Annotated in this window: 62 protein-coding genes and 1 other RNA gene (1 of these 63 running past the window's edge); 53 read left to right on the top strand and 10 right to left on the bottom strand. The window is 32.4% G+C overall.

Translation table 11 applies throughout. The annotated features are described in order from the left end of the window. From pepT to gdpS, 4 genes are all read right to left on the bottom strand, one after another. Positions 1-1,105 carry the 5' portion of a peptidase T gene (pepT, locus tag CD111_RS00390; RefSeq protein WP_095089247.1) on the bottom strand. Its footprint begins 122 nt before the window's first position, so 1,105 of the gene's 1,227 nt are visible here — the first part of the coding sequence; it begins with the start codon at positions 1,103-1,105; the stop codon falls past the left edge of the window. A gap of 36 nt (positions 1,106-1,141) precedes the next feature. After that, entirely contained in the window at positions 1,142-1,606 is a 465-nt protein-coding gene (locus CD111_RS00385; protein WP_095089245.1) for a threonine/serine exporter family protein, read from the bottom strand. Between the two features lie 13 nt (positions 1,607-1,619). Then, the gene (locus CD111_RS00380) at positions 1,620-2,387 is read right to left on the bottom strand and encodes a threonine/serine exporter family protein (RefSeq protein ID WP_095089243.1); all 768 of its coding nucleotides are present in this window, start codon (positions 2,385-2,387) and stop codon (positions 1,620-1,622) included. Positions 2,388-2,595: 208 nt separating this feature from the next. Beyond that, a complete protein-coding gene (gene gdpS / locus CD111_RS00375) occupies positions 2,596-3,666 on the bottom strand; it encodes a GGDEF domain-containing protein GdpS (RefSeq protein WP_095089241.1) in 1,071 nt (356 codons plus the stop codon). A gap of 247 nt (positions 3,667-3,913) precedes the next feature. Between gdpS and CD111_RS00370 the strand changes: the two genes are divergently transcribed. Continuing rightward, complete coding sequence (locus CD111_RS00370) at positions 3,914-4,972, top strand: glycosyltransferase family 4 protein (protein WP_095089239.1); 1,059 nt, start codon at positions 3,914-3,916, stop codon at positions 4,970-4,972. A 2-nt stretch (positions 4,973-4,974) separates the two neighbouring features. Here the strand turns inward: CD111_RS00370 and CD111_RS00365 are convergent, their stop codons facing one another. Then, positions 4,975-5,625, bottom strand: coding sequence for a YigZ family protein (locus CD111_RS00365; protein ID WP_095089237.1), 651 nt, complete (start codon positions 5,623-5,625; stop codon positions 4,975-4,977). Positions 5,626-5,705: 80 nt separating this feature from the next. Between CD111_RS00365 and CD111_RS00360 the strand changes: the two genes are divergently transcribed. The 24 genes from CD111_RS00360 (at position 5,706) to whiA (ending at position 30,691) form a co-directional block, all read left to right on the top strand. Beyond that, entirely contained in the window at positions 5,706-6,221 is a 516-nt protein-coding gene (locus CD111_RS00360; RefSeq protein ID WP_095089235.1) for a hypothetical protein, read from the top strand. Between the two features lie 73 nt (positions 6,222-6,294). Next, entirely contained in the window at positions 6,295-7,161 is an 867-nt protein-coding gene (gene fakB1 / locus CD111_RS00355; protein WP_095089233.1) for a fatty acid kinase binding subunit FakB1, read from the top strand. Between the two features lie 55 nt (positions 7,162-7,216). Continuing rightward, positions 7,217-8,503, top strand: a complete 1,287-nt coding sequence (locus CD111_RS00350; protein WP_103268483.1) for a DEAD/DEAH box helicase family protein — start codon at positions 7,217-7,219, stop codon at positions 8,501-8,503. A gap of 224 nt (positions 8,504-8,727) precedes the next feature. After that, positions 8,728-9,165, top strand: a complete 438-nt coding sequence (locus CD111_RS12410) for a ComF family protein (protein ID WP_158245672.1) — start codon at positions 8,728-8,730, stop codon at positions 9,163-9,165. A 66-nt stretch (positions 9,166-9,231) separates the two neighbouring features. Next, on the top strand, positions 9,232-9,798 hold the full coding sequence (gene hpf, locus CD111_RS00340) for a ribosome hibernation-promoting factor, HPF/YfiA family (protein WP_095089229.1): 567 nt from the start codon (positions 9,232-9,234) through the stop codon (positions 9,796-9,798). A gap of 170 nt (positions 9,799-9,968) precedes the next feature. After that, a complete protein-coding gene (gene secA, locus CD111_RS00335) occupies positions 9,969-12,500 on the top strand; it encodes a preprotein translocase subunit SecA (protein WP_095089227.1) in 2,532 nt (843 codons plus the stop codon). A 12-nt stretch (positions 12,501-12,512) separates the two neighbouring features. Beyond that, a protein-coding gene (prfB, locus tag CD111_RS00330; RefSeq protein ID WP_103268482.1) for a peptide chain release factor 2 occupies positions 12,513-13,623 on the top strand; the annotation gives its coding sequence in 2 pieces (ribosomal slippage) (positions 12,513-12,584 and positions 12,586-13,623; 1,110 coding nt in all). A 205-nt stretch (positions 13,624-13,828) separates the two neighbouring features. Then, complete coding sequence (cccB, locus tag CD111_RS00325) at positions 13,829-14,149, top strand: cytochrome c551 (RefSeq protein WP_095089223.1); 321 nt, start codon at positions 13,829-13,831, stop codon at positions 14,147-14,149. Positions 14,150-14,654: 505 nt separating this feature from the next. Then, positions 14,655-15,572, top strand: a complete 918-nt coding sequence (locus CD111_RS00320; RefSeq protein ID WP_095089221.1) for a LysM peptidoglycan-binding domain-containing protein — start codon at positions 14,655-14,657, stop codon at positions 15,570-15,572. A gap of 121 nt (positions 15,573-15,693) precedes the next feature. Further along, the gene (locus CD111_RS00315; RefSeq protein ID WP_095089218.1) at positions 15,694-16,269 is read left to right on the top strand and encodes a TlpA family protein disulfide reductase; all 576 of its coding nucleotides are present in this window, start codon (positions 15,694-15,696) and stop codon (positions 16,267-16,269) included. Next, complete coding sequence (locus CD111_RS00310; RefSeq protein ID WP_095089216.1) at positions 16,269-16,922, top strand: HD domain-containing protein; 654 nt, start codon at positions 16,269-16,271, stop codon at positions 16,920-16,922. The genes CD111_RS00315 and CD111_RS00310 overlap by 1 nt, the downstream gene beginning before the upstream one ends. 5 nt (positions 16,923-16,927) lie before the next feature. Next, positions 16,928-17,158, top strand: a complete 231-nt coding sequence (locus CD111_RS00305; protein WP_095089214.1) for a CsbA family protein — start codon at positions 16,928-16,930, stop codon at positions 17,156-17,158. A 130-nt stretch (positions 17,159-17,288) separates the two neighbouring features. Then, the gene (uvrB, locus tag CD111_RS00300) at positions 17,289-19,271 is read left to right on the top strand and encodes an excinuclease ABC subunit UvrB (protein WP_095089212.1); all 1,983 of its coding nucleotides are present in this window, start codon (positions 17,289-17,291) and stop codon (positions 19,269-19,271) included. Between the two features lie 5 nt (positions 19,272-19,276). After that, on the top strand, positions 19,277-22,111 hold the full coding sequence (uvrA, locus tag CD111_RS00295) for an excinuclease ABC subunit UvrA (RefSeq protein WP_095089210.1): 2,835 nt from the start codon (positions 19,277-19,279) through the stop codon (positions 22,109-22,111). A 17-nt stretch (positions 22,112-22,128) separates the two neighbouring features. Then, positions 22,129-22,449, top strand: a complete 321-nt coding sequence (locus CD111_RS00290; RefSeq protein ID WP_095089208.1) for an SHOCT-like domain-containing protein — start codon at positions 22,129-22,131, stop codon at positions 22,447-22,449. A 190-nt stretch (positions 22,450-22,639) separates the two neighbouring features. After that, positions 22,640-23,572 carry an HPr(Ser) kinase/phosphatase gene (gene hprK, locus CD111_RS00285; protein WP_095089206.1) on the top strand — a complete coding sequence of 311 codons (933 nt, stop codon included), beginning with the start codon at positions 22,640-22,642 and terminating at the stop codon, positions 23,570-23,572. Then, a complete protein-coding gene (gene lgt, locus CD111_RS00280; protein ID WP_095089204.1) occupies positions 23,572-24,390 on the top strand; it encodes a prolipoprotein diacylglyceryl transferase in 819 nt (272 codons plus the stop codon). Before hprK ends, lgt begins: the two co-directional genes overlap by 1 nt. Positions 24,391-24,410: 20 nt before the next feature. Next, positions 24,411-24,893: an acyltransferase gene (locus tag CD111_RS00275; protein WP_095089202.1), complete on the top strand. Its 483-nt coding sequence runs from the start codon at positions 24,411-24,413 to the stop codon at positions 24,891-24,893. 4 nt (positions 24,894-24,897) lie between these two features. Beyond that, complete coding sequence (locus CD111_RS00270) at positions 24,898-26,334, top strand: tetratricopeptide repeat protein (RefSeq protein ID WP_095089200.1); 1,437 nt, start codon at positions 24,898-24,900, stop codon at positions 26,332-26,334. 63 nt (positions 26,335-26,397) lie between these two features. Further along, on the top strand, positions 26,398-27,345 hold the full coding sequence (gene trxB / locus CD111_RS00265) for a thioredoxin-disulfide reductase (protein WP_095089198.1): 948 nt from the start codon (positions 26,398-26,400) through the stop codon (positions 27,343-27,345). 131 nt (positions 27,346-27,476) lie between these two features. After that, positions 27,477-28,382: an RNase adapter RapZ gene (gene rapZ / locus CD111_RS00260; RefSeq protein ID WP_095089196.1), complete on the top strand. Its 906-nt coding sequence runs from the start codon at positions 27,477-27,479 to the stop codon at positions 28,380-28,382. Then, positions 28,379-29,368 carry a gluconeogenesis factor YvcK family protein gene (locus CD111_RS00255; RefSeq protein WP_095089194.1) on the top strand — a complete coding sequence of 330 codons (990 nt, stop codon included), beginning with the start codon at positions 28,379-28,381 and terminating at the stop codon, positions 29,366-29,368. Before rapZ ends, CD111_RS00255 begins: the two co-directional genes overlap by 4 nt. A gap of 97 nt (positions 29,369-29,465) precedes the next feature. After that, entirely contained in the window at positions 29,466-29,615 is a 150-nt protein-coding gene (locus CD111_RS12615) for a hypothetical protein (RefSeq protein ID WP_169712000.1), read from the top strand. A gap of 134 nt (positions 29,616-29,749) precedes the next feature. Beyond that, positions 29,750-30,691: a DNA-binding protein WhiA gene (gene whiA, locus CD111_RS00250; protein ID WP_095089192.1), complete on the top strand. Its 942-nt coding sequence runs from the start codon at positions 29,750-29,752 to the stop codon at positions 30,689-30,691. Between the two features lie 202 nt (positions 30,692-30,893). Here the strand turns inward: whiA and CD111_RS00245 are convergent, their stop codons facing one another. Then, entirely contained in the window at positions 30,894-32,303 is a 1,410-nt protein-coding gene (locus tag CD111_RS00245) for an alkaline phosphatase (protein WP_095089190.1), read from the bottom strand. A 227-nt stretch (positions 32,304-32,530) separates the two neighbouring features. Further along, positions 32,531-33,124 carry an ATP-dependent Clp endopeptidase proteolytic subunit ClpP gene (gene clpP, locus CD111_RS00240; RefSeq protein ID WP_095089188.1) on the bottom strand — a complete coding sequence of 198 codons (594 nt, stop codon included), beginning with the start codon at positions 33,122-33,124 and terminating at the stop codon, positions 32,531-32,533. Positions 33,125-33,565: 441 nt separating this feature from the next. Here clpP and CD111_RS00235 point away from each other — a divergent pair, with 441 nt between their 5' ends. The 13 genes from CD111_RS00235 (at position 33,566) to ssrA (ending at position 46,965) form a co-directional block, all read left to right on the top strand. Further along, positions 33,566-33,814, top strand: a complete 249-nt coding sequence (locus tag CD111_RS00235; protein WP_095089186.1) for a glutaredoxin family protein — start codon at positions 33,566-33,568, stop codon at positions 33,812-33,814. Between the two features lie 144 nt (positions 33,815-33,958). Further along, positions 33,959-34,975, top strand: a complete 1,017-nt coding sequence (locus CD111_RS00230; protein WP_095089184.1) for a sugar-binding transcriptional regulator — start codon at positions 33,959-33,961, stop codon at positions 34,973-34,975. A 49-nt stretch (positions 34,976-35,024) separates the two neighbouring features. Further along, on the top strand, positions 35,025-36,035 hold the full coding sequence (gene gap, locus CD111_RS00225; protein WP_095089182.1) for a type I glyceraldehyde-3-phosphate dehydrogenase: 1,011 nt from the start codon (positions 35,025-35,027) through the stop codon (positions 36,033-36,035). A 114-nt stretch (positions 36,036-36,149) separates the two neighbouring features. Next, the gene (locus CD111_RS00220; RefSeq protein WP_095089180.1) at positions 36,150-37,340 is read left to right on the top strand and encodes a phosphoglycerate kinase; all 1,191 of its coding nucleotides are present in this window, start codon (positions 36,150-36,152) and stop codon (positions 37,338-37,340) included. 22 nt (positions 37,341-37,362) lie between these two features. Then, positions 37,363-38,124 carry a triose-phosphate isomerase gene (gene tpiA / locus CD111_RS00215; protein ID WP_095089178.1) on the top strand — a complete coding sequence of 254 codons (762 nt, stop codon included), beginning with the start codon at positions 37,363-37,365 and terminating at the stop codon, positions 38,122-38,124. Further along, on the top strand, positions 38,124-39,656 hold the full coding sequence (gpmI, locus tag CD111_RS00210) for a 2,3-bisphosphoglycerate-independent phosphoglycerate mutase (protein WP_095089176.1): 1,533 nt from the start codon (positions 38,124-38,126) through the stop codon (positions 39,654-39,656). Before tpiA ends, gpmI begins: the two co-directional genes overlap by 1 nt. Before the next feature lie 32 nt (positions 39,657-39,688). Continuing rightward, positions 39,689-40,993 (top strand): surface-displayed alpha-enolase, encoded by a 1,305-nt coding sequence (gene eno / locus CD111_RS00205; protein ID WP_095089174.1) that lies wholly within the window; start codon positions 39,689-39,691, stop codon positions 40,991-40,993. 219 nt (positions 40,994-41,212) lie between these two features. After that, entirely contained in the window at positions 41,213-42,556 is a 1,344-nt protein-coding gene (gene aroA, locus CD111_RS00200; protein WP_095089172.1) for a 3-phosphoshikimate 1-carboxyvinyltransferase, read from the top strand. A 69-nt stretch (positions 42,557-42,625) separates the two neighbouring features. Further along, positions 42,626-42,859, top strand: a complete 234-nt coding sequence (gene secG / locus CD111_RS00195) for a preprotein translocase subunit SecG (protein WP_016911935.1) — start codon at positions 42,626-42,628, stop codon at positions 42,857-42,859. Between the two features lie 91 nt (positions 42,860-42,950). Continuing rightward, positions 42,951-43,691, top strand: coding sequence for an alpha/beta hydrolase (locus CD111_RS00190; RefSeq protein WP_095089170.1), 741 nt, complete (start codon positions 42,951-42,953; stop codon positions 43,689-43,691). 30 nt (positions 43,692-43,721) lie between these two features. Next, positions 43,722-46,052: a ribonuclease R gene (gene rnr, locus CD111_RS00185; RefSeq protein WP_095089168.1), complete on the top strand. Its 2,331-nt coding sequence runs from the start codon at positions 43,722-43,724 to the stop codon at positions 46,050-46,052. A 16-nt stretch (positions 46,053-46,068) separates the two neighbouring features. After that, positions 46,069-46,530 (top strand): SsrA-binding protein SmpB, encoded by a 462-nt coding sequence (gene smpB / locus CD111_RS00180; protein ID WP_229726462.1) that lies wholly within the window; start codon positions 46,069-46,071, stop codon positions 46,528-46,530. A gap of 78 nt (positions 46,531-46,608) precedes the next feature. Beyond that, positions 46,609-46,965, top strand: a transfer-messenger RNA (tmRNA) gene (ssrA, locus tag CD111_RS00175). Between the two features lie 112 nt (positions 46,966-47,077). Here the strand turns inward: ssrA and CD111_RS00170 are convergent. Genes CD111_RS00170 through CD111_RS00160 form a run of 3 tightly spaced genes read right to left on the bottom strand, consistent with a single transcriptional unit; the run spans position 47,078 to position 49,630 of the window. Further along, positions 47,078-47,857 carry a hypothetical protein gene (locus tag CD111_RS00170; protein WP_095089164.1) on the bottom strand — a complete coding sequence of 260 codons (780 nt, stop codon included), beginning with the start codon at positions 47,855-47,857 and terminating at the stop codon, positions 47,078-47,080. A 12-nt stretch (positions 47,858-47,869) separates the two neighbouring features. Further along, positions 47,870-48,976, bottom strand: coding sequence for a tyrosine-type recombinase/integrase (locus CD111_RS00165; protein ID WP_095089162.1), 1,107 nt, complete (start codon positions 48,974-48,976; stop codon positions 47,870-47,872). Positions 48,977-48,991: 15 nt separating this feature from the next. Continuing rightward, a complete protein-coding gene (locus tag CD111_RS00160; RefSeq protein WP_095089160.1) occupies positions 48,992-49,630 on the bottom strand; it encodes a helix-turn-helix domain-containing protein in 639 nt (212 codons plus the stop codon). A gap of 200 nt (positions 49,631-49,830) precedes the next feature. Between CD111_RS00160 and CD111_RS00155 the strand changes: the two genes are divergently transcribed. From CD111_RS00155 to CD111_RS00090, 15 genes are all read left to right on the top strand, one after another. Continuing rightward, on the top strand, positions 49,831-50,043 hold the full coding sequence (locus CD111_RS00155; protein WP_095089158.1) for a helix-turn-helix transcriptional regulator: 213 nt from the start codon (positions 49,831-49,833) through the stop codon (positions 50,041-50,043). A gap of 12 nt (positions 50,044-50,055) precedes the next feature. Then, positions 50,056-50,301 carry a hypothetical protein gene (locus CD111_RS00150; RefSeq protein ID WP_095089155.1) on the top strand — a complete coding sequence of 82 codons (246 nt, stop codon included), beginning with the start codon at positions 50,056-50,058 and terminating at the stop codon, positions 50,299-50,301. After that, positions 50,302-50,598 carry a type II toxin-antitoxin system toxin TscT gene (locus tag CD111_RS00145; RefSeq protein WP_095089153.1) on the top strand — a complete coding sequence of 99 codons (297 nt, stop codon included), beginning with the start codon at positions 50,302-50,304 and terminating at the stop codon, positions 50,596-50,598. It abuts the gene before it with no gap. Next, a complete protein-coding gene (locus CD111_RS00140) occupies positions 50,591-50,785 on the top strand; it encodes a hypothetical protein (RefSeq protein ID WP_095089151.1) in 195 nt (64 codons plus the stop codon). Before CD111_RS00145 ends, CD111_RS00140 begins: the two co-directional genes overlap by 8 nt. A 58-nt stretch (positions 50,786-50,843) precedes the next feature. After that, a complete protein-coding gene (locus tag CD111_RS00135) occupies positions 50,844-51,695 on the top strand; it encodes a primase alpha helix C-terminal domain-containing protein (protein WP_095089149.1) in 852 nt (283 codons plus the stop codon). 6 nt (positions 51,696-51,701) lie between these two features. Continuing rightward, complete coding sequence (locus CD111_RS00130) at positions 51,702-53,366, top strand: DUF927 domain-containing protein (protein WP_229726461.1); 1,665 nt, start codon at positions 51,702-51,704, stop codon at positions 53,364-53,366. A gap of 334 nt (positions 53,367-53,700) precedes the next feature. Next, positions 53,701-54,027: a hypothetical protein gene (locus CD111_RS00125; RefSeq protein ID WP_095089144.1), complete on the top strand. Its 327-nt coding sequence runs from the start codon at positions 53,701-53,703 to the stop codon at positions 54,025-54,027. A gap of 85 nt (positions 54,028-54,112) precedes the next feature. Continuing rightward, positions 54,113-54,481: a pathogenicity island protein gene (locus CD111_RS00120; RefSeq protein WP_095089142.1), complete on the top strand. Its 369-nt coding sequence runs from the start codon at positions 54,113-54,115 to the stop codon at positions 54,479-54,481. After that, on the top strand, positions 54,478-55,056 hold the full coding sequence (locus CD111_RS00115; protein ID WP_095090170.1) for a hypothetical protein: 579 nt from the start codon (positions 54,478-54,480) through the stop codon (positions 55,054-55,056). Before CD111_RS00120 ends, CD111_RS00115 begins: the two co-directional genes overlap by 4 nt. After that, the gene (locus tag CD111_RS12610; RefSeq protein WP_169711999.1) at positions 55,056-55,229 is read left to right on the top strand and encodes a hypothetical protein; all 174 of its coding nucleotides are present in this window, start codon (positions 55,056-55,058) and stop codon (positions 55,227-55,229) included. The genes CD111_RS00115 and CD111_RS12610 overlap by 1 nt, the downstream gene beginning before the upstream one ends. Before the next feature lie 110 nt (positions 55,230-55,339). Then, entirely contained in the window at positions 55,340-55,819 is a 480-nt protein-coding gene (locus CD111_RS00110) for a terminase small subunit (RefSeq protein ID WP_158245671.1), read from the top strand. Positions 55,820-55,835: 16 nt separating this feature from the next. After that, positions 55,836-56,312 carry a pathogenicity island protein gene (locus CD111_RS00105; RefSeq protein ID WP_229726460.1) on the top strand — a complete coding sequence of 159 codons (477 nt, stop codon included), beginning with the start codon at positions 55,836-55,838 and terminating at the stop codon, positions 56,310-56,312. Further along, on the top strand, positions 56,300-56,629 hold the full coding sequence (locus CD111_RS00100) for a sigma factor-like helix-turn-helix DNA-binding protein (RefSeq protein WP_095089138.1): 330 nt from the start codon (positions 56,300-56,302) through the stop codon (positions 56,627-56,629). The genes CD111_RS00105 and CD111_RS00100 overlap by 13 nt, the downstream gene beginning before the upstream one ends. A gap of 285 nt (positions 56,630-56,914) precedes the next feature. Continuing rightward, on the top strand, positions 56,915-57,346 hold the full coding sequence (locus tag CD111_RS00095; RefSeq protein WP_095089136.1) for a hypothetical protein: 432 nt from the start codon (positions 56,915-56,917) through the stop codon (positions 57,344-57,346). Further along, a partial coding sequence (locus tag CD111_RS00090; RefSeq protein WP_103268481.1) for a hypothetical protein occupies positions 57,346-57,671 on the top strand: 326 nt, incomplete at its 3' end. The genes CD111_RS00095 and CD111_RS00090, both read left to right, overlap by 1 nt.

The following is a 57,671-nucleotide window of genomic DNA, read 5'->3' as shown; positions in this document are numbered from 1 at the left end:
GTGTTGGTAATCCCATATAAGATAATTGTGAGCCATCTGTACCACCACGAATTGGTTCAATGATAGGTTTAATACCTAATGATTGAATTACTTTTTCAGGGATATCAATGAGTTCTGGATGAGGTTTGATTTTTTCACCCATATTAAAGTATTGATCTTTAAGTTCTACTCTAATTAACTCTGAATCATATTGCGAATTTAATAAAGTAGCAATATCGAGTAAGTGATTTTTTCTTCTTTCGAATTGTGATTGATCATGATCACGAATGATGTAATGTAAAGTTGTTTCTTCTACTGTTCCATTCATATTCGTTAAATGATAGAAACCTTCATACCCTTCAGTATGTTCTGGTACTTCATCTTTTGGTAACTGATCATTGAATGCCATTGCTAAAGTATTAGCATTCACCATAACATCTTTAGCAGATCCTGGATGAACATTCACACCTTTAACTGTTACGGTTGCAGATGCAGCATTGAAACTTTCAAACTGTAACTCGCCTTCAAGACTACCGTCTAACGTATAAGCAAAGTCTGCATTGAAGCGCTCAACATCGAAATGATGTGGTCCTCGACCAATTTCCTCATCAGGTGTAAAGCTAAATCTTATATCACCATGCTTAATTTCAGGATGCTCAATTAAGTAAATAATGGCTTCCATAATTTCAACAACACCAGCTTTATCATCTGCACCAAGTAATGATGTTCCATCAGTAGTCATTAATGTATGACCAATAACATCTTTAAGTTGAGGGAACGTTGTTGGGCTAAGTACTTTATCTGTTTGACCAAGCTTTATATCTTGCCCATCATATTGCTCTATCACTACTGGATTAACGTTACTCGCGTTATAATCTGGAGATGTATCTATATGAGCAAGTAAACCGATTGTTGGTACTTTCTTATTTGTATTAGAAGGCAATGTTGCCATAAGGTAACCTTTGTCATCAACAGATACTTCAAGGTTTAATGCTGAGATTTCTTCTTTGAGTAAATGAATTAAGTCCCATTGTTTTTCTGTTGAAGGTGTTACGTCGCTTGTAGGGTCAGCTTGCGTGTCGATTTTTACGTATCGTTCCAATCTATTAATTAGGCTTTGTTTCAAAGTGCTCGCTCCTTTTTGCATCTATTTATTTCATTATTATACGCTTTTTTGCTTCTTTGACGCAAAGGAATGCTTTGAACGCATATAGATTTGGAAGATGATTTCAGAACATAATATTCCGAATGCTATCGCGCCTGATATAAGCGTCGCTTGTAAAGTAGTGTTAATTGCTACATCATAATTGTTTATAACGAGGTTTTTAGTTGCGTCATACGCAAGACCTCCTGGTACTAAAGGAATGATTCCAGCAACAATAAAGATGATCATAGGGCGTTTATAATATCGACTCATGATGTGGCTCATTAATGCTAAAGCGAAACTGCCATAAAATGACGCTTGAACTTTATCTATCCCAAAATCAAGTGAGACTGTATAGATCATCCATCCTATTGTACCAACTACGCCACATGCTATTAATAGTCGCTTAGGTGCGTTAAATATGACCGAGAAAAACAATGTTGCTGTAAAACTTAATAATATTTGATAAATATAATCTAACATTTAAAGCACCTCCTTAACTAAGTAATAATACAATTGCAACGCCAGCACCTATAGCAAAAGCTGTTAATGCCGCTTCAACACCTTTTGATATTCCTGCTAATAGCTGACCTGCCATTAAATCACGAATCGCATTTGTGATGAGTACACCAGGTACTAATGGCATAACAGAAGCAATTGTAATCAAACTTAAATTGACACCTATAAAGAAATTAACACTTATGGTCGCAATCGTTGCAATGATGAGTGAACTAATAAATTCTGAAAAGAATTTAATACGAATCGTATTATGTACGAATGACATCGTTAAATAACCAGTACCACCAGCAATAAATGATGGGATAACTTCAGCTTGTTTACCACCAAACATAGGTAAAAAACATGCTGATGCGATAGCTGCCGCTAATACTTTTAACCAAAATGGAAACTGCAATGAAGCATGGTGCAAATGAATTAACTCTGATTTTGCTTCATCTATAGTTAATTCGTTATTTGTAATTTTTCTTGAAATTTGGTTAGTTAAAGAGATTTTTTCAAGATCAGTTGTACGCTCATCTATTCTAATTAATCTCGTATTTGTTCTGTCATTAAGAGAGAAAATAATAGCAGTAGAAGTTACAAAGCTATGTGTGTGTTCTAAACCATAACTCGTTGCAATTCTTGTCATTGTATCTTCAACTCTGTAAGTTTCAGCGCCGCTTTCCAATAGAATGCGACCAGCAGTCATGACAACATCAATTATTTTATTCTCATCTATAATAGTGAAGTCTTGTATTTCTTCCATAATAACCTCCAGTTTCTTAATCTATAAAAGCAAAAACAACCAACATGATTGTTGAGAGATTTATATTAAATTTAACATATATTTGATTATCCTCCTCGTAGCAGGAGGTGTCTACCTAAAAACATAGACAAACCTGAAAAAATCAAGAGATTTTATTCAGGTTTGTCCATTTTATCCAGCGCGTTCAAATTTATGATTAGCTGTATGTTTATAATTTGATAATCGGGTTAAACATTACTTTATTTTGACCTTGTAACTTTGCTTCGTGCAACATATCATCTGCATCTTTAAATACGCGACGTTTTGATTTGTTGTCATCTTCTGTTAAATAACCTACACCAATAGATACAGAAAGTTTTATTGTTTCTTTATTTGGCAAATGGAATGTTGATTGCTGAACGCTATCTCGAATACTTTCAGCTAATTTAATGGCACTATCTAAAGATTCACCCATTAATATAATGGAAAATTCTTCTCCACCATTTCTGAAAGCTTTAACACCATGAGGTAAGTAGTTTATTAATAACTGGGACATTTGTTTTAGAACAGCATCACCAGATTTATGAGAAAATTCGTCATTAACATCTTTGAATCCATCAATATCTATTAATAATAATGCCATAGACTGGTTGTTTTCTGTTACTAACTCAGTTGTATGATTTAAATAACGGTCAAATTCTTTTACGTTACCTAAACCTGTTAAATAGTCTATAGATTCTTCATTTTCATAGCGGGATATTAAATTTTTAAGTATCCATATATCACGATAAACACTAGCACTTACAATGCTTAGAATAAATGAAATGGGTACTAGAAACAACCATTCATTTAGCCATGAATCTGGGTTTGAAAAGATTAATGTTATAGCAATAATAATAATACTAATTAAATATAGTAGTTGTATACAAACGAAGTCACTTTGTTTAAGAAATGGACCAATAACGCCAATAACAACAGCTATGATTAATAGGTGTAGATTATCTAAAAATGGTGTTCCAAAAGCGAAAATATCTACGAGTATAATCACGCCTGCACTTAAAAGGGTGTAGAATAAATTTGTGAATCTACCTAAAAAGAGTAACGGTATAAAACCTAAAGATATCTCATAGTTATGAAGTTGAATTGGATTAGAAATTAATAATATAGATACACCTGTCATTAAAAGGGTTATGTAATTTTGTGAAAAAGTCACAGTTCTTGTTTCATTATATTGTATACGATGGTATAGGTAAAATGCTGCAATCGTGACTGAAATATTAAATATAATTGCTTGTATCATTTAGCACCATCCTTCTTTTAGTAAGCCATATGATATTGTAATCTATTAGATTGCTTTTGTCACGATATTAAAGGATATTTTGTAAAAAAAGTTTCATTTTTCACAATCACACTTGGAATATAATTTTAAAAACGATATACATCTATGATAAACTATTGTTTTTATAGCATGAAACAAAAATTTTTGCTATTCTAAAAGTAATGTTTAATTACATTTGTTTCTTCAATCATAAGACGAAGGTGAATCTATGTTTACTTTGCAACTCATTTTATTAACAATGATTGTCAGCTTAATACTTACACCGCTAGTTATCGTGCTATCTAAGAAAATAGGTGCAGTTGATATGCCTAACATTAGAAAAGTACATACAAAGCCAGTATCTGTATTAGGTGGATCAGTTATTTTATTATCATTTCTCATAGGATTATGGTGGGGTAAACCCGTAGAACATGAAACGATTCCTATTATATTAGGTGGTATTACGATTTACCTTATTGGTTTAGTGGATGATTTATACGATATGAAACCACTTGTTAAACTTGCAGGTCAAATTGCTGTTTCATTAATTGTTGTACTTAATCATATAACACTTGACTTTATAACGCTTCCATTCGGTATTGTTATTGAATTTGGTATCTTCAGTATACCTATGACGATATTCTGGGTAGTTGCTGTTATGAATGCCATTAACTTAATAGATGGATTAGATGGTCTAGCTTCAGGTATTTCTTGTATCGCATTAGTAACGATTGGTTTTATCGCGATATTACAACAGAATATTTTTATCATGATGATTTGTAGTGTATTAATTGGTTCCTTATTAGGTTTCTTAGTATTCAACTCTCATCCAGCTAAAATATTCCTTGGAGATAGTGGTGCACTGCTGTTAGGGTATATAATTGGTGTTTTATCATTGCTAGGATTTAAGAATATTACATTAATCTCTTTATTCTTCCCAATGGTTATACTAGCTGTCCCATTTATAGATATGCTATTTGCTGTTATCCGTCGATTACATAATCGTCAATCTATTGTTCAAGCCGATAAGTCCCATTTACATCACAGGTTGTTGGACTTAGGATATACACATAGGCAGACAGTCGTACTTATTTATATGATTGCAATTTTATTTAGTATTTCAAGTGTCATATTATACTTGTCACCACCATATGGTGTATTGATGATGTTCATTATGATATTAATCACGATTGAACTCATTGTAGAATTCACAGGACTCATCAATGTGAATTACAGACCAATATTGAATTTATTAACGAGAACTAGATATAAAAAAGAAGAGCGCTAATGTTAGCGTTCTTCTTTTTTATTGTAAGGGAATGGTAACGCGATCATATCTTGCTTGTTTAATATATATTTCCCTTGATTAATTTCATTTAAAAATGCGATAAATTTTTCTTCATCTGATGCGATGACATGAACAGTATACTTAACTTTGTCAGTATACTCAGTATTTACAAGACTAAATTCTGTTTGCTGTATTTCATGTTCAAAGCGCCCGGTTTGATCATAGTCTATTGTGACTTCAAATGGTATAGCATCTAACAAAATGATACGCCCAATTTCATTGATCACCTGACTAACAGCACTTCCATATGCTCTTATCAATCCTCCAGCGCCAAGTTTAGTACCTCCGAAATATCTTGTTACGACAACAACTACATTGTGAAGTTGTTGTTTTTTTAATACTTCTAACATCGGAACACCTGCTGTTCCGGATGGTTCTCCGTCGTCATTGGCTTTTTGAATAAGCATAGTGGGGCCTATAATGTAACTTGAACAATTATGTGTTGCATCGTGGTGTTCTTTTTTCTTTTGTTGAATAAATGCTTTTGCTTCTTCTTCTGATTCAACTGGTTGAATGCTAGCAATAAAACGAGACTTATTAATAATAATTTCTGTTTCGTGACTTGATTTTATAGTGATGAGACCTTCGGACATAATAATACTTCTCCTTTTACGTCATTATCTGTTACGATTATTATATACTATTGAAAAAAGTCCGGAAAGGAATGTATGAATTGAAAAATAAATTATTACTATTATGTTTATCTGTATGTTTAGTATTAGTTGCTTGTGGTTCCAAAGAAGAAGAGAAGCCTTCAACTGATAATGCTAAAGAAAGTAAAGGTATTTTATTAGATGATAAAGGAAATCCTAAAAAAACAATAAAAGTTAACAAAGATACTGAAAAAGCAGTAAAAGACGTCATCGAACAAAATAGAAAGTCATTGAATGAAGGTAATGTAGAAGCATACATAGAAACGATAGATCATGATTCTAAACATCTTAATGCAAAAGAAGAAGAAAAAGTATTGAAAGATACCCTTAAAAACTATCAATTTGATAAAAAAATTAAAAACATTAAGTTTTTAAAAGAAAAAAATAATGAAGTTGTCGTATTCTATAACGTTGATACTACAGCGCATCCCAAAAATGGTGGGAAAGATGAACAGAAATCATTTAATGAAGTTGTGACACTCGTAAAAAAAGATGGCAAATATAAATACTCTAAAATGTCTCAAGCAGCAATTTAGTTTATAAAGTTCTTTTCAAATAAGACATTATTCGATATGATTAATTTGGAAAAGAATCTAGGAGGATAACTTTATGAAAATTGCTGTTATTACAGATTCAACAGCATATTTAGATGATGCATATTTAACTAAATATAATATTAGAACTGTAGCATTGAATGTTATATTTAGAAGTGAGACGTATAGAGAATTATCGGACATAAGTACGGAAACATTTTATAGTAAATTGAAGAAAGAATCACAACTTCCAACTACCTCTCAACCAGCTATGGGTGATTACGTAGCGTTATTAGAAGAACTAAAAGCAGAAGGATATACAGATGTGATTGCTGTTCATTTATCAAGTGGTATAAGTGGTACTTATCAAAGTGCTTTAACCGCAAACTCAATGGTTGAAGGTATTAAAGTTCATCCGTTTGATTCTGAAATTTCTTGTACTGTTCAAGGTTTTTATGCATTAAAAGCATGCCAATTGATTCAAAACGGTATGACAGTTATAGATAACATCTTAGAACACTTAGAGAATATGAAAGCAATCTCTAATGCATATTTCATAGTTGATGATTTAAGCAACTTGAAAAAAGGCGGACGACTATCAGGTGCACAAGCACTTGTCGGTACGATGTTACAAGTTAAACCAATTTTGCATTTTGTTGATACTCAAATTGTTCCTTATGATAAAGTTAGAACGAAGAAGAGAGCAATGAAAGAAATTGAACAACAAATTGAAAAAGAAGTTGGCGGAAGTAAACATTTATCTATTGTTGTCATTCATGGAAATGATGAAGAAAGCGGGAAGTTATGGAAATCACAAATAGAAAGTAAATTTCCACAAGCAAATGTTATATTGAGTTATTTTGGACCTGTCATAGGGACACACCTTGGTGAAGGTGCACTCGGTATAGGATTTACGACTGAACCTTTAGATTTATCTATATAAATAATACTACAGCACAAAAAGCATATGCTTTTTGTGCTTTTTTATTGGAGGAAAGATGAAATATTACGGTAGAATATGTCACAACTTAGAAAGTATCACAACCGAAAAAATACTAAAGAAAATACCTGGCGTTATGTTTCAAAATAGGAAATATGTATGCAATCAATGCACAAACAAAGATCAGTCATTGTTTATGAAATATTATTGCCATCATTGTCACAAGATGACAGTGTATTGTCGATATTGTATCAATTTAGGTAAAGTTCAAAGTTGTAAAGATATTTATGTTATAGAAAGTCACCATGAAAGAACGAAAGGCTTTTATAATTTAACATTTGAACTAAGTGAGCAACAGCTTATGGCATCTTCAAAAGTTTGTGATGCGATCATACAGTATAAAAATTTATTATTATATGCAGTTACGGGTGCTGGAAAAACTGAAATGATATTTGAAGGTATATCTAAAGCGAGACAAAGAGGAGATAATGTCGCAATAGTATCACCTCGTGTAGATGTAGTGAAAGAAGTGTATTTAAGGCTTAAAGAAGCATTCGAAGATGAAGATATTGATTTGATGTATGAAGGTCAGTTCGCAGAATTTAATAGCACATTTGTTGTGTCAACAGTTCATCAATTAATGCGTTATGAAAATCATTTTGATGTTGTAATTGTAGATGAAGTAGATGCTTTTCCATTAGAAATGGATAATCAATTGATGACAACAATTAGAAAAGCTTCAAGCAAACAATCAAGTCATATATATTTAACTGCAACACCAAATCAGGCATTACGTTCACTGTTTAAAACTTCAGACATCATACAATTACCAGCACGTTATCATAAACATCCATTACCTGTACCGGTATTTATTTATAATAAGATCAAAGAAACTAAACTAAATCATAAATTTTTAAAGACATTGAAATTACAAATAGAACAAGGACGAAAGACGTTTGTGTTTTTTCATGACATTGAATATATGAAAACAGTTTATGCAATATATAAATATCACTTTGCAAGAATAGAATTTGTATCGAGCATCGATGAATTGCGTCATGAGAAGGTGAAGCTATTAAGAGAAAATAAAATAGATATCATCTTTACAACAACAATATTAGAAAGAGGCATAACATTATCAAACCTCGATGTCATTATTGTAAGATCAGATATGTTTACTTCTAGCGCTATCATACAAATAGCTGGCAGAGTTGGTAGAAAAGTTAAACAACCTGATGGAAAAGTTATGTGCTATCACAATGGAATAACTAAAAATATGATCAGAGCTAAACATGAAATAATTCAAATGAATAATCTAGCAAAACAGAAAGGGTGGTTAATATAAATAATTGTCTTATATGCCTTAATCCAATAAATGAGTCCATTCATTTATTAAATTTGTTTCAAAGACCTTTGAATATATGCTCGACATGTAAGGGTAAATTAACGTTTGATGAAAGTGTAGATAGATGCGAACGATGTTTAAAAATATTAGCACAAGAAGAAGTTGAATGCTTAGATTGTCTTTGGCTATCAAACAAATACACGCTAATCAATAAACTGTTTACATTGTATGACTATAAAGGAGTAGTTAAATCACTAATTCATCAATATAAATCGAATGGAGACATCGCACTTTCAGATATATATACTATTCCAAGAAAACTAACATTATCATATGACATTGTGATTCCTGCGCCAATTCATATTAATAAATTAAAGAATAGAACCTTTGATCATGTTGCATATGTTTTGGATAAACAACATATACAATATCAGCAAATCTTCATAACAAAAGAAAGAAGAAAACAATCAGATTTATCTAAAAGGGAACGCGCACATCAGCAAAATCCATTTGAAATAACAAGAGAAATACCATTAGAGAACAAGCGTATATTATTAGTAGATGATATTTATACGACAGGCCTTACAATCCACCAAATGGCGGAACTTCTATTTATGAGAAAAATCAGAAAAGTAGATGCCTTAACATTTGCAAGAGGATAAAAAAATGGTAAAATAGGAGTAGGAAGAAAGACAATAGAAATAGAGCGTTAAAGGAGTCGGTGCTTTATGATCAGATTTGAAATTCATGGTGAAAACATCACAGTAACTGATCCGATAAGAAATTATATTGAGGATAAAGTGAGTAAGCTTGAACGTTACTTCACTAATGTCCCAGAGGCAATAGCTCATGTTAAGATAAAAACTTATCAGGATTCTCGCAGTAAAGTTGAGGTAACTATTCCATTGAAAGATGTTACTTTAAGAGCTGAAGAAAGACATGAAGATTTATATGCTGGAATCGACTTGATAACAAACAAATTAGAAAGACAAGTACGTAAATACAAAACTAAGGTTAATCGAAAGTATCGTGATAAAGGACGAGAAAAGGATGTATTTGCTGCTGGTGTAGAACAATCAGCACCAGAAGAGCCTGAGCAAGATGATAATGAAATTGAAATTATTCGTTCTAAACAATTCGCACTTAAACCTATGGATTCTGAAGAAGCAGTATTACAAATGAATTTATTAGGTCATGATTTCTACATCTTCACTGATGCAGAAACAGATGCTACAAGCATTGTTTACAAACGTAAAGATGGTAAATATGGTTTAATCGAAACATCAATACAATAACGAACATAATTATTAAAGAAACTGATGCAGTAACACTGCATCAGTTTCTTTTGTAATAATAGCTTTTCATTTACATAGGTGGTAATCTTAAATAGTATAAAAATAGTCTAAAAAGTGGTATGATATATTGTTGTAAGATTACTAGTTTCCTAGTTGAAGGAGAGAACAAAATGGGTTTTTTATCAAAAATAGCAGATGGTAACAAACGAGTCGTTAAATCACTCGGAAAGTTAGCAGATCAAGTTATTCATTTAGAAGATGAAATAGCTAAATTAACAGATGATCAATTAAGAGAAAAAACAGAAAAATTTAAAAAAGAATTAGCAGAAATAGAAGATTATTCAAAACAAGAAAAATATTTAGACAAAATTTTACCTGAAGCATTTGCCATTGTAAGGGAAGGATCGAAACGTGTATTCCAGATGACACCTTTCAAAGTTCAAATTATGGGTGGTATTGCAATACATCGTGGCGATATTTCTGAAATGAAAACAGGTGAAGGTAAAACATTAACAGCAACAATGCCTGTATATTTAAATGCGTTAACAGGTAGAGGTGTCCATGTCATTACAGTCAATGAGTATTTGGCGAGCTCTCAAAGTGAAGAAATGGCACAGCTATACAATTTCTTAGGCTTATCAGTAGGGTTGAACTTAAATGCTTATGATACTGACGAGAAGCGAAAAGCGTATGCATCAGATATTACGTATAGTACAAACAATGAACTCGGTTTCGATTATTTAAGAGATAATATGGTTACTTATAAGAAAGATCGTGTTATGAGACCGTTAAACTTTGCCATAATTGATGAGGTCGATTCAATATTAATTGATGAGGCGAGAACACCACTTATTATTTCTGGTGAAGCAGAAAAATCAACTACACTTTATACACAAGCAAATGTATTTGTGAAAATGCTTAAAGATGAAGATGATTTTACTTACGATGAGAAGACAAAAGCAATTACACTAACAGAACAAGGTATTGATAAAGCAGAACGTATGTTTAAAATTGATAACTTATTCGATGTGAAAAATGTTAACTTAATGCATCATATTAATATTGCATTAAAAGCTAATCGTACGATGCTTAAAGATAAAGATTATGTAGTAGATGAAGGCGAAATTATGATTGTTGACCAATTTACTGGTCGTACAATGCCTGGACGCCGTTTTTCAGATGGGTTACATCAAGCCATTGAAGCCAAAGAAGGTTTAGAAATTCAAAATGAATCTAAAACAATGGCATCTATTACTTTCCAAAACTTCTTCAGAATGTACAATAAATTATCTGGTATGACAGGTACTGCAAAGACAGAAGAAGAAGAATTTAGAAATATTTATAATATGACAGTAACGCAAATTCCGACAAACAGACCTATCCAACGTATTGATGAAGCAGATTTAATCTTTGCTACTCAAAAAGGAAAATTTGATGCAGTCGTTAAAGATGTAATTGAATTATACAAAAAAGGTCAGCCTGTTCTGTTAGGTACTGTAGCCGTTGAGACAAGTGAGTATATATCTCAATTATTAAAGAAAAAAGGTGTCAGACATGATGTGTTAAACGCTAAGAACCATGAGCGAGAAGCTGAGATTATATTAAATGCTGGTCAAAAAGGCGCAGTTACAATAGCGACGAACATGGCAGGTCGTGGTACAGATATTAAACTTGGCGAAGGTGTAATTGAGTTAGGCGGACTAGCAGTAATTGGTACGGAAAGACATGAGTCAAGACGTATCGATGATCAGCTTAGAGGTCGTTCAGGTCGTCAAGGTGATGTAGGTAGAAGTAGATTCTATTTATCATTACAAGATGAGTTAATGGTGCGCTTTGGTTCTGAAAGAATGCAATCATTAATGGGTAAATTAGGTATGAATGATGACACACCTATTGAATCTAAAATGGTGTCTAGAGCAGTCGAATCAGCTCAAAAACGTGTTGAAGGTAACAACTTCGATGCTCGTAAACGTTTATTAGAATATGATGATGTATTAAGAAAACAACGTGAAATTATATATGGCGAAAGAAATGACATCATCGAAAAAGATGACGTCCAAGACATTGTTAAAGATATGATTAAATCTTCAGTTGAGCGTGGCGTGAATTATCACTTAGTCGCAAACGAAGAAGAAATCGATTATGAAGCATTATTACATTTCATAGAAGATTCATATTTAAAACCAGATATGCTTAAATTAGATGATATACGTGGTAAAGATTATGAAGATATAGTTGAAGTTGTACTTGAGAAAATTAAACAACAATATCAATCACAAGTTGAAGACTTTGATGATCAAATGTCTGAATTTGAGCGTATGATTGTATTAAGAACAATCGATAGAAAATGGACAGATCACATTGATACAATGGATCAATTACGTACAGGTATTCATTTAAGATCTTACGGACAAATTAATCCTTTACGTGAATATCAAAATGAAGGTCTCGATTTATTTGAAACGATGTTAAATGAAATTGAAGATGAAGTGAGTAAATATATCTTAAAATCTACAATAGATCGTGGAGAACATGTACAACGTGAACAAGTTGAAATTGGTGAAGCTAAACATGCTAGCGCTAACGATGGCAAAGAAAAGGTTAAGCCGAAGCCGATTGTGAAAGATGAACAAGTTGGTCGCAATGATCCTTGTCCATGTGGAAGCGGTAAAAAGTACAAAAACTGTCACGGCCAATCATAAAGGAGTAAGTTTATGGAATTAACTGAAATCAGACAAACACTAAATCAATTTAATGAGAAACTATCTAACATCAGGGGGTCTCTTTGACTTAGAAAACAAAGAGACGAACATTCAAGAATATGAAGAAATGATGGTAGATCCTAGTTTTTGGGATGATCAAAATAAAGCACAAGATATCATTAATAAAAATAATGCATTGAAATCAGTTGTGGAAGACTATCACAGTTTAGAAGCACAAACAGATGACTTGTTAACAACAGTGGAATTATTAAAAGAAGACTATGATGAAGAAATGCATCAATCTCTAGAAGAAGATTTGAAAACTTTAAAGACTGACATTGATCAATTCGAATTAAAACTATTACTTAATGGTGAACATGATGCGAATAATGCAATTTTAGAATTACATCCTGGTGCAGGTGGAACTGAATCCCAAGACTGGGGTGCAATGTTGCTTAGAATGTACCAAAGATATGCAGATCATAAAGGCTTTAAAGTAGAAACTTTAGACTATCAACCTGGAGATGAAGCAGGAATTAAAAGTGTTACGATACTCGTTAAAGGTCATAATGCTTACGGTTATCTCAAAGCTGAAAAAGGTGTGCATAGACTTGTACGTATATCACCATTTGATTCATCTGGAAGACGACATACATCATTTGTTTCGTGCGATGTCACGCCTGAATTCAATAATGAAAAAATTGAAATCGAAGTTAATTCTGAAGATATAACTGTAGATACTTACAGAGCTTCTGGTGCAGGTGGTCAGCATGTTAATACGACAGATTCAGCTGTTCGTATTACGCATCAACCAACCGGAATTGTCGTAACATGCCAAAACGAACGTTCACAAATCAAGAATAGAGAACAAGCTATGAAAATGTTAAAGGCAAAACTATACCAAAGAGAACTTGAAGAACAAGCGGCTGCACTCGATGAAATTAGGGGCGAACAAAAAGAAATAGGATGGGGAAGTCAAATCCGTTCATACGTATTCCATCCATACTCAATGGTAAAAGATCATAGAACAAATCAAGAAACAGGTAACTCAAATGCAGTAATGGACGGTGATATAGATCCATTCATCGATGCATTTTTAAGAAGCCAAATTAATCATAATTAATTATACAGACATTTCGTAAGTTACATCTAAGTTGAGAATTTTATACTTAGAAACTTCGCGAAATGTCTGTTTTTATGTGCTTATAAATAAATAGTTCAAAAAGGTGCAATCTTAATATGTATGTGAATTTATGCACAAAACTGATGTAAAACTCATGAGAACATGGTAAAATAAAGGCATAATCATTATAAAAGGGGTGTAAAACATGAAATTGAAACCTGGAATAATTTCATTAGTTGCATTGTCTACAATCATTTTTGCTGGATGCGGGGGATCTTCAGGAGATAAGAAAACTGAAGAATACAGTTCAAAAGGTGAGGAACTATTTAAAAATAATTCATGTGTAAGTTGCCATGGCAAAGACTTAGAAGGAGCATCAGGACCTTCTCTAAAAAAGGTTGGATCTAAACTTTCTCAATCTGAAATTGAAAAGATTATTAATGAAGGTAAAGGTAGTATGCCAAGCAAAGTATTAGAAGGTAAAGATGCCAAAGAAGTAGCTAAATGGTTATCTGAACAAAAATAAAAATATATAATCATATTACTGCATGACTATAACAGAGGCTGAGACATATATTATGTCTTGGCCTCTTATTGTGTTGTGTATTTATATTTGGATGAGGCATATTACTACAGAAATCTAACAAATAGAGAGTCCTAAATTTAAACCAATTAGAATAGATAGTATTTTTCATATATATGACATATTGATTTATATTCAAGTTTAAAATTGATTGTTTCATACAATACAAATTGGATATTTTTTATAAAAAGTAACCATAATGGAAAATGGATAATAAAACGATTATAAAGTGCGATTCTGTATATATTTAATAGCTATAAGTAGCATGTTGTCGCCTTTAAGTAACATATTTATCTGATAAATTATAGAATCTTAACGGTTATATTACGAATATGTAACAATGATATATGGGGATTATTCTTGTGGTATTATTTCCAATATAAGTTGTAGAACACACTATTTAATAAAAATATATAATTCAATAAATCTATTCAGGAGGATTTTCATCATGAAAAAAACTTTAATTACGCTTGCATCAGTTACTGCATTAACAACAATACCTCAAGATACAGTATCTGCTGCACAACATGAAGTTAAGCCGGGAGAAACATTAGAATCAATTGCACAAACTTACGGGACATCTATTTCTGAACTTAAAGAGTTAAATAATATTACTTTAGATGTGACAGCGGGACAAAATATTCAAGTTTTAAAAGATGATGTATACACTGTACGTGAAGGAGATACGTTAAACAAAATTTCTAAGAAGTTTAATGTTACTGTATCTGACTTAAAACAATGGAATAATTTAGATTCAGATATTATTGTTTTAGGTAGCAAACTTATTATTTCAAAAGACGTTCAAGTAACTACTGGCGATGCTACACAAGCAGCTACTGCTGAGCCAACTGAGTTTACAATCAATTTACCAGAAACTATTACTGAAGGTTCAAATAATGTAATAAGAGAACAAACAACATATAATAGTAATTCAGAAAGCACAACAACTCAATATTCAACACCAACATTTAACACAGATAATGGTGGAAACCATAGCGAAAATAATTACCAAACTTCACAAACTTCATACAGTAGACCAACAAGTGGTGGAGGTGCTAACCTTTATACTGCTGGACAATGTACATACTATGCATTTAGTAAACGTCCTGATCTTGGTAACTTATGGGGAAATGCAAATAACTGGGCAAGTGCAGCATCAAGTGCGGGTTATACAGTAAACAATTCACCAAAAGCTGGTGCGATATTACAAACAACAGCTGGTGGATATGGACATGTTGCATATGTTGAAGGCGTTAATTCAGATGGTTCAGTTCGCGTTTCAGAAATGAACTACCAAGGTGTAGGTGTTGTTTCATCAAGAACAATTTCTGCTTCAGCAGCAGGTTCATATAATTATATTCACTAGACGTAAATGTAAATTTAATTTAAGCAAGTAGTTAATTCGATATAAGAATTTTAACTATTTGCTTTTTTTTATTATTTAACTTGATATAATAAACGTAAATGAGTAGCAAAGGTTTGAAAATATGAAAAAATGGTTAAGAATCATACTGGTATTAGTTTTAGTTAGTATAATTGGAATAAGTATATATAAAGTAATAGGAATTAATGAAGAACAAACGAAAGAACAATTTAAAGAACAACAAGGGAAGCGAACATTTCAAAATAGTCATCCAGCAACAGGTATGTCGGTTAACGATGAGAAAGTAAAAGTATTTCAAGATTTGAAAGAAACGGATTTAAAGTCAATAACATCTAAAAATGATATAACGGTTATAAATTTATTTGCTTCATGGTGTGATCCTTGTAAGAGAGAAATGCCAGAACTTGTAAAATTTTCAAAGAAAAAAGAAAATGGCGTTGAATTAATCGGTTTAAACGTGAAAGATAAGAGAAAACCAGCAGAACAACTTTTAAAGGATGTAAACGTAAACTACAACGTGTATGTTTCAGAAGATGATTTCTTAAAGAAATTCAAGACATATAATATTCCTACCACTTTATTTGTTGATAAAGAAGGAAAAGTTCAAAAAGTATATTTAGGTGAATTAACTGAAAAAACGCTACATAATCTTGTTTCACAAGTTAAGGAGGAACATTAATGGGTGTACATCAATATTTTAAAAGTTTGTCAGATTTAGAGAAATTAATTAGATGTCCTGGAAAATTTAAATATCAGGACCATAATGTTGCAGCACATTCTTTTAAAGTGACAAAAATTGCTCAGTATTTAGCAACTGTAGAAGAGCAAAATGGTCAAGAAATTGATTGGAAATTAGTGTATGAAAAAGCTCTAAATCATGATTATCCAGAAATATTTACTGGTGATATTAAAACACCCGTTAAATATGCATCATATGAAATTAAAAAGTTATTTGCCCAAGTTGAAGAGGAAATGATAGAAAAATTTATTACAGAAGAATTTCCTGAACAATATCAAGAAATTTATAGACATAGACTACAAGAGGGTAAAGATGATAGTATTGAAGGACAAATTTTAAGTGTTGCAGATAAAATTGATTTACTTTATGAATCTTTTGGTGAAATTCAAAAACGTAATCCAGAACCATTGTTTTTTGAAATATACGAAAGTTCATTGGAAACAATTATGCAATTTGATCATTTATCTTCAGTGCAAGATTTTATAGAGCATATCTTACCAGATATGTTGCAAGAAAAATTTATTCCGCGCTCAGAATTAAGAGAAATAACAATGTCAATTCTTGAAAAACGTGAAATAAAAAGGAGATTGTGAATTGAATGATTTGGCCAATTCTCGCTTTGTTTCTTCCTTGTTTGATGGTTATTTTATTTACACAAATTGTTCATAATAAATGGGTAGGATTACTCGTTTCTACTATTATTATTGGCGCATCAGTTTATAAAGGATTTTTTCATAATGAATTAATCATCTTTTTAGATGTTATTAGCTTAGTAGTAGGTTTTTATATAGTAGACGTGTTAGACATAGAGAAAATTGAATCAAGATAAATAAGCGGGAAAATCATGATGATTTTTTCGCTTATTTATCTTTTTTTATTAAGAACGAACAAATGTTTGGTTATTTTTACAAATTTTTGATAAAATATATTTATATATTTAAGAATTCGAGGAGGTTACTATGCAACATTTTCCTTTTAAAATACATTCAGACTATTCCCCTCAAGGTGATCAACCTAAAGCCATTGAAGCTATCGTTAAAGGTATCAATGATGGGAAAAGACACCAAACTTTACTTGGTGCGACTGGTACTGGTAAAACATTTACAATGAGTAATGTCATTAAAGAAGTTGGAAAACCTACATTAATCATTGCACATAATAAGACTTTAGCAGGCCAATTATATAGTGAATTCAAAGAGTACTTCCCTGAAAATAGAGTTGAATATTTCGTGAGTTATTACGACTATTATCAACCTGAAGCATATGTACCTCAAACCGATACATTTATAGAAAAAGATGCATCTATTAATGATGAAATTGATAAATTACGACATTCTGCAACAAGTGCATTGTTTGAAAGAGATGACGTTATTGTAATAGCAAGTGTAAGTTGTATTTACGGTTTAGGTAATCCAGAAGAATATAAAGATTTAGTAGTAAGCACAAGAGTTGGAATGGAAATGGAAAGAAATGAGTTATTGAGAAAGCTCGTTGATAACCAATATTCACGTAATGATATCGACTTTAGACGTGGTACGTTTAGAGTAAGAGGAGATGTTGTTGAGATATTTCCTGCATCAAGAGATGAATTATGTGTTCGTGTTGAATTTTTTGGAGATGAAATAGACCGTGTCAGAGAAGTTAACTATTTAACAGGAGAAGTCATGGCAGAAAGAGAACATTTCTTATTCTATCCAGCTTCTCACTTCGTAACACGTGAAGAGAAAATGAAAGTTGCTATTGAAAGAATAGAAGCAGAATTAAAAGAGCGTCTAGAAGAACTTCGAAGCAACAATAAATTATTAGAAGCACAACGCCTTGAGCAAAGAACAAATTATGATTTAGAAATGATGAGAGAAATGGGCTTTTGTTCAGGAATTGAAAACTACTCTGTTCATTTAACACTACGTCCTAAAGGTTCTACACCTTATACGTTGTTGGATTATTTTGGTGATGATTGGTTAGTTATGATAGATGAGTCACATGTTACGCTACCACAAATTAGAGGCATGTATAATGGTGACCAAGCACGTAAAAGTGTATTAGTAGAACATGGTTTCAGACTACCAAGTGCTTTAGATAATAGACCACTTAAGTTTGAAGAATTTGAACAAAAAACAAAACAACTAGTATACGTTTCAGCGACACCAGGTCCATTTGAAATTGAACATACTGATGAAATGGTGGAACAAATTATTCGACCAACAGGCTTATTAGACCCTGTGATAGAAGTGAAACCAACTAAGAATCAAATTGATGATTTAATGGAACAAATCAATGCACGCGTTGAAAGAAACGAACGTGTATTGATTACGACACTTACAAAGAAAATGAGTGAAGATTTAACAACTTATTTAAAAGAAGCAGGCGTGAAAGTGAATTATTTACATTCAGAAATTAAAACGCTTGAACGTATAGAAATTATAAGAGATTTAAGGTTAGGTGTTTATGACGTTTTAGTAGGGATAAACTTACTAAGAGAAGGTTTAGATATTCCAGAAGTATCCCTTGTTACAATTTTGGATGCAGATAAAGAAGGTTTCTTAAGGTCACAGCGTTCACTTATCCAAACGATTGGGCGTGCTGCACGTAACGATCACGGTAAAGTTATCATGTATGCTGACAAAATAACGGATTCAATGAGAATTGCATTAGATGAAACGGAACGACGCAGAGAGACACAGCATGCATATAACATTGAACACGGCATTACACCAAAAACAATCAATAAACAAATTAGAGATGTCATTTCAGCTACCGTAGAAACGGATGAAACAAACGAAAAAGACAAGAAGAAAGCGCCTAAGAAACTTACGAAGAAAGAACGAGAAAAAACAATAGAACGTATTGATAAAGAGATGAAAGAAGCGGCGAAAGCATTAGACTTCGAAAAGGCATCAGAATTAAGAGATATATTATTCGAATTAAAAGCAGAAAGGTGACTGAGATGAAAAACAAATCCATCATCGTTAAAGGTGCGAGAGCACACAATTTAAAAGATATTGATATTGAAATACCTAAAGACCAACTTGTTGTAATGACTGGTTTATCAGGTTCAGGGAAATCATCATTAGCATTTGACACGATTTATGCAGAAGGCCAACGTAGATATGTAGAGTCATTAAGTGCATATGCTAGACAGTTTTTAGGACAAATGGATAAACCAGATGTAGATTTAATTGAAGGGTTATCTCCTGCAATTTCGATTGATCAAAAAACAACTAGTAAAAACCCAAGGTCAACTGTCGCAACTGTGACTGAAATATATGATTATTTAAGATTACTATATGCTAGAGTTGGACGACCTATATGTCCCAATCATGGAATAGAAATAAAGTCACAAACCATTCAACAAATGGTTGACCAAGTAATGGAGTTAGAAGAACGAACTAAAATTCAAATCCTTTCACCAATCGTTTCTGGTCGTAAAGGTACACATAAGAAATTAATAGAAGATATTGCCAAAAAAGGCTATGCAAGATTAAAAGTTGATGGAGATATCATGGATGTTGATGATGTACCAGACTTAAACAAAAATCAAAATCACTCTATAGATGTAGTAATTGATAGGCTCGTCATTAAACCTGGCATTGAAGCAAGGGTTGCAGATTCACTTGGCACTGCGTTAGAGTTGGCTGAAGGGAATGCAGTAGCAGATATTATTGACGGTGATGAAATTAAGTTTTCAGAACATCATGCATGTCCGATTTGTGGTTTTTCAGTGGATCAATTAGAACCAAGAATGTTCTCATTTAACAGTCCATTTGGTGCATGTTCATCATGTGATGGATTAGGTAGTAAATTAACTGTAGATTTAGATTTAGTAGTGCCAGACAAAACGTTAAGTTTAAATGAAGGTGCTATATTACCTTGGCAACCAATTAGTTCAAATTATTATCCAACACTTTTAAATCAAGCGTGTAAGCATTTTGGTATTGATATGGATAAGCCGTTTAATAAATTAACAAAAAAAGAACAAAATATCGTACTTCGTGGACACGATTATGAAATTGAGTTTGAGTTTAACCAAGATTATGGTGTGAAAACAAACCGTAAAAGAACGATGGCTTATGAAGGTGTGTTAACAAATATTGAAAGACGTTACCATGAATCACCTTCAGAATATGTGAGAGAAGTAATGCAAAAGTATATGGTAGAAAAAACATGTGAAACATGTAATGGATACCGTTTAAATGATAAAGTACTATCAGTTAAAATCGATGGTCAACATATCGGTGAAGTTGTAAGATATTCAATTAAAGAAGCACTTAAACATTTTGATCATTTAAATTTAGATGAAACAGAACAAAAAATTGCTAAGTTAATATTAAAGGAAATTCATGAAAGATTATCATTTTTATACAATGTAGGTCTAGAGTACCTAACTTTAAGCCGTGCATCAGGTACGTTATCTGGTGGTGAAGCGCAAAGAATAAGGTTAGCTACACAAATAGGGTCTCGACTATCAGGTGTGTTATATGTGCTTGATGAGCCGTCAATAGGTTTACATCAAAGAGATAATGATAGATTAATCGAAACTTTAAAATCAATGAGAGATATGGGTAATACTTTAATCGTAGTTGAACATGATGAAGATACGATGAAAGCAGCTGATTACTTAATTGATATTGGTCCAAAAGCTGGTATACACGGTGGCGAAGTTGTTGCATGTGGTACACCAGAAGAAGTGATGAAGAATGAAAAATCATTAACTGGTCAATATTTAAGTGGTAAAGAAAAAGTATACGTACCTTCTAAACGAAGAAAAGTTTCAAAACGTAAAATATCTGTAAAAGGTGCAACAAGTAATAACTTAAAAAATGTGAATGTTGATTTTCCATTATCAGTTATGACATGTGTAACAGGTGTATCAGGTTCAGGTAAAAGTTCATTAGTTAATGAAGTTTTATATAAAGGTTTACAGAAGCAATTATACAATACGAAAACAACACCAGGTGCACATAAATCGATTAAAGGTGTTAACGAAATTGAAAAAATCATAGATATTGATCAATCACCAATAGGAAGAACGCCACGGTCAAATCCAGCAACTTATACTGGTGTATTTGACGATATTAGAGATGTATTTAGCCAAACAAATGAAGCTAAAGTAAGAGGATACCAAAAAGGTAGATTTAGTTTTAATGTTAAAGGTGGCCGTTGTGAAGCGTGTAAAGGTGACGGCATTATCAAAATCGAAATGCATTTTCTTCCAGATGTATACGTACCATGTGAAGTCTGTGACGGAAAAAGGTATAATAGAGAAACATTGGAAGTCACTTACAAAGGTAAGAGCATTTCTGATGTGTTGGAGATGACTGTAGAAGATGCTTGTCATTTCTTTGAAAGTCTACCTAAGATAAATAGAAAATTACAAACTATAGTGGACGTTGGATTAGGTTATATCAAACTAGGACAACCCGCAACAACTTTATCAGGTGGGGAAGCACAACGTGTCAAACTTGCATCTGAGCTGCATAGAAGATCAAATGGCAAGTCGTTGTATATATTAGATGAACCAACTACTGGTTTACATGTAGATGATATAAAAAGACTTCTAAGTGTGCTAGATAGACTAGTAGAAAATGGTGACTCAGTCATTATTATAGAACACAATTTAGATGTAATTAAAACAGCAGACTATGTTATCGACCTAGGTCCAGAAGGAGGAGACGGTGGTGGTGAAATTATCGCAACTGGCACTCCTGAAGAGATAGTAGAAGTAGAAGCATCTTATACAGGTAAATATTTAAAGCCGATTTTAACAAGAGATCGAGCATAATACGGGAGGCCATTATCATGAATGAAGTACAAATTAAGATATTAGAACTTATCGAAAACGGCAATATTAATGTGGATGAAGCGGTGAAATTATTAGAAGCGACTTCAAATACTGGCGCATCTTCATGTTCAAGCGCATCAAAGGAAAATGTAGAATCATTGTTTGAAGATTTATTAGATAAAGTTAAAACAACTGCTAAAACTGGTAAAACAGAATTCGAAAAGCAATTCAAAAATAAAGAAACAAATGAAGGAGATCCAATTCGACAATTAGATGAATCTTTGAGAGACATCATCCGTTCATTTAATAGAAATAATGACCAAAATAAAGATATATAATCACTTTAAAGTCATTGGTTGAATATCATTATCCTTGCTGGGGCGGGACTAAGAAATCTTTTTTACAAAATTAGATTTCTGTCTCGCTCCATTTTTATCTTAAAATTTACAAGACATGTCTTGTTTATAATGATTGCAGTTCTAAGCAAAGTTCATTAGAATTAACATATATTAACCTAGAGGTGAACCTATGATATCAAGTAGTAAATTAATAGAACAATTTAACATGGAAGTGATTGCAGGTAAAAATGGACTGCATCGTAAAGTTACCGAAACAGATTTGTCACGTCCTGGCTTAGAAATGGCTGGGTATTTTTCGCATTATTCGTCTGATAGGATTCAAGTTTTAGGTACGACAGAGCTCTCTTTTTATAATTTATTACCTGAAGAAGAAAAAGCTGGACGCATGGGTAAACTGTGTCGACCTGAAACGCCAGCGATCATTATAACGCGTGATCTAGAAGCGCCAGAAGAATTGATTAACAGTTGTAATGAAACGAATACACCATTATTAAAAAGCGAGTCTTCAACAACAAAATTAATGGGTCAAGTAACGAGTTATTTAGAAAGGGAATTAGCACCTGAGACATCACTTCATGGTGTGTTGGTTGACGTATATGGTGTTGGTGTATTAATTACAGGTGATAGTGGTGTCGGGAAAAGTGAAACAGCACTTGAACTTGTCAAAAGAGGACATAGGCTTGTTGCAGATGATAATGTTGAAATTAAAGAAATTAATAAGAATGAATTAATAGGTAAAGCGCCAAAGATCATAGAACATTTGTTAGAAATTCGTGGATTAGGTATCATAAACGTTATGACATTATTTGGAGCGGGTTCTATTCTAATGGAGAAACGTATCAAGTTGAACATTAATTTAGAAACATGGAATAAAGAAAAAATTTATGACAGAGTGGGTTTGAATGAAGAAACCTTAACGATATTGGATTCGAAAATCACTAAAAAAACGATTCCAGTCAGACCTGGGCGAAATTTAGCTGTTATTATTGAAGTTGCAGCAATGAATTATCGCTTGAATAACATGGGTATTAATACAGCAGAAGAATTTAATAATCGCTTAAATGCTGAAATATTAAAGAATGCTCGTAAGGAGAATGAATAATGGAATTGTTAAGTATTGATCCAGTAGCCATTCAGCTAGGTCCATTAGCTATAAGATGGTATGGAATTATTATTGCTTCTGGTATATTAATTGGTTATCTTATTTCTCAAAAAACAGCTAAGAAGGTTGGTTTGAAAGAAGATACATTAATCGATTTAATAATATGGAGTGTTATCATGGCAATTATATGCGCTCGTATTTATTATGTAGCTTTCGAATGGGGATACTATAGCCAACATTTATCTGAAATTCCACTTATAATGAATGGCGGTATAGCTATACATGGTGGACTAATTGGTGCATTTTTAACAGGCTTTATATTATGTAGAATTAAACATTTATCATTCTTCCAAATAGTCGATATTGTAGCACCAGGTATTATATTGGCACAAGCAATTGGTAGATGGGGAAATTTTATAAATCAAGAAGCGCATGGTGGACCGGTTTCAAGAGTTTTTCTAGAAAATCTACATATTCCTGAATTTATTATTAATCAAATGCAAATAGACGGTGTTTATTATCAACCAACATTTTTGTATGAATCGATTTGGAATCTTATAGGCTTTGTATTATTGTTATTATTAAGACCACATTTGAAAATGGGTGAAACGTTCTTTAGTTACCTTATTTATTATTCAATAGGAAGATACTTTATTGAAGGTTTAAGAACAGATAGTTTAATGCTTACAGAATATTTGAGAATTGCCCAAGTGATTTCAATTATAATTATCATAATATCAATAATCTGTATTATATATAGAAGAATCAAATACAATCCAGCGAAATTTCGGGATGTTGAAGGTTATTATCATAACTAAACGTGAAAGAAGTGTTTATTTTGCGAGCATTAAAAACTAAAAAAGTCTCCGGTTCTAACCCATTATGGAATATGTATGAAACAATACGTTTTGTTAAAGTTTTAAAAAATGTTATTATCATTGAAATTAGTAGGTATTTACCAAGTGTTAAATTAAAACTATGGCTATTTCGAAAATTTTTAAATATGACTGTTGGAGATAAAACGGCGTTTGCATTTAAAGCAACGCCTGATATTATGTATCCAGAACTGATTTCAATTGGACGTAATTGTATAATTGGGTTTAATGCGACTATTCTATGTCATGAGTATTTAGTCGAAGAATATCGTACTGGGACAGTTGATATTGGTGATAATGTGTTGATTGGTGCAAATGCAACAATTTTAGCAGGAGTTAGAATAGGGAATAATGCAATAGTTGCGAGTGGAACGGTCGTTTCAAAGGATGTTCCTGAAAACATGATGGCGTTTGGTAATCCTATGCAACTTAAAAAAAGGCGGTGAGTCGTTGGACGATAATTCAAATATTATACATGTTAAGTTTGATAAAGACTTCTATTATCATAAAGCAATGGAAAAAATGAGAGAACAAAATTATGCATATGCCGAGTCTTTATTCGAAAAAGCACTTGAACTTTCTCCAGATGATTTTGTTATCATCCCGCCATATGCCGAATGCCTAGTAGAATGTAATAAAAATATAAAAGCAGAAGAACTGATGTACGATCAAATTGTAAAAGAACAGTTTGTAAGTGACTATTATTTTTATTTAAGTCAATTGTTTATGAAAACAAATGAACCGAACAAAGCATTTTTGTTTGGTCTCATGTACGTTGTAATAGAAGATGATCAAGATTATTTTGATGAAATGATACAAATGTTTGAAGTGAGCTATAGCGATCAAACGATTGTAGAAGAAGAAGCAGAAAAGTTTGTTATTCAACATATCTTTCAATATTTATTCTCACATGGTAGGTTGAATGAATCTGTTACTTATATTGAAAGACAACGTAAAGAAATGCTTGAAGACAAACACATTATGAATTTACAAGCTATGGCATTGTTATATAATGGTAAATATGCTGATGCTGAACATATTTTGAAATCGATTTTGGATGAAAATCCATCAGATATATATGCATTATGTCATATGACGTTATTACTTTATAATACTGAACAAATGGAACGCTTTAACCATTATTTAAGTAGACTAAGTAAACTACATCCTATAAATGATGAAGAGTCATTCAAGCTAGGTGTCGTGTTAAGCTACTTAAGTAAATACGAAGCATCTAATCAATTATTAGTACCATTATTGAAAAAAACACAAGCGAATATGCCTCAATTACATCATTCATTAAGTTATAACTACTATAATTTAGGTTATGAAGATGAAGCGAAGAAACATTGGCAAAAATTTGAAAGTGGCATACAATATCATAATCAGTTATCACCATGGAAGATTGACGAAATAAAGAACACGTTGGATAGTCATATATTGCCGTTATTAAAAAACGAAGATTATAGATATAGAATTTATGGAATCTTCCTATTAGGTAAAGTAAAACAACGTGAACTCGTTATGTCTCAAGATTTATGGGAGATATTAGAGAACTTACCAGACTATGAACGCTTGTATATAACGTATAAATTTCAAGATTTACACCTTAATAAGCTTGGGTTTATTGATAAAGGCATGAACCTTATAAATGAATCTGTATATCAAAAGTACGGTAAAGAGTTGTTTGTAGCATGGATAGAACACGCCGAAATGTTGATTGCAGATAACCAATCAATTGAAGAAATAGAACATTATGTAGCAGCATCTGTTTATATTTATTTAAAAATGTTAAATATAAAAGTTTCTAAAAAAGATATGCAAAAGACTTTTGATATTTCACTATATCGCTTAAATAAAGCACTTCATGCTTTAGTGAGCATATAAGTATGCTTAATTAAAACATTGATGTACAATTTTACTGAATTAAAAAGAGGAGGCAGTTTTTAAATGACGACACAAGTAGATTATGATGTAATTATTGTTGGAGCTGGTCCAGCAGGTATGACTGCCGCGGTTTACGCTTCAAGAGCTAATTTATCAACTGTAATGATAGAACGCGGTATGCCTGGCGGACAAATGGCAAATACCGAAGATGTAGAAAATTTCCCTGGTTTTGATTTAATATCAGGCCCTGATTTATCAACAAAAATGTTTACACATGCACAGAAATTTGGTGCTAAATATGAATATGGTGATATTAAAGAAATAGAAGATAAAGGTAATTACAAAGTCGTTAATATGGGCGACAAGACACTTACTGCTCGCGCTATTATCATTGCGACTGGCGCTGAATATAAGAAAATTGGTGTCCCTGGTGAACAAGAACTTGGTGGACGTGGCGTAAGCTACTGCGCAGTTTGTGATGGTGCATTCTTTAAAGGTAAGAACCTTTATGTCATCGGTGGCGGTGATTCAGCAGTTGAAGAAGGTATCTTCTTAACTAAATTTGCTGATAAAGTAACAATCGTCCACAGAAGAGATCAATTAAGAGCACAGAAAATTATTCAAGACCGTGCATTTAAGAATGAAAAAATTGATTTCATTTGGAATTCAACATTGAAAACAATTAACGAAAAAGACGGTAAAGTTGGTTCTGTCACATTAGTATCAACTGAAGATGGTTCAGAAGTTGAACACCAAGCAGATGGTGTATTTATTTATATCGGTATGAAACCATTAACAAAACCATTCGAATCATTAGGTATCTTAAATGAAAATGGATATATTGCAACTAACGATGAAATGGAAACAAGTGTGCCTGGTGTTTATGCTGCAGGAGATGTTCGTGAAAAAACACTTCGTCAAATCGTCACTGCAACTGGTGACGGCAGTATTGCTGCACAAAATGCACAAGCTTATATTGAATCATTAGAAGACCAAGAACAACTTATTTAATTTTATAAGGTATCACATTGTGGAGTAACACGGTGTGATGCCTTTTTTTATAGTCTGAATGATAATTTAATGTATTTTAAGGTATTATATTGTAAGATGAAAGTATATAAGGTAGCTAAAGGAGAAATGTTATGCAACACGTAGACAAAACTAATGTAAGAAACGAATTGCTTGTGGTAACAGGTATGTCAGGAGCCGGTAAATCGGTCGCACTTCAAGCATTAGAAGATTTAGGCTATTTTTGTGTCGATAACTTACCACCAATCTTGTTGCAAAAATTTGTAGATTTAATGGATCAAGGAAATCCATCATTATCTAAGGTAGCGATTGGAATTGATTTAAGAGGTAAAGATTTCTTTGATAATTTAAGAGATGAGCTAGATTATATACAAAGTGAGAAAAAAGTAATAGTAGATATATTATTTTTAGAAGCTAGCGATGAAAAATTAATTTCTAGATATAAAGAAACGAGAAGAACGCATCCTTTAAGTGAAAAAGGAAGTTTATTATCTGCAATAGAACAAGAAAGAGAGTTATTAAGTGATGTGAAAGGCATCAGTAATTTTGTAATTGATACGACAGAGATGAAACCGAAAGTATTAATTCAAAATTTAGTCGATACGTTTGAAAAAGATCGTTCGTCATCATTCCAAGTAAGGGTTTTAAGCTTTGGCTTTAAACATGGCATGCCAATAGATGCAGATATTGTTATTGATGTTCGATTTTTACCAAATCCATATTATGTTGAAGAATTGAGACCATTGACTGGACTCGATGATGAAGTTTATCAATACGTCATGAAATGGAAAGAAACAGTTACTTTTTACAAAAAGTTTAGCGATTTATTAATGTTCATGTTACCTGGATACAAAAAAGAAGGTAAGTCTTTATTAACCATCGCCATAGGATGTACAGGTGGACAACATCGATCAGTCGCACTTGCTAAACGTATAGGTGAAGATATTAGAGACAATTTTGATTACGCTGTGTATACGTCACATCGCGATGCACACATTGAAAGCAAACATAAAATATGAAAAAAATTAAAGTAGTCCTAATAGGTGGTGGTACAGGATTATCTGTACTAGCAAGAGGATTAAAAACTTACCCTATTGATATCACTGCGATTGTTACAGTAGCAGATGATGGCGGAAGTACAGGTAAAATTCGTGATGTGATGGATATACCTGCTCCAGGGGACATAAGAAATGTACTAGCGGCGTTAAGTGATACGGAACCTATGCTTGAAAAATTATTTCAACATCGATTTGAAGAAGAAAAGTTAGGCGGGCATTCTGTAGGAAATTTATTACTGGCAGCAATGACAAATATTACAGATGATTTTGGACATGCAGTTAAAGAATTAAGTAAAATATTAAATATTAAAGGTCAAGTGATTCCTTCTACTACTAGAAGTGTTAAATTAAATGCAGTTATGTCTGATGGAGAAGTGATTGTCGGAGAGTCAAAAATACCTAAAACTTCTAAGAAAATAGAAAAAGTCTATTTAACACCTGAAGACATAGAACCAATGCAGGAAGCTATAGATGCAATAGAAGAAGCAGATTTAATTGTTATGGGTCCGGGTTCATTGTATACAAGTATTATGCCTAATTTAATTTTGAATAAAATGAAAGACGCCATATTAAATACCGAAGCTGAAGTGCTATACGTTTGTAATTTAATGACTCAAAAAGGCGAGACAGCAGGTTATTCAGTTAGTGATCATGTGAAAGCTATTCATGATCATGTTGGTCACACGTTTATTGATTTTGTTATATGCCAGGATGAACGATTTGATGATGACATTTTATTAAGGTATGAAGAAGAAGAAGCAAAACAAGTTAAATTTGATAAAGATAAATTAACTGAGATGGGTGTACAATGTATTCACGATAGTGGTTTAGTGAGCATAACACCTCATAGATATATTAGACATAACAATAAAGTATTGGCGCAACTTATTTATGAAATCGCACTGAGAGAGATCAGTACAATCCAATTTAAGACAAATAAAGAATAACAATTGTACATGTTATTGTTTGCTACTATATTTTTAAGCTGAATTAAAGTAAACTGTAATAAAGAGTGTAAAGGTTTACATTGATGGGGTGGAAAATATGAAACGTGTACAAATGATGATTGTATTGTTAGGGTGCATCCTGTTATTGGTAGGTTTAGTAACACATCAAGCAGTCGGCGTATCCTTTCTTGTTATAGGCGTGTTACTTATTATGTTTGGCGTTATTAAAGAAACAACAAAAAAATAATACATAACATAAGATTTATAACTTGATACGCCCGGCTGTTCCATGTAATATTAAATAGAAATGAAACGTATGATATGTCTTTCGGCATATCATTATTTTTATGTGCGTATATAGTTAAGAAAGGATGAACTGCTATGAGCTTTGCTTCAGAGATGAAAAATGAATTAACAAGAATTGAAGTAGATGAATGTTGCGCTAGAGCAGAACTTTCAGCATTGATTCGCATGAATGGTAACTTGAGTATATCTAATCAACAGTTTATTATAAATGTACAAACTGAAAATCCAGCAATAGCTCGTCGTATTTTTTCATTAATAAAAAAATGTTTCGGTGTTGAAGTAGAATTATTAGTGAGAAAGAAAATGAAACTTAAGAAAAACAATATTTATATAAGTAGAATTAAAGTAAAAGCTAAAGAAATATTGGATGAGCTAGGTATTTTACAAAATGGTATGTTCACACAAGAAATTGATAAAGACATATTGCAAGATGAATGTTGTAAGAGAAGTTATTTGAGAGGGGCATTTTTAGCAGGAGGATCTGTAAATAATCCTGAAACATCTTCTTATCACCTCGAAATATTCTCTTTATATGAAGAACACTCTACAGACTTAACAAGTTTGATGAATCAATATCAGTTAAATGCTAAATTACTTGAAAGAAAAAAAGGATACATTAGTTACTTAAAAGAAGCTGAAAAAATATCCGAGTTTTTAAGTATTATAGGTGGCTATCAAGCATTATTGAAATTCGAGGATGTAAGAATTATTCGAGATATGAGAAACTCAGTAAACAGACTTGTAAACTGTGAAACTGCCAATTTAAATAAGACTGTAAGTGCTGCAATGAAACAAGTAGAAAGTATTCAACTTTTGGATAAGGAAATAGGTATTGATAATTTACCAGATCGACTAAGAGAAGTAGCTCGATTGAGAATAGATAATCAAGACGTATCTATTAAAGAACTTGGTGAAATGGTATCAAGTGGAAAAATTTCAAAATCAGGTATAAATCATAGATTGCGAAAATTAAATGAAATGGCAGATAAAATAAGAAATGGTGAAACGATAGAATAAAATTATTATAATTAAAAGACATAGTACTAACTATAATAATATGTATTGTTATAGAAGTTTATATTTAAAAAATGAAGCGACAATATATTGCAAAAATTGTGTAGAAATAAAAAAACAGACGTAATTCATTAAAAAAATGAGTTACGTCTGTTTTTGGTTATTTAGGTCATTAACAAGTGCCATAGAAATTGGATGTATATCGTTATGATTTATTCTCTAAGAATGAGAATATAAATTTAGCATTATCAGTATTATCAATTAGACCATCAAATTTGTTAGAACCTGCTCCCATTGCATACATATTTACGTCTTCACCAGTATGACCTTTAGTAGTCCATCCTGTATGTGATTTGTCATTGATAGGTTTTTGGATAGCGTCTTGTAATGCCTGTAATTGAGTTTCGTATTGGGAATCTTCTTCCTTAAGCTTGGATAGTTTATCCGCTTCTTTAGATATTATGTTGATTTGATTCTCATCAACTTTAAATCCGTATCCTTCATTGATGACTTTCTTTGGATCTTTTCCTTTTGCAATTTGTTCAGTCATATAACTTCCGGAATGTTTCATCGACTTGATTGCATCTGGATTCCATACGTAATCTTTCCCTTTACCAATTGTTAATCCACCAGTTGAGTGGTCAGCGGTCGCAACGACTAATGTATCTGGGTGTGACTTAGCATATGAAGTTGCGTTTTTAAATGCATCTTCAAAGCCACTCATTTCAGACATAACGCCTGTTATATCGTTAGGGTGACCTGATTTATCAATTGAAGATCCTTCGACCATTAAGAAGAAACCTTTTTTGTTTTTCTCAAGTCGTTGTAAAGCGGATTTTTGCATGTCTACAAGTTTTGGATTTTTATTTGGTGCATCTATTTGTAGAGGCATATTTTCATCAGCAAATAATCCTAAGATTTTATCGCTTTTTGCATTTTTTAATGCATTTTTATTATGAACGACATCATATCCATCTTTTTTGAATTTCTTCTGCAAATTGCCATTTTGAGAGCCGAAGTATTTTTGGCCACCACCTAATAACACATCAACTGTATGCTCTCCATTAATTTTTTCATTATAGAATTGTTTTGCTATTTCATCTTTCTTATCTCTATCATCAACGTGTGATGCATAAGCTGCTGGTGTTGCATCTGTAATTTCTGATGTTACAACTAAACCAGTAGATTTCCCATCCTCTTTAGCTTGTTCTAGTACTGATTTTAACTTTTTCTTATTTTCATCTACACTAATTGCACCATTGTATGTTTTTTGACCTGTACTAAATGCAGTAGCACCGGCGGCAGAATCAGTAACATTTTCTTTAGGGTCATTAGGATCAGTCTTTTGTTGACCTTTTAAATATTGATCAAAGGCAGTTGGTTCTATTTCTTTCGTATCAGGATTATCTGCAAAATGTCTATAAGCTGAGTTATATGATGGCCCCATACCATCCCCAACCATGAAAATAATGTTTCTTGGATTTTTAGTGTTCCCGGACACAGCTATTTTAGAATCTGATTTTGGTGTTTCAGAAGCGAAAGCTGTACCTACGATGGATGAAGCAACTAATGAAATTGTAATTAAAGATGTAGTGAATTTTTTTGATAACGTCATAACCTCATTCTCCCTTATAAAGATTTATTTACTATTTAACCGTAACAAAGTAAAGTTAACGAAAAGTTTATATTCAGTTAATATTTTGTAAATATGGCGTACAAAATAAAGTGGTATATAAGTAATTAAATGAAAAACAGGCTAATCAATTATATGTTTTCTTATCGAATAATAAATATAAAAAAAGCCTGGAACACGTTTGTCCCAGGCAGTAATCCTTATTAAAGTTAAGCTTTCATATCTTCTGGATGCATAACATCATCAATTAAACCGTATTCTTTAGCTTCATCAGCTGTTAAGAAATTATCGCGATCAGTGTCTTTTTCAATTTTCTCAATTGGTTGACCTGTTCTTTCTGATAAAATTTTGTTTAATTTTTCACGAGTACGTAAAATATGACGCGCTGCAATTTCAATTTCAGTTGCTTGTCCTTGTGCGCCACCAAGTGGTTGGTGAATCATAACTTCACTGTTAGGTAATGCGAAACGTTTACCTTTAGCTCCAGCTGCTAATAGGAATGAACCCATTGAAGCTGCCATACCGATACAGATTGTTTGTACATCTGGTTTGATGTGCTGAATCGTATCATAAATAGCAAATCCAGCTGTAACACTACCACCAGGTGAGTTGATATATAAATATATATCTTTCTCAGAATCTTGAGCTTGCAAGAATAATAATTGTGATACGATTGAGTTAGCTACGTTATCATCAATAGCAGAACCTAGCATAATAATGCGGTCTTTCAATAAACGTGAATAAATATCATAAGCGCGTTCACCGCGGTTAGTTGTTTCAATAACTGTTGGAATTAAATTCATCAGTTAATCCTCCTTTGAATATCTTAATGACCATATCATACACTACAAAGTCAAACATGGTCAAAAAATATGACCTGCTGATGAATATTATATCTTAAATGGCGGATTTATACACGGGGAATTTGCGACATATATTGTCAATGTTTGCATAAATGATATAATAGTTTCCGTAATCAAGTAGAAGTGTGCAATTGATCTTATCAGCTTTCATATTAAAGCGTGCGCATCTTTTGTGTATGATTTTTTCTGCTTGGCTAAATGTCATATCATTTCACTCCTTTGAATTTATAATTTTATTATAGTAGTAGAGTGTTAAGGCAATATAAATTAATAATGAAGATTTATCTCTCCGTAGTGTAATGGATAACACGCAAGATTCCGGTTCTTGAAATGGGCGTTCAACTCGTCTCGGGGAGGCTATAATGTTTAGAGGATGATAATATGAAAATTCAATTTTATGTAGGTCGTAACTGTACTTTATGTGAAAATGCAAGGCATCAACTGCTATTCTTTCAAGAATCCTTCGAAAGACATGTCGAGATTGAAACTATTAATATAGAAGAAGATGACCAACTAATGGAAGAATACATGTTGCGCATCCCAGTTGTGAAATACAATAGTCATATAATACAAGAAGGCAATATTGATTTTGTTACGTTATTAGAAGAGATGTCACGCTTCAAAAGTTAGAGTTCTTTTGCTTGCAAAAACATATTGTCGGGTGTATTATAAAAATGTAAACAGATATTATTTTTTTGACCCGCATGGGACACAAAACGTCTAACCTAGGTTGGAAATTGCCCATCTGTTAATCTGTGAGGAGGCGTCTTGTTTATGGAAGATTTGTTGAAGATACAACATAGACTAGTTCCTGATTTGATTGACAAGATGTATCGACGCTTTAATATTTTATGTACGATTGAAAAGAAACAACCTATTGGTCGAAGGTCATTAAGTGATGTTATGAATGTAACTGAACGGGTATTGAGAACTGAAATCGAAATTTTGAAACAACAAGATTTGGTCAGTGTTCAGTCTACAGGAATGAAGTTGACAGATGTTGGCGAACAAACACTTTCATCACTAGCACATTATTTAACGTTATACTCTAGTTTTAATCATTTAGAAGAGGAATTTTTTAATCGGTATGGTGTGAAAGTTCACATCGTAAGAGGAAATTCTGATTCAGATGAGTCAGTTAAGGCAGAAATGGGTAATGTTACAAGTGAACTACTAGAACAGGCATTATATGATAAAGCAACTGTTTCTGTAACAGGTGGTTCAACGATGGCTAAAGTAAGTGAGTCGTTGCATCCATTAAACAAAGACATCATGTTTACACCAGCTCGAGGCGGTTTAGGAGAAAATGTAGTATTTCAAGCAAACACAATTTGTGCAAGTATGGCAAATCGAACTGGTGGGTCGTATAAAGTCTTGTATGTTCCAGACCAGGTTAGTGAAAGTTCTTATGAAACATTGTTGAAAGAGCCTGCAGTAATAGAGGTGCTTGATGCAATACGTCATTCGGATTTTATTATTCACGGAATTGGTGATGCGCTGAAGATGGCCAAGAGAAGAAAAACTTCTGATGAAATAATTGGTCAATTGCAACATCATCATGCAGTCGGTGAAGCTTTTGGGTATTATTTTGATTCAAAAGGTGAAGTCGTACATCGTGTTAAGACTATCGGCATGCAACTAGAAGATTTAGTAACGAAGACAAACATTTTTGCAGTAGCGGGTGGTGCATCTAAAGCTGAGGCAATTAAAGCCTATCTTGAAATTGCACCAAAGAATACAGTTCTTATAACTGATGAGAAAGCTGCAAAAGCAATAATTAATTTGGAATAAAAGGCGAATAGCCTTTTTGTAATAACAATCATAAAGGAGGCCATCAATAATGGCAACTAAAGTAGCAATTAATGGATTTGGTAGAATAGGTCGTTTAGCATTTAGAAGATTACAAGAGGTAGAAAATATCGAAGTTGTAGCAATCAACGATTTAACAGATGACGCAATGTTAGCTCATTTATTAAAATATGACTCTACACAAGGTCGTTTCAAAGACGAAGTTGAAGTTATCGAGAACGGTTTCCGCGTAAACGGTAAAGAAATCAAAACTTTCGAAAATCCTAACCCTAAAGAATTACCATGGGGAGATTTAGACATCGATGTAGTATTAGAATGTACTGGTTTCTTCGCTGATAAAGAAAAAGCTTCTGCTCATATCGAAGCAGGTGCTAAAAAAGTATTAATTTCAGCTCCAGCATCAGGTGATTTAAAAACAATCGTATATAACGTAAACCATGACGAATTAGATGGTTCAGAAGAAATCGTTTCAGGTGCTTCTTGTACTACTAACTGTTTAGCACCAATGGCTAAAGTATTAAATGATCAATTCGGTATCGTTGAAGGTCTAATGATGACAATTCACGCTTACACTGGTGACCAAAATACTTTAGATGCTCCACATGCTAAAGGCGACTTCCGTCGTGCGCGTGCTGCAGCTCAAAACATCGTACCTAACTCAACTGGTGCTGCTAAAGCAATTGGTTTAGTAATTCCAGAATTAAAAGGTAAACTAGATGGTTCTGCACAACGTGTTCCAGTTGCAACTGGTTCTGTTACAGAATTAACAGCTGTATTAGACAAAGAAGTTTCAGTAGAAGAAATCAATCAAGCAATGAAAAACGCTACAAATGATTCATTCGGCTACACTGAAGATGAAATTGTATCATCAGATATTATTGGTATCACTTACGGTTCATTATTCGATGCAACTCAAACTCGTGTTATGACTGTTGGCGATCGTCAATTAGTTAAAACTGTATCTTGGTACGACAATGAAATGTCTTATACTTCACAATTAGTTCGTACTTTAGAATATTTAGCTTCTCAAGCTAACAAATAATTTAATTAAATGAACTAAATAGGTTATGCTTATAAGTAAGCGGGGAGCACAACGCTTCTCCGCTTATTTTTAATCGTATAACATTTTCAATTATCTAGAGGAGGAAGACAAGTCATGGCAAAAATGAATGTCAAAGATGTTGAGTTAAAAGGAAAAAAAGTACTTGTAAGAGCAGATTTTAATGTACCAATGAAAAATGGTGCAATTACAAATGATAATAGAATTGTTCAAGCGCTTCCTACAATAAAATACATTATTGAACAAGACGGTAAAGTAATTTTATTCTCGCATTTAGGTAAAGTGAAAACAGAAGAAGACAAAAAAGAATTATCGCTTAAACCAGTAGCAGAGCGATTAAGTGAACTTTTAAATAAAGATGTAACATTTATTGACGAAACACGTGGAGATAAACTAGAATCTGCAATCAATGCATTATCAGAAGGCGATGTACTATTAGTTGAGAACACACGTTTTGAAGATGTAGATGGCAAGAAAGAATCTAAAAATGATCCTGAATTAGGTAAATATTGGGCATCATTAGGTGATGTATTTATTAACGATGCATTTGGTACAGCACACCGTGAACATGCTTCAAATGTTGGTATTGCATCCAATATTGAAACAGCATCAGGATTTTTAATGGATAAAGAAATCAAATTTATTGGTGGCGTTGTTAGTGAACCAGGACGTCCATTAGTAGCGATTTTAGGTGGCGCTAAAGTTTCTGACAAAATTGGTGTCATTGAAAACTTATTAACAATAGCAGACAAAGTTATCATCGGTGGTGGAATGGCTTATACATTCTTTAAAGCACAAGGTAAAGAGATAGGTCTATCATTACTAGAAGAAGATAAAGTTGATTTTGCTAAAGATTTATTAGACCGTGCTGGAGATAAAATTATCCTTCCAGTAGATTGTAAAGTTGCGAAAGAATTTTCTAACGATGCAACAATCACTGTAGTATCTGCAGATGATATTCCAGCTGATCAAGAAGCAATGGATATCGGTCCAGAATCAGTAAAATTATTTAGTGAAGCATTAAAAGGCGCAAATACTGTTGTATGGAACGGGCCAATGGGCGTGTTCGAATTCAGTAATTTCGCACAAGGTACAATTGGTGTATGTAAAGCAATAGCGAGCTTGAAAGATGCTACTACTATTATTGGTGGTGGAGATTCAGCAGCAGCAGCAATGGATCTAGGGTTTGCTGATGACTTTACACATATTTCAACAGGTGGCGGTGCGTCATTAGAATACCTAGAAGGTAAAAAGTTACCAGGTATTGTAGCAATTTCAGAAAAATAATCATAAAAGGAGTTTTATAATCATGAGAAAACCAATTATCGCAGGTAACTGGAAAATGAACAAAACAGTTCAAGAAGCAAAAGACTTTGTTAATGAACTTCCAGCATTACCAGACACTAACGAGGTAGATGCAGTTATTTGTGCACCAACATTACACTTAGATGCATTAGTTAACTTAACTAAAGAAGGTGTAGCACAAGGGTTACAAATAGGTGCTCAAAATGCTTACTTCGAGGATAATGGTGCATTCACTGGTGAAACTTCTCCAGCTGCACTTGAAGATTTAGGTGTGAAATATGTCGTATTAGGACATTCTGAACGTCGTGAATACTTCGGTGAAACAGATGAAGATGTAAATAAAAAAGCATTAGCTGTATTCTCACATAACATGACACCTATTATTTGTGTAGGTGAAACATTAGAAGAAAGAGAATCTGGCAAAGCTGAAGAAATTGTTGGAAAACAAGTAGAAGCAGCACTTAAAGGATTTTCTGAAGAACAAGTTAAATCTACAGTAATAGCTTACGAGCCTATTTGGGCAATCGGTACAGGTAAATCATCAAACTCTGAAGATGCTAACGAAATGTGTGCACATGTACGTAAAGTAGCTGCAAAAGCATTCTCAAATGATGCAGGTGAAGCATTACGTGTTCAATATGGTGGTAGTGTTAAACCTGAAAACATTAAAGAATATATGGCTCAATCAGACATTGACGGTGCATTAGTTGGCGGCGCTTCATTGAAAGTTGATTCATTCGTAGCATTATTAGAAGGTGCTAAATAATGGCAAAAAAACCAACAGCACTTATCATACTTGATGGCTTTGCAAACCGTGAAGAAGAACATGGTAATGCGGTTAAATTAGCTAACAAACCAAATTTTGATAGATATTACAACAAATATCCACATAATGAGCTATCAGCATGTGGATTAGATGTTGGGCTTCCTGAAGGACAAATGGGTAATTCTGAGGTAGGTCATTTAAATATTGGTGCAGGAAGAATTGTGTATCAAAGTTTAACGCGTATCAACAAATCAATAGAAGATGGCGACTTCTTTGAAATAGAAGAATTAAAAGCAGCAATGAGTCATGTTGTTAAGAATAATTCAACACTTCATTTAATGGGCCTCATCTCTGATGGTGGCGTACATAGCCATTACAAACATTTATTTGCCCTATTAGAATTAGCTAAAAAGCAAGGTGTGAAAAAATTATACGTCCATGGTTTCTTAGATGGTCGTGATGTAGACCAAAAATCTGCTCTTAAATATATTGAAGAAATTGAAAATAAATTTAAAGAAATAGGTTTAGGACAATTTGCGTCAATTTCTGGACGTTATTATGCAATGGATAGAGATAAACGTTGGGAACGCGAAGAAAAAGCATACAACGCCATGTCTAATGGTATAGGTCCAGTTTATACAACAGCTACTGAAGGTGTTGAAGCAAATTATAAAGAAGGACTTACTGACGAATTTGTAATACCATTCATCGTGAAAGATGAGGAACAAGGTATTGAAAATACAGGTGTAAACAGTCATGACGCTATGATATTCTTTAATTTCCGTCCTGATAGAGCAGCGCAATTAAGTCAAGTTTATACAAATGAAAAATTCGAAGGATTTAAATTAGATCGCAAGTTTGAAGATTTATATTTTGTTACTTTTACTAAATATAGTGACGACGTTAATGCTGAAGTTGCATTTAAAGCAGTCGATATTAAAAATACTATCGGTGAAGTAGCTGAAAAAAATAATTTAAATCAATTAAGAATTGCTGAAACAGAAAAATTTCCACACGTTACGTATTTCATGAGCGGTGGTTCACATGCAGAATTTAAAGGTGAACGTCGTGTGCTAATTGATTCACCAAAAGTAGCAACATATGATTTGAAACCAGAAATGAGTGCTTTCGAAGTCAAAGATGCTTTAATTGGAGAATTAGATAAAGGTGATTTAGATTTAATTATCTTAAACTTTGCTAATCCAGATATGGTAGGCCACAGTGGTATGCTTGAACCTACAATCAAAGCAATTGAAGCAGTAGATGAGTGTCTAGGTGAAGTAGTAGACAAAATTTTATCTATGGATGGTACGGCAATTATAACAGCAGACCACGGTAATTCAGATGAAGTTTTAACAGATAGCGATTCACCAATGACGACACATACAACTAACCCAGTTCCTGTTATCGTAACAAAAGAAGGGGTAGAAGTAAGAAGTGGTGGACGTTTAGCAGATTTAGCACCAACACTTATTGATTTACTTGGAGTAGAAAAACCAGAAGATATGACTGGTGAGTCATTAATCAAATAATAATCAACTAAAATGATAAAGGAGTTTTAATTATGCCAATTATTACAGATATTTATGCACGCGAAGTATTAGATTCACGTGGTAACCCAACAGTAGAGGTAGAAGTATTAACTGAAAGTGGTGCTTTTGGTAGAGCATTAGTTCCATCTGGCGCATCAACTGGTGAATACGAAGCTGTTGAATTACGTGATGGAGACAAAGACCGTTATTTAGGTAAAGGTGTTCTTAAAGCAGTTGAGAACGTAAATGAAATTATTGCCCCTGAAATTATTGAAGGTGAGTTTTCAGTATTAGAGCAAGTTTCTATTGATAAATTAATGATCGCTTTAGACGGTACACCTAACAAAGCTAAATTAGGTGCTAATGCAATTTTAGGTGTTTCAATCGCCGTAGCGCGTGCAGCATCTGACTTCTTAGGTCAACCATTGTACAAATATCTTGGTGGATTCAATGGCGTTCAATTACCAGTTCCAATGATGAATATTGTGAATGGTGGTTCTCACTCAGACGCACCAATCGCATTCCAAGAATTTATGATTTTACCTGTTGGTGCAGATTCATTTAAAGAAGCTTTACGTTGGGGAGCTGAAATCTTCCATAACTTAGCTAAAATCTTAAAATCTCGTGGATTAGTAACTGCAGTAGGTGACGAAGGTGGATTCGCTCCTAAATTTGAAGGTACTGAAGACGGTGTTGAAACGATTCTAGAAGCAATCAAAGCTGTTGGATTAACACCAGGTGAAGATGTATTCTTAGGATTTGACTGTGCAGCATCAGAATTCTACGAAGACGGCGTATATAACTATGCTAAATTCGAAGGCGAAAATGGTGTTAAACGTACTTCAGAAGAACAAGTTGATTTCTTAGAAGAATTAGTAAACAAATATCCTATTATTACTATTGAAGATGGTATGGATGAAAATGATTGGGATGGTTGGAAAGTCCTTACAGATCGTATCGGAGATAAAGTTCAATTAGTAGGTGACGATTTATTCGTTACTAATACTGAAAAATTATCAGAAGGTATTGAAAAAGGAATCGGTAACTCAATCTTAATTAAAGTTAACCAAATTGGTACATTAACTGAAACATTTGAAGCTATTGAAATGGCTCAAAAAGCTGGTTACACAGCAGTTGTTTCTCACCGTTCAGGTGAAACAGAAGATACTACAATATCTGATATTGCAGTTGCAACAAATGCTGGACAAATCAAAACAGGTTCATTATCAAGAACAGATCGTATTGCAAAATACAATCAATTATTACGTATTGAAGATGAATTATATGAAACAGCTAAATACGAAGGTATTAAAGCTTTCTATAACTTGAATAAATAATGGAAATTAATATTTTAAATAAGTCTTGGGCATAAGTGTCTTAGATGAAAAAAGCAGAAGAAAATCAGTGAAAAACTGAATTTCTTCTGCTTTTTTAATATGATTTAAAGCATATATAGACATTTTACTTTAACGCTTTAAATCAATGTGATGAATTCGTTTCATTCATTCATAAAATGGGCTATAATATAATCAATGAATTTTTTAGGAGGATCATCTATGACGATTAATTTAAAAAGTGCTAAATCACCATGGTCTGCGTTGGATGGCGTTGAAAAATTAACACTTCATCCTGTCAAACAGTCATTTAATAAAGAGGTTGTTATTCCTGGTAGTAAAAGCGTTACAAATCGTGCCTTTATTCTGGCGGCATTTAGTGAAGGAACGTCAACATTATCTGGTTATCTTAAGAGTGATGATACATATTGGTGTATGGAAACTTTGAAAAAACTAGGTGCGACTTTTGAGTTTAATGATACTGATATTAAAGTTACGGGTATTGAAGTGAATCAATTACCGAGTAAACAACAAGTATTTATTGGTTCAGCTGGCACGACTGCTCGATTTTTACCGGGGATTCTTGGTACCCAAGATAATAGTGAGATTATCATGACATCAACTGAACAATTAGCAGTTAGACCACACAAAACTTTGCATGATGCATTAACGCAACTAGGTGTAGAAGTGAATTACCTTGAAGAACATGGACAGCTTCCAATATCTATTAAAGGTAATACTGAAACTGGTGGGAAAGTATCTGTTGCTGGAAATCAATCCAGCCAATTTATTAGCGGTCTATTAATGGCTGCGCCTCTATTTAATAAACCAACAGAAATTGAATTAACAACGGATATTGTACAAAGTGCGTATGTCGATATTACGATTGATATGATGAATCAATTTGGTATCAATGTTGATGTTTCAAGTGATTATAAACAAATGAAAGTTGAACAAGGGAAATATCAGGCTGTGAATTTACCATTAGAAGCTGATCTATCTACAGCATGTTATTTTATGGCTTTAGCAGCATTAACTGAATCAACAATAAAAATCAATCACTTAAACTTAAATAGTCATCAACCAGATTTAGAAGTGGTAGACATTTTAGAGAAAATGGGTGCCGAAGTTGAAAGAGGTGCAGATTATGTTGTGATATCAGGTCCAAAGCAACTTCGAGGCAACTTAACAATAGATATGAATGCATGTTCTGATCAAGCATTAACGATTGGTACACTTGCTACATTTGCTGATGGTCCGATTACGATTACAGGAGTAGAACATATACGACACCATGAATGTAATAGAGTTTCTGCTTTAACAGAGTCATTATCTAAACTTGGCATACAAATCGAAGAACACCAAGATGGCTGGACTATTACACCAGGAAAGATCAAAAGTGGCGTACTAGACACATTTGACGATCACCGAATTGCCATGTCTTTAAGTTTAATAGGCACTAAAGTAGACGGTATTACGTTATTGGATCCATCTTGTGTTTCAAAAACATGCCCAACATATTTTGAAATGTTACAGTCATTAGGCATTACGATAGATTATATTTAATGAAAACTTGAGTGAATAATGTAAATATGCTATAATTCTACTGTTATAATAGACAGGAGGACCGAGTCCATGCATACATTTTTAATCGTCTTATTAATCATCGTTTGTATTGCATTGATTACCGTCGTATTACTTCAAGAAGGTAAAAGTACTGGTTTATCTGGTGCAATTAGTGGCGGAGCAGAACAATTATTTGGAAAACAAAAACAACGTGGAATAGATTTAGTTTTACACAGAGTTACAATTATTTTATCGATTTTATTTTTCTTATTAATGTTAGCAATCACTTACTTTAAAATGTAAAGGTCCGACTGTATTGTCGGACTTTTTTGTTTGTTTACAAGTTAAAAAACGATACAATAGTATTAGAATTATGTAAAAGGATGGTCAATCAATGAGAATTCAATTACCTAAGCCTTTCTTTTTTGAAGAAGGTAAACGAGCAGTACTACTGTTACATGGATTTACAGGTAATTCATCAGATGTAAGACAATTAGGTCGTTACTTACAAAAAAAAGGTTACACATCATATGCCCCGCACTATGAAGGTCATGGTAGACCTCCAGAAGAAATTTTAGAATCAAGCCCATATGTATGGTTTAAAGACTGTCTAGAGGCTTATGATTTTTTAGTTGAAAAAGGGTATACTGAAATTGCAGTAGCAGGCCTTTCATTAGGTGGCGTATTTAGTTTAAAATTAAGTTTAAATAGAGACGTAAAAGGTATTATAACGATGTGTTCTCCTATGTATATCAAAACTGAAGGCACAATGTTTCAAGGTGTGTTAGATTATGCCAGAGAATTTAAGAAATACGAAGGTAAAACACCAGAACAAATTGAAGCAGAGATGAAAAACTTCCATCCAACCGAAACATTAACGGAGTTACAAGATACAATTCAAGGCGTGCGAGATCAAGTTGAAGATGTATTTGACCCTTTATTTGTAGCACAAGGAAAATTGGATGACATGATAAATCCTGATTCGGCAAACGTTATATATAACGAAACATCGTCTGACGATAAATTCATTAAATGGTACGAAGATTCTGGTCACGTTATAACAATTGGGCAAGAAAAAGAAAAATTATTCGAAGATGTATACCAGTTTTTAGAATCATTAGATTGGTCAGAATAAAATAAATTATAAATAGAAAGGAGGCCCACTATGAATCTAAGAGAAGAAGTTGAACAAATCATTAACGATAAAGAATATAGTCCGATGACTGTAAGTGAATTTCAAGATGTTATGGGATTAAGTAACGCTGATTCATTCAAAGAATTAATCAAAGTTCTAGTTGATTTAGAACAAACGGGTCAACTAGAAAGAACAAAGACGGATAGATATAAGAGAAAGAGAAATAAATCAGATTTAGTTAAAGGGACACTTAGCCAACATAAGAAAGGCTTTGCATTCTTAAGACCTGAAGACGATACGATTGAAGATATATTTATTCCACCAAATCAAATCAATAAAGCGATGGATGGAGACGAAGTATTAGTTGAAGTTGTGCCTTCTCGTGGAGACCACAAAGGAAAAACAGAAGGACGCGTTAAAGCTATTACGACTAGAAACATCACTCAAGTTGTAGGTACATACACAGAAGCTAAGCATTTTGGTTTTGTATTACCTGATGATAAACGAATAACACAAGATATCTTCATTCCTAAAGGAAAAAACTTAGGTGCGATTGAAGGTCATAAAGTACTTGTTGAAATAACAGAGTATGCTGATGGTACACATAATCCAGAAGGACATGTTAAAGCGATTTTGGGTCATAAGAATGACCCGGGGGTTGATATATTATCTATTATTTATCAACATGGCATAAACATTGAGTTCCCTGATAATGTTATAGAAGAAGCGGAAAAAGTACCCGATCAAATTAGTTCTGAAGATATTAAAGGCAGACGTGATTTAAGAGATGAGTTAACGATTACGATTGATGGTGCTGACGCTAAAGATTTAGATGATGCAGTCGCAATCAAAAAGCTAGACAATGGTTTAACAGAGTTAACGGTTAGTATAGCGGATGTTAGTTATTACGTTACTGAAAACAGTGAACTGGATAAAGAAGCTTATGATAGAGCGACAAGCGTATATTTAGTTGATCGCGTTATACCGATGATTCCTCATAGACTAAGTAACGGTATTTGTTCATTAAATCCTCATGAAGACAGACTGACCCTAAGTTGTAGAATGGAAATCAACGAACAAGGTGAAGTCGTTAGACATGAAATTTTTGAAAGTGTCATTTATTCAGACTATAGAATGACATATACGGATGTAAATAGCATCATTGAAAATAACGATCAAGAAATTAGAAATAAATATGCTGAAATTACACCAATGCTAGATTTAGCTAAACAACTGTCTAATCAATTAATTGCTAAGCGTAAAAGACGTGGAGAAATTGATTTTGATATTAAAGAAGCTAAAGTATTAGTAGATCATGATGGTATCCCAACAGATATACAAGTTCGAGAAAGAAATGACGCAGAACGCTTAATAGAGAGTTTTATGCTTTCAGCGAATGAAACAATAGCAGAACATTTTAGTAAGTTAGAAGTTCCTTTCATCTATCGTGTCCATGAGAATCCTAAAGCAGAACGCCTAAATAAGTTCTTTGAATTTATAACAAACTTTGGTCTTATGGTTAAAGGTACTAGCGAAGATATTCATCCTTCAACTTTACAAAAAATTGTTGAAGAAGTTGCAGGACAGAAAGAAGAAATGGTAATCGCGACATTGATGTTAAGAAGTATGCAACAAGCAAGATATAGTGAAGATAATTTAGGTCACTTTGGATTATCAGCTGATTACTATACGCACTTTACATCACCAATTAGAAGATATCCTGACTTAATCGTTCATAGATTGATTCGTAAATATTTAATTGAAAAATCAATGAACAGTAAACAAATCAGACATTGGGAAGAAATGTTACCTGACATCGCTGATCACACTTCAAAACGCGAAAGAAGAGCGATTGATGCAGAACGCGATACTGATGATCTGAAGAAATCAGAATACATGATTCAACATGTTGGAGAAGTATTTACTGGTATTATCAGCTCAGTTGCTAATTTCGGTATGTTTGTAGAACTTGAAAACACAATTGAAGGTATGGTTCATATATCTAACTTAACCGACGATTATTATAACTTTGATGAACGAAACATGGCAATAATTGGTGAACGTCAAGCTAAAGTATTTAGAATTGGTGATAAAGTAGAAGTCAAAGTAATCAATGTAAATGTTGATGAAAGAATGATTGATTTCCAAATCGTTGGCATGCCAATAGCTGAAAAAAATAGAGAAAAATTAGCAAGAGAAAAAACAATCAAAGCCAAAAAACGCAATACATCAAATGAAAAAGAAAAGCCAAATAAACACAGTAAAGGTAGAGCTAAAGGTAAACAAGGTGATAACAAGAATAAAAAGCCTTACTACAAATCAAAAGCTGTGAAGAATAAAGCAAGAGGAAAGAAAAAATAGAAAGTAGGTGATGGATGTGCCAAAAGTTCAAAGTAAACCACTTGCACAAAACCGTAAAGCAAGCCACGATTATACAATAGAAGACACGGTAGAAGCTGGGATAGTATTACAAGGTACAGAAATCAAATCCATTCGCCGAGGTAGTGCTAACTTAAAAGATTCCTATGCACGTGTCTACAACGGAGAAATGTATGTTTATAATATGCATATTGCACCATATGAAGAAGGTAACCGATTCAATCATGATCCATTAAGAACGAGAAAGTTACTTCTAAAGAGAAAACAAATAGATAAGCTGTTTGGTATTTCTAGAGAAAAAGGATATGCGTTAATACCGCTTAAACTTTATATTAAACATGGTTATTGTAAAGTACTATTAGGTATTGCTAGAGGTAAGAGAGATTACGATAAACGACATGTGCTTAAAGAAAAACAAGCAAAACGTGACGTTGAAAGAGCATTAAAGCAAAGATATTAAATAATTTTATTGATAAATCAATAAAAAGTTGTTAAGATTAAATATACTTCTGTTTAATAGAAGTATATTTCTTATTGAGGGGACGTTACGGATTCGACAGGGGTCCCCGAGCTTATGAAGCGTGTCGGAGGGTTGTCTTCGTCATCAACACAACAGTTATAATAACTGGCAAACAACAAAACTTAGCAGTAGCTGCCTAATAGCGCTCTGCATCACCTAATAGCATCACCTATGTGCTGTTAACGTGATTCAAATTAAGTAGGGTACGCTCGTCACTGCCGTTTGAAGTCTGACGAGAAGAGATTAATCAAACTAGCATTGTAATAGGGTGTCAGTCTCCTATAACAATGCGAAACGCCAACGACTAGACTACACACGTAGAAACATTCGTATCAGGATCTCTGGACGCGGGTTCAACTCCCGCCGTCTCCATTATATAGCCTTCGACCCTTGTGGTTGTGGGCTTTTTATTTTTGACGCCCCAGTAAAGCCCCAGTTACGCCCCAAATAAAAACACAATCATTGTTTAGATTGTGCTTTTAACAAATTATTCTTTTCGACTATTTAGATATTTCCTCAATTTTGACCAATTCATTTTCAGAGCAATAAATAAATATACTAATATGGCAATAGAGAAGGTTAAAGAAATTATAATTAATGTTTGAGACTGAAAATTAATGAATGAATTAAGAAGAAGGATTGCTCCTATTAAAAATATACTTAAAATAATTAATAGGAAGTTACTTAGAAAAAAAGTAAACATTCTTGTTTTGTGAGATTTATATGTAAATACGTTAGAAACGTCGAAATGTTGTATATTGCTATTATAGTAATATTCTAATTTTGTATTGATAATATCTTCTGAGTTTTTTATGATTCTTATATCACTTTTAGGAGAATCTATAGTGCAAATATAATAATCTTTATATTTTTGTAGAATATAAAGTCTTTTACCACTATTGTTATAATTTTCGATATAATAACAATCTTTATTTGAAAAAGATGAAAGAAAAATATATATAGCAGAAAACATAATGATAAAAAGTGAGATTTTGGTAAAATACATAAGTCTTTCTTTGGGATTATTTAGTACATTATTTATTTGTTCAGGTTCATGATGTACTAAATCTAAGGAAATTAATACAATTAAACATGTAGAGATAATTATAAATAGTATAAATTTTAAAATTTTTGTTATTGCAAACATTTGATTAATGTCAATTGTTTTTAAAAACTTATCTCTGGAAATTGAAACTATAATAAAAATTGAACCAATTATACAAGATGATAGAAGTGGTATTAATAAAGCTGTTATGTCAATTTTCATACTATGCTCCTTTTATAAATATTTAACTATTTCTTTTTGTGTACTAGGGTATAAATGCCCGTATCTGTTCATGACTTCGGTTGTGTCAGCATGTCCTAATCGTTGGGCTATTATCATTATGTTAGCACCATGATTGATTAAATGTGATGCGTGGCTATGCCTTAATTCATGGATAACAATACGTGGGAATGTTTGTCCGTCTGGTAAGTTATCATCTAATACATTTAGTGCAGTTGTAAACCACCTATCAATTGTTGATTCACTGAATGACTTAAAGAACGTTCCAAATAATACATAATCATCTTTATAAATATTTTTATCCTTATACCATGACTGATATTCTGTTAGATTGTCCATAACATGTTGTGGCAAGTATATATCACGTATCGCTGCTTTAGTTTTAGGCGTTGTTACAGTACCATGATAATCAGTTTTATCTATGTGGATATAGTTATCACTAAAGTTGATATCACACCATGTAATAGCCCTTATTTCGCCTTTTCTAGCCCCACTATAAAATAATAGTTTAAAGAAAAGTTTTTGTTGAATAGTTGGTAATACTTCCACAAACTCATTAAATTGTTCAACAGTCCAATAGTTCAATCTTTTGTTTGATTCTATCTCAAAATTACCTACAAGAGATGCTACATTTTGTTTTAGATCGTGATACTTCATAGCATGGTTAAGAATAGATACAAGAAATACATGCATCTTCTTTAAATATTCCCCAGAGTGTCCCTCTTTTAATTTCTTATTTTGAAATTTCATAATTGCTTTTGTATCAAGTTGATATACGTCTATTTTCTTAAAATATGGAAGTAGATGATTATTAACGTGTGTCATTAATGCCTTATAGCTGGATTGCTTACGTCTTGCTGAATACCAATCAGCATATTCTTGTACTAATTCATCAAATGGCAACGTATCAATATTTCCTATGCCCTCTAATTCATCTAATAGCTCATTACACCTCTTAACTGCCTCTTTACGCTGTGAAAAGCCACTACGTCTTATTTCTTGACGTGTATTTGTTTCATCATAGTATTTGATACGGAAATAGTAAGTACCACGTTTAGCATCTTTATATATGTTGTGTGAAAGTTTTAGATCGTGATTCAATAAATATCACCTACTTTATTCAATTAAACTGTCTAAATTATTTCTTTCCCTAAAATCATCAATATAATGTAGAATGTCTTCGTATTTATCTGAAATATTAGATAGAAATTCATCAATATTTTTATCATCCAAATACTTTTTAGCTTTTGAATCATCGTGGTATTCAACAACTAATTCCTGAGCGTTCAATGTACGTCTGAAAGCAAATTCCGTTAAAGAATCAAGATCTCTATCTCCTAAATCTAATTCTAATTGTAAATAATGTTCTAAAAGTCTATTAAATAAATTAGGGTCAAAGGAGTCGCTACCTCTTTCATTAAAAGATATTATCAAACCGGATGCAGTAGACATCAATTTATCATATAAATCTTTGTCGTAATCTAAACCATTTTCTCGCAAAATTCCGTTGATTTTCTCTTTAGCTATATTTTCTAACATTACTAAAAAATCACCATATAATAATTGATCAACACTAATATTCCCAAATTCCGATATTTTTTTTAACCTTTCTGCATTCGGTAAAGTTTTGCCTTTTTCCCACATTGCTACATTACCTTTACTTGCTGAAAAAATTTCTCCAAATATCTCTTGAGTTTTCCCACTTTGTAGCCTAATATTTTTAATTCGTTCACCAACCAGCTTTTTGTCATACATTAAGAGCTCTCCTTATACTAATAATTAACTATATAAGGATATGATAAATTAAAAGTTCTAAAATGTACAATGTTTTCGTTGACTTTATAAATGATAACATGCTAAGATAATTTTGTAAGTTCTAAAAAGTTCTAAAAAGATGGTTGTTCTTACAAAAAAATTTAATATATTGTTCTAAAAAGTTCAAAGGAGGAATTGTTATGACAAAAAATTGGAGTCTATACATTGCTAGAAATGAAGCAAAACAATCACAAGGTTATGTGGCTAAGAAATTAGGTATTTCACCACAAAGATACCAGCTTAAAGAAAGTGGTAAAGCTAACTTCACAATTCCAGAAGCTCAAATTTTATCTGAGTTATACGGTATGACGTTAGATGAGTTATTCAGTAATGAAATTAAAATTGAATCATAGGAGGGCTTAAAAATGCTAGATAATTATTTTAATGAACTCAACAAACGTGAACAACAAGCATACTTGTATGGACGTTCTGAATATGAAGTAGAAATCGTGAAATGGCTAAATACTAAATATGGTGAAATAACACAAGAAACCAAATTGGGTGTGAGTGCTGAAGTTGTATTGAATAATTTTATGGCTTCTTTATCAGACAAGATTCAAATTGAAGTTTGGGAAGGTCAAAACAAAAAGCAATTAATGGAGGAAATTTAAATGAAAAATGAATTATTTGAAATAGTTAATTTGAAAGATGATATGGAGATTCTGCAAGAAAAATTTGATGATTTGATACAAAGTAATCAATGGTTAATTGAGGAACATTTTTGTAGTGATCGTTTAAAGAGTAAAGATGAAATGATGAAACATGGGATAGGATACTATGAACAGCGAATTAGATTGACTCAATCGCAAAAACTACTTGAAGTTTATCAGAAGGAAATGGACGAATTAATTTTTAAACTTGATTCAGAATTGAATAAATTGCATGAAGAAGGTGCTGAAAATGACTAAATACTTATGTCTTATAGCAATGATGAGCATTTTAGGTATAACCCTCATGCTTATAGGATTATCAACTATCCAAGCTATTTATTTTGCCTGTTTATTAAGCAGTATTACATGCTGGGGACTAATTCTATTATCAGAAATAAAAAGACCTCAAGTAGCGCCAACTACTAAAGGTCATAAAAATAATTAATACACCGAATATGTATTGATTATACCACAAACCATGAATTATTTGGAGGGGTATAGACATGAGTTATAAACCGATAAAGATAGAAAATGATGTGAATATAACTATTCTCGAATATAAAAATGTGTATGCAGACAGCTTTAAGAAAGAGCATCATATCAAATACTCTGATTTAGTTAAAAAGTTATCAATACCAGCAATTAGTGAGGATAAATACGAACGTGGCGTATTCCTAGCTGGGACTAATAGCGATGATAAAAAAATTAGAAACGATGCCAATATGATTGATAGGAACATGCTCATTCTTGATTATGATGATCTAGCTGATGATATAGATTTTTTAGAGACAGTTAATAATAAACTGGGAAATGTTGCTTACATGATTTACTCAACATTCAATCACACTTATAAGGGTAGTCGCTATAGGTTATTGATACCTATTAGCAAACCACTTAAAGCTACATTGTACAGGAAAGCTATTCAAATTTTTGGTGAGTTGATTGGATTATCATACGACAAAGCGAGTGAAGTACCAAGCCAAGCTATGACGTACAGTGTTAAGCAAAATAAGGAGTCTGCTTTTGTATTTGAATACAACGATAAGCCTATTCTAGATTACGACTTTCTAATGAAAGCTACAAAGCAACACAAATCAAGAAACTATAGCAACACTAAGCGTACAGAAGCTTTCTGGGACGATGTAGCAGAGGGTGTAGTAATTGGTAGTAGAAACCAAACTTTGACGTCTTTAGTGGGTTTATTGCTTGCTAAGAATATAGGGGATAAATTAGCGTATTGGCTTGCCTACTCATATAATCAAACGTTATGTACACCACCATTAGCAGAAAAGGAACTCAATAAAATATTCACTAGTATCTATAAAAAACATTACAGAATAAACATAAAGGAGTGATGATTGTTGAAAATACCTAATGAGATCGATGAACTAATTAATGAGAAAAAAGAAGTGTTAGAGCACGACATCATTCCAGAAAATTACAAAGTTGGAGATAATGGTTGGTTATATAAAATGGTTGAAAAAGGTCGTGGCGATGATAAAGAAATCGTACCTATACTCATAACGTCTACACCACCATTTATAACAAAGCAACTAAAAGATATTGAAAGTTTAATCATCAGTTACGAAATGAAGTTTAAGAAAGCTGGTGAATTTACGACATTACCAGTACAAGCAACTGAAATTGCTGATAGTAAGAACATTATAAATCTAGCTAATAAGGGGCTTGATGTAGATACTATTAATCGTACTGAAATGGTGCAATTCATATCAATGTTTAAGCGATTGAATAATATACCTGATGAAACCATAGCTACTAGATTAGGGCAAGTAAAAGGTCATTTTATCCACCCTTTAATAAATGATGATATAAGGCTTGTCATACACGAAGAAGGCTATAAACAGCTTGCTAATGCTTTTAAAACAAAAGGTAATATCGAAGATTATGCAGAAAAAGTATTTAAACCAATCAAACATAGTCCAATGGTTATGACATTCGTATATGCATCGTTAGGCTCAATACTATTACACGATTTTAACGTAGATCCGTTTGTAGTAGACATGGCGAGTAAAACCAGCACGGGTAAGACAACAGCTTTAAGAGTTGCTAGCAGTGTATGGGGTACTGAAAGACTTATAAACGAGTGGAACACGACACCTATTGATTTAGAACGTAAAGCGAGTATCTTAAATAGTTTTCCAAGTATGTACGACGACACACGTAAAGCTAAAGCATACTTATTGAGTGACGTTGTTTATCAATTCAGTGGTGGTAAGAGTAAAGGTCGTGGAAATGTGCAGAGTGTCGATATCGTAAAGAATTGGAACAACATATTACTAAGCACTGGAGAAACATCAATAGTTGAGTATGGCAATGAGAAAGCTGGAGTGAGTGCCAGAGTAATAACATTACAAGACAATCCATTCAATGATGATGTGAATATAAGAGCGTTATACGAAGGAATAGAGAGCAATTACGGTCATTTAGGACTAGCGTTTATAGAACAATATAGTAAGCAAAAAGCGTCCTATAAAGATAACTTTAAAGCGTATGAAGGTATATATATTGAGAAAGCTGGAGAAAACGAAGTCATGCAACGTGTAGCAAGATATTTTGCAGTATTAATGGTAGCAGGCGAAATATTAAACGACATTGCAGGCTTTGAACATGATCATTATAAAAATGTTGATACTGCATTTCACAGAATGTTAGAGAGCAACAAGACATTAGATAAACCTAGAGAAATGTTAGAAGGATTATTAGAAGAATTAGATGCAAGTAGAAATAGTATAACTGGTGCTGGATATGGTGAAGTATACAATACCGAATTAAAGGCGATATTCCATAAAGATTACTTGTGTGTGTTATCTAAACCAATGAAAGATTATTTAGGGCATGAGGTAAGAACAATCACAAAAGAATGGGAAGAACGAGGGTATTTAAATGTTGGTGCAGATAGAATCGTGAAACAAGTTAAACATAATGGAAAGAGATATATAGGTTATGCGATTAAGAAAGATATTATTCAAGAACTAGGCTTTGACTTTAGAAATGAAAAACTATAGTACAACAAGTACAACATGGGTACAACTTAAATAAAAAAACGTTGTACTCTCAAAAGGTTGTTATATCAACTGTTTTAAGAAGTATTTGAATAGCGGTACAACAAGTACAACATATTTTATAGAGCATATATATTATAAGATTTAATCTACATTAGACTAACTAACTATATATATGTATGTTGTTTGTGAAAAACGATGTACTCGTTGTACTAATGATAATAAATACCTATATATAGGCGTTTATCCAGTACAACAATAAATTTTTTAAGTGGTACTCACGTTGTCCTAATGTGGTACTACAAAAAAACTTAATATAAAAAAGGAGAAAATAAAAATGACTAAACCAATAAATCACGCACTGGAATTATTAAACAAGCTACAAGTATATCGAAAAATGACAAAGACCAAAGATGGAGTAATAAAATCAGAATTGGCTTGTCTTCAGAGGATACCAATTAATGATGAATGTGCACCAAGTAGATTAAATCTAAAAAAGTACATTTATTTAAACTCAAGAGATCTAACGTTAAATGAGATAGAAGATGTAATCAAAGCGCTGCAAGTAATCGCACCCACCGTAATTAATGATGGTAATAAAAAGAATGTTATTAAAGAGATTGAACAAATTAATAAAGTTGCTAATTATACATTTATAGCATAAGGAGGGTTTTATATGAGTAGTTATCAAGATTCAAGTTGAACTTGATAAGAAATAAAAAGCTAAATAACAGAAAGAAGGAATGTAAATGGTAAAAACTCTAGAAAAAGCAAGGGTGCGTGAATTACCCACAGATCACTCCCAAGTTTTCAATGTGATAACAAACGCACCTAATAAGTATATTACAAGAGACAAAGTCTTAAGACAATTACGTCTTGAAATTAATCAAGCAAATTATCGCTGGTTAGCAAGTATTATTAGCGACCTAGTATTAAGGTTTAAATATCCGATTGGTAGTTGTCGTACGAGGGAAAAAAGAGGCTATTATATCATCACGAGTAAGCAAGATAAAGATGATGCAATCAACACGCTTGAAAGTATTATAAAGGGCAATATCAAACGTTTAGAGGCAGTACAATCGATTAAAGTTAAAGATGAAAAGGGGAATGAATGGTGAAATCTAATTATTTATTTGATGAGTACAATAAAGAATTAAACAAACATAATGATGAAATAACTTCATTAGAAAATGATATCGGAAGAATTAAGGATAAAATTGTAGAACTGTCTATTAAATATAAGGAGTTTGTTAAAAATGGTAACGAGGAACAGGCAGATACTCTTTTTAATGAAATTGAAATATTAGAGGATAGTAAGGTAAAATCACTAAAACGTTTATCTACAAAAAATGAATTACTAGAAAGTTTAAAAAAGGAAAAACTTAGAGAATTATTATTAAACAGAAAAACACTACCAAATTTATATGAAAATGAAAAGTTGAAAGCAATGAATAAACTAGACAAAGCAATTGATCAATTTAATATTGTTTTAGATGAGATCAATTCATTGAATGAAGAATATGCAAAAGACATGCATAAATTCGATTCATGGATAGATCGCTATAATATGAGAAAAGATGATGTGTTTAGAAAAGAATACGGAAGAGTAATCGCTCTGTATATTGAGAGTAATTTAATTAGTCCAAACATTATAAGATTTGACGAAAATAAAAAATTGGAGGTAGTAAAGTAATGGAATTCAGTAAAACGTTAGAAACTATAAACAATATGGAGTTAGAAGATGAACAAAGATTAGCACTATTAGAATCAGTCAAAGAAGACGTGAACTTTGAAGAAACACGTAATTTGGAAAACATACCTTCAATAGAAGATTTAGCACAAGAAATCAATATTAGAAAAAATTAATTATAACAGCCAAGCCTTAATTGGTTTGGCTTTATTAATATAAGAACCTAACAAAACCATACATTCCAGACAGTTTTAAAAAGGTATAAATAATAGAATGAGGTGTTATTTTGACTAAGCTAACTTCAAAAGAAGAATTATTTGTGAATTATTTAGTTTCTGGTAAATCGCAACGCCAAGCCTATATTAGTGCAGGGTATAACGTTAAAAACAAAAACGATGTATATATTGATAATAAAGCATCTCAACTCTTTAATAAGCCTAAGGTAATGGATAGGTTTAATGAATTGATGAATGTTTTTATTAATAAGTCTATATGGACGAGAGAAGAAGCAATTCACCAGTATTTATGGCTTTTAAATAAATCTAAAAATCATATAGATCAGTACGGTATTTCTTATGCATCTAGCAATGCTTATCTAGGTGCTCTAAAAGGTTTAAATAAATTATCATTTGAAACAACTGTTAAAGGAAGTAAGATACAAAAAGAAATTGAACTGCTCAATAAAAAAATTGATGGCATGAGTAGTAATAACAACATAGAGGACAAAATAGAAAGTTATTTTAATTTATTATCTAGTTCGAATTAAATAAAGGAGTGGTTAAATGCTACCAGACTTTGAAAAAAATAAGTTCACAGAGTATGAGTTATTGATGAAGTTTAACCCGAAAATTATAAATAGTAAGATTAAAGCTATGAATATGCAAATAGAGTGTATGTATCACTTAAATATGTCGCATGTTATCACTGATGAAAATGGGCGATTGGTATCTACTTCTTATCCACTAGACAAGTTGGTTATATATATCGTTGAAGAAAAGAATAAGCTGGGCTACTACAAGCGTAAGTCTAATGAAAGATTAAAGATATTAAAGCGAGTAATCAGTTCGTATACATTACAAGAGCAAAGGAATATCATGCGTTATATGGCTACTAACGGGCGTGTAAAAGACTTTGATGTGATTGATAGGTTACAAGTTGATTTGTATAAAGCGTGTCATAAAACAAGCGATATAGAGCAGATAAAGCCTATTAATGATGTAGCAACTTTTAATGTGGAGGATAAGGCATGCACTGTATAGATGATAAGCAGGCAATGAAAGAGTTTATCTCTAATTACCACAAGTTAGCTAAGCCTATTAACTACCAAGAGGAAGATTTAGACACATTCTTTAATCTGAATGATGATACTGAAATTATGCACGATCATGATATAGATGCGCATATACGGTTTAATGAAATAGAATCGATTGTTGAGAAGGTAGCCAGCGATAAAGAATATTTTATATTCTTATTGTTAAGTGAGGGCAAGACATATAGAGAAGTAGGTAAGTATTTTAATTTAAGTGGTGAGCGTGTGAGACAAATCTATAATGAAATGATTGAGAGATTGCCTTAATGGTGATCTCTTTTGTTTATTTAGAAGGTTACTAATGTTTTAGGTAGTTATAATAGTAGTATTTATGAAGAAAAAATTGTGTGGATCAATAATATAAATCAAGGAAAAGAACATCCGGAACTATCAATGATTAACAAAAACTAAAGTTTAAAAGCATTTAATTGTTGTAATAAGGGGGATAAATTGTATAATGAATTTACAGAGAAAAATAATCGTTGACTAAACGTTTTGATAAGAGGATAATTCAAATAATGACTTGATAGATACACTAAGGAGGTAAGCCTTATGGGAAAAGTGTTATCATTTGTAGACTTTTTCGAAGTTCTCAATCTTTTAGGTGAAAGACCAAATAATAAAATTAGTAGATTCCTGAAGCTATCAGAAGAAATTATGCTTTCTATAGTAGATAAACAAAAACAATATGAGAATGAAATTAAATGGTTTAACAATCATTTTGAAAGAATTTTAAAGGAAATATATTTATTAAATAACGAAGAACTTTGTTCAAATTTATTAGATATTACTAATGAAGAATTAGAAGTTATTAAGTCTTTTGATGAAAATGATGAAACAAAGATTTTTATTTTTATAGATATATTATTAAGTATGGATGACAATATCGAGTATATAAACAATAATACACATATTATAGATGTATATAAAAATGAAAGTTACGAAGTATATAACCCGGATGTTTACGAAAGAGTGGCAATGTAATGAAAGACAATTACCATATACAATTAAATAATTTCGAACTACAAGCTATGAATTTTATGAAAAAAAAGAAATATAATAATGAAATTAGTAAATTAGAACCCAATTATAAGGTGTTAATTAAAAAAGGTGATGGATCAATAAAAGAGGGTATATTAGTTGTTACTTTAGAAAATGATTTTTTTGATATGAAAGTTATAGTAAAAGGACAATTTGAAAATATTAATGGTGAAAATATTGAAAATGAAACATTAAGTAAATTAATCGTTCCATTACTTTTACCATTAACTAGACCTATAATTCATAATCAACTAATTCAATCTGGTAT

It is taken from the genome of Mammaliicoccus stepanovicii, from assembly GCF_002902525.1.
Classification (GTDB): Bacteria; Bacillota; Bacilli; order Staphylococcales; family Staphylococcaceae; genus Mammaliicoccus; species Mammaliicoccus stepanovicii.
This window is presented reverse-complemented; position numbering and strand designations above follow the sequence as displayed.

Bases quoted from the DNA above. Each gene is read 5' to 3' on its own strand.
- gdpS (WP_095089241.1), bottom strand. From the start codon at position 3,666: ATGATACAAGCAATTATATTTAATATTTCAGTCACGATTGCAGCATTT.
- CD111_RS00350 (WP_103268483.1), top strand. From the start codon at position 7,217: ATGAAATATTACGGTAGAATATGTCACAACTTAGAAAGTATCACAACC.
- rnr (WP_095089168.1), top strand. From the start codon at position 43,722: ATGAATCTAAGAGAAGAAGTTGAACAAATCATTAACGATAAAGAATAT.
- clpP (WP_095089188.1), bottom strand. From the start codon at position 33,124: ATGAATTTAATTCCAACAGTTATTGAAACAACTAACCGCGGTGAACGC.
- aroA (WP_095089172.1), top strand. From the start codon at position 41,213: ATGACGATTAATTTAAAAAGTGCTAAATCACCATGGTCTGCGTTGGAT.
- CD111_RS00190 (WP_095089170.1), top strand. From the start codon at position 42,951: ATGAGAATTCAATTACCTAAGCCTTTCTTTTTTGAAGAAGGTAAACGA.
- CD111_RS00160 (WP_095089160.1), bottom strand. From the start codon at position 49,630: ATGTATGACAAAAAGCTGGTTGGTGAACGAATTAAAAATATTAGGCTA.
- CD111_RS00370 (WP_095089239.1), top strand. From the start codon at position 3,914: ATGTTTACTTTGCAACTCATTTTATTAACAATGATTGTCAGCTTAATA.
- CD111_RS00100 (WP_095089138.1), top strand. From the start codon at position 56,300: ATGCACTGTATAGATGATAAGCAGGCAATGAAAGAGTTTATCTCTAAT.
- tpiA (WP_095089178.1), top strand. From the start codon at position 37,363: ATGAGAAAACCAATTATCGCAGGTAACTGGAAAATGAACAAAACAGTT.
- secA (WP_095089227.1), top strand. From the start codon at position 9,969: ATGGGTTTTTTATCAAAAATAGCAGATGGTAACAAACGAGTCGTTAAA.
- hpf (WP_095089229.1), top strand. From the start codon at position 9,232: ATGATCAGATTTGAAATTCATGGTGAAAACATCACAGTAACTGATCCG.
- hprK (WP_095089206.1), top strand. From the start codon at position 22,640: ATGATATCAAGTAGTAAATTAATAGAACAATTTAACATGGAAGTGATT.
- CD111_RS00095 (WP_095089136.1), top strand. From the start codon at position 56,915: ATGGGAAAAGTGTTATCATTTGTAGACTTTTTCGAAGTTCTCAATCTT.
- CD111_RS00105 (WP_229726460.1), top strand. From the start codon at position 55,836: ATGCTACCAGACTTTGAAAAAAATAAGTTCACAGAGTATGAGTTATTG.
- CD111_RS00380 (WP_095089243.1), bottom strand. From the start codon at position 2,387: ATGGAAGAAATACAAGACTTCACTATTATAGATGAGAATAAAATAATT.
- CD111_RS00365 (WP_095089237.1), bottom strand. From the start codon at position 5,625: ATGTCCGAAGGTCTCATCACTATAAAATCAAGTCACGAAACAGAAATT.
- CD111_RS00290 (WP_095089208.1), top strand. From the start codon at position 22,129: ATGAATGAAGTACAAATTAAGATATTAGAACTTATCGAAAACGGCAAT.
- CD111_RS00145 (WP_095089153.1), top strand. From the start codon at position 50,302: ATGAAAAATGAATTATTTGAAATAGTTAATTTGAAAGATGATATGGAG.
- CD111_RS00220 (WP_095089180.1), top strand. From the start codon at position 36,150: ATGGCAAAAATGAATGTCAAAGATGTTGAGTTAAAAGGAAAAAAAGTA.
- lgt (WP_095089204.1), top strand. From the start codon at position 23,572: ATGGAATTGTTAAGTATTGATCCAGTAGCCATTCAGCTAGGTCCATTA.
- CD111_RS00255 (WP_095089194.1), top strand. From the start codon at position 28,379: ATGAAAAAAATTAAAGTAGTCCTAATAGGTGGTGGTACAGGATTATCT.
- cccB (WP_095089223.1), top strand. From the start codon at position 13,829: ATGAAATTGAAACCTGGAATAATTTCATTAGTTGCATTGTCTACAATC.
- CD111_RS00170 (WP_095089164.1), bottom strand. From the start codon at position 47,857: ATGAAAATTGACATAACAGCTTTATTAATACCACTTCTATCATCTTGT.
- whiA (WP_095089192.1), top strand. From the start codon at position 29,750: ATGAGCTTTGCTTCAGAGATGAAAAATGAATTAACAAGAATTGAAGTA.
- secG (WP_016911935.1), top strand. From the start codon at position 42,626: ATGCATACATTTTTAATCGTCTTATTAATCATCGTTTGTATTGCATTG.
- trxB (WP_095089198.1), top strand. From the start codon at position 26,398: ATGACGACACAAGTAGATTATGATGTAATTATTGTTGGAGCTGGTCCA.
- fakB1 (WP_095089233.1), top strand. From the start codon at position 6,295: ATGAAAATTGCTGTTATTACAGATTCAACAGCATATTTAGATGATGCA.
- gpmI (WP_095089176.1), top strand. From the start codon at position 38,124: ATGGCAAAAAAACCAACAGCACTTATCATACTTGATGGCTTTGCAAAC.
- CD111_RS00120 (WP_095089142.1), top strand. From the start codon at position 54,113: ATGGTAAAAACTCTAGAAAAAGCAAGGGTGCGTGAATTACCCACAGAT.
- CD111_RS12615 (WP_169712000.1), top strand. From the start codon at position 29,466: ATGAAACGTGTACAAATGATGATTGTATTGTTAGGGTGCATCCTGTTA.
- CD111_RS00245 (WP_095089190.1), bottom strand. From the start codon at position 32,303: ATGACGTTATCAAAAAAATTCACTACATCTTTAATTACAATTTCATTA.
- eno (WP_095089174.1), top strand. From the start codon at position 39,689: ATGCCAATTATTACAGATATTTATGCACGCGAAGTATTAGATTCACGT.
- CD111_RS00320 (WP_095089221.1), top strand. From the start codon at position 14,655: ATGAAAAAAACTTTAATTACGCTTGCATCAGTTACTGCATTAACAACA.
- rapZ (WP_095089196.1), top strand. From the start codon at position 27,477: ATGCAACACGTAGACAAAACTAATGTAAGAAACGAATTGCTTGTGGTA.
- uvrB (WP_095089212.1), top strand. From the start codon at position 17,289: ATGCAACATTTTCCTTTTAAAATACATTCAGACTATTCCCCTCAAGGT.
- CD111_RS00230 (WP_095089184.1), top strand. From the start codon at position 33,959: ATGGAAGATTTGTTGAAGATACAACATAGACTAGTTCCTGATTTGATT.
- CD111_RS00140 (WP_095089151.1), top strand. From the start codon at position 50,591: ATGACTAAATACTTATGTCTTATAGCAATGATGAGCATTTTAGGTATA.
- CD111_RS00235 (WP_095089186.1), top strand. From the start codon at position 33,566: ATGAAAATTCAATTTTATGTAGGTCGTAACTGTACTTTATGTGAAAAT.
- CD111_RS00310 (WP_095089216.1), top strand. From the start codon at position 16,269: ATGGGTGTACATCAATATTTTAAAAGTTTGTCAGATTTAGAGAAATTA.
- CD111_RS00315 (WP_095089218.1), top strand. From the start codon at position 15,694: ATGAAAAAATGGTTAAGAATCATACTGGTATTAGTTTTAGTTAGTATA.
- CD111_RS00150 (WP_095089155.1), top strand. From the start codon at position 50,056: ATGCTAGATAATTATTTTAATGAACTCAACAAACGTGAACAACAAGCA.
- CD111_RS00135 (WP_095089149.1), top strand. From the start codon at position 50,844: ATGAGTTATAAACCGATAAAGATAGAAAATGATGTGAATATAACTATT.
- uvrA (WP_095089210.1), top strand. From the start codon at position 19,277: ATGAAAAACAAATCCATCATCGTTAAAGGTGCGAGAGCACACAATTTA.
- CD111_RS00125 (WP_095089144.1), top strand. From the start codon at position 53,701: ATGACTAAACCAATAAATCACGCACTGGAATTATTAAACAAGCTACAA.
- gap (WP_095089182.1), top strand. From the start codon at position 35,025: ATGGCAACTAAAGTAGCAATTAATGGATTTGGTAGAATAGGTCGTTTA.
- CD111_RS00385 (WP_095089245.1), bottom strand. From the start codon at position 1,606: ATGTTAGATTATATTTATCAAATATTATTAAGTTTTACAGCAACATTG.
- CD111_RS00155 (WP_095089158.1), top strand. From the start codon at position 49,831: ATGACAAAAAATTGGAGTCTATACATTGCTAGAAATGAAGCAAAACAA.
- CD111_RS00305 (WP_095089214.1), top strand. From the start codon at position 16,928: ATGATTTGGCCAATTCTCGCTTTGTTTCTTCCTTGTTTGATGGTTATT.
- CD111_RS12610 (WP_169711999.1), top strand. From the start codon at position 55,056: ATGGAATTCAGTAAAACGTTAGAAACTATAAACAATATGGAGTTAGAA.